The 57671-nt window shown below is 38.0% G+C and carries 50 protein-coding genes and 1 other annotated feature (2 of these 51 running past the window's edge); of the genes, 17 read left to right on the forward strand and 33 right to left on the reverse strand.

Annotated elements, in window-relative coordinates; genetic code table 11:
• Nucleotides 1-897 carry the 3' portion of an AI-2E family transporter gene (locus AB3I34_RS07090; RefSeq protein ID WP_010711962.1) on the forward strand. It extends 288 nt beyond the left edge of the window, so the window shows 897 of its 1185 coding nt (coding positions 289-1185); its start codon lies off the left edge, out of view; it ends in the stop codon at nt 895-897.
• Between the two features lie 51 nt (nt 898-948).
• Here AB3I34_RS07090 and AB3I34_RS07095 read toward each other — a convergent pair whose 3' ends face one another.
• Nucleotides 949-2076 carry a 5-methyltetrahydropteroyltriglutamate--homocysteine S-methyltransferase gene (locus AB3I34_RS07095; RefSeq protein ID WP_010711961.1) on the reverse strand — a complete coding sequence of 376 codons (1128 nt, stop codon included), beginning with the start codon at nt 2074-2076 and terminating at the stop codon, nt 949-951.
• A 60-nt stretch (nt 2077-2136) separates the two neighbouring features.
• Nucleotides 2137-2366: a binding site (T-box leader), on the reverse strand.
• A 117-nt stretch (nt 2367-2483) separates the two neighbouring features.
• Entirely contained in the window at nt 2484-3875 is a 1392-nt protein-coding gene (locus AB3I34_RS07100; RefSeq protein WP_002375809.1) for a CAP domain-containing protein, read from the reverse strand.
• Between the two features lie 185 nt (nt 3876-4060).
• On the opposite strand from AB3I34_RS07100, the gene AB3I34_RS07105 reads away from it, so the two are divergent.
• Nucleotides 4061-4240 (forward strand): hypothetical protein, encoded by a 180-nt coding sequence (locus AB3I34_RS07105; protein WP_033591568.1) that lies wholly within the window; start codon nt 4061-4063, stop codon nt 4238-4240.
• Between the two features lie 61 nt (nt 4241-4301).
• Here AB3I34_RS07105 and AB3I34_RS07110 read toward each other — a convergent pair whose 3' ends face one another.
• Nucleotides 4302-6437 carry a vWA domain-containing protein gene (locus AB3I34_RS07110; RefSeq protein WP_025189295.1) on the reverse strand — a complete coding sequence of 712 codons (2136 nt, stop codon included), beginning with the start codon at nt 6435-6437 and terminating at the stop codon, nt 4302-4304.
• A 74-nt stretch (nt 6438-6511) separates the two neighbouring features.
• Here AB3I34_RS07110 and AB3I34_RS07115 point away from each other — a divergent pair, with 74 nt between their 5' ends.
• Nucleotides 6512-8023, forward strand: coding sequence for a helix-turn-helix domain-containing protein (locus tag AB3I34_RS07115; protein ID WP_010826321.1), 1512 nt, complete (start codon nt 6512-6514; stop codon nt 8021-8023).
• A 141-nt stretch (nt 8024-8164) separates the two neighbouring features.
• On the opposite strand, the gene AB3I34_RS07120 is transcribed toward AB3I34_RS07115, so the two are convergent.
• The 8 genes from AB3I34_RS07120 to fdrA all read right to left on the reverse strand — a co-directional run bounded on the left by AB3I34_RS07120 (nt 8165) and on the right by fdrA (nt 19385).
• Nucleotides 8165-9388: an amidohydrolase family protein gene (locus AB3I34_RS07120; RefSeq protein ID WP_002389547.1), complete on the reverse strand. Its 1224-nt coding sequence runs from the start codon at nt 9386-9388 to the stop codon at nt 8165-8167.
• A gap of 24 nt (nt 9389-9412) precedes the next feature.
• Nucleotides 9413-10768: a hypothetical protein gene (locus AB3I34_RS07125; RefSeq protein ID WP_010711958.1), complete on the reverse strand. Its 1356-nt coding sequence runs from the start codon at nt 10766-10768 to the stop codon at nt 9413-9415.
• Between the two features lie 65 nt (nt 10769-10833).
• On the reverse strand, nt 10834-11895 hold the full coding sequence (gene allD, locus AB3I34_RS07130) for an ureidoglycolate dehydrogenase (protein WP_002413499.1): 1062 nt from the start codon (nt 11893-11895) through the stop codon (nt 10834-10836).
• A gap of 89 nt (nt 11896-11984) precedes the next feature.
• The gene (locus AB3I34_RS07135) at nt 11985-13205 is read right to left on the reverse strand and encodes a dicarboxylate/amino acid:cation symporter (RefSeq protein ID WP_010711957.1); all 1221 of its coding nucleotides are present in this window, start codon (nt 13203-13205) and stop codon (nt 11985-11987) included.
• Between the two features lie 6 nt (nt 13206-13211).
• A complete protein-coding gene (arcC, locus tag AB3I34_RS07140; RefSeq protein ID WP_002355252.1) occupies nt 13212-14150 on the reverse strand; it encodes a carbamate kinase in 939 nt (312 codons plus the stop codon).
• 134 nt (nt 14151-14284) lie between these two features.
• Nucleotides 14285-15538 carry an MFS transporter gene (locus AB3I34_RS07145; protein ID WP_002355251.1) on the reverse strand — a complete coding sequence of 418 codons (1254 nt, stop codon included), beginning with the start codon at nt 15536-15538 and terminating at the stop codon, nt 14285-14287.
• Nucleotides 15539-15547: 9 nt separating this feature from the next.
• The gene (locus AB3I34_RS07150) at nt 15548-16381 is read right to left on the reverse strand and encodes a DUF2877 domain-containing protein (RefSeq protein WP_002408673.1); all 834 of its coding nucleotides are present in this window, start codon (nt 16379-16381) and stop codon (nt 15548-15550) included.
• Nucleotides 16374-19385, reverse strand: coding sequence for a DUF1116 domain-containing protein (gene fdrA, locus AB3I34_RS07155; protein ID WP_002355249.1), 3012 nt, complete (start codon nt 19383-19385; stop codon nt 16374-16376). The genes AB3I34_RS07150 and fdrA overlap by 8 nt, the downstream gene beginning before the upstream one ends.
• 122 nt (nt 19386-19507) lie before the next feature.
• On the opposite strand from fdrA, the gene AB3I34_RS07160 reads away from it, so the two are divergent.
• Both AB3I34_RS07160 and AB3I34_RS07165 read left to right on the forward strand, forming a co-directional pair.
• Nucleotides 19508-21100, forward strand: coding sequence for a PucR family transcriptional regulator (locus AB3I34_RS07160; RefSeq protein WP_002355248.1), 1593 nt, complete (start codon nt 19508-19510; stop codon nt 21098-21100).
• Complete coding sequence (locus tag AB3I34_RS07165; RefSeq protein ID WP_010711956.1) at nt 21075-21887, forward strand: alpha/beta hydrolase; 813 nt, start codon at nt 21075-21077, stop codon at nt 21885-21887. Before AB3I34_RS07160 ends, AB3I34_RS07165 begins: the two co-directional genes overlap by 26 nt.
• 39 nt (nt 21888-21926) lie before the next feature.
• On the opposite strand, the gene AB3I34_RS07170 is transcribed toward AB3I34_RS07165, so the two are convergent.
• The 5 genes from AB3I34_RS07170 to AB3I34_RS07190 all read right to left on the reverse strand — a co-directional run bounded on the left by AB3I34_RS07170 (nt 21927) and on the right by AB3I34_RS07190 (nt 27556).
• Nucleotides 21927-23138, reverse strand: coding sequence for an amidohydrolase family protein (locus AB3I34_RS07170; protein WP_002408670.1), 1212 nt, complete (start codon nt 23136-23138; stop codon nt 21927-21929).
• Nucleotides 23139-23189: 51 nt separating this feature from the next.
• Entirely contained in the window at nt 23190-23993 is an 804-nt protein-coding gene (locus AB3I34_RS07175) for an ankyrin repeat domain-containing protein (RefSeq protein ID WP_002373191.1), read from the reverse strand.
• A 173-nt stretch (nt 23994-24166) separates the two neighbouring features.
• Nucleotides 24167-25210, reverse strand: coding sequence for a DUF4822 domain-containing protein (locus AB3I34_RS07180; RefSeq protein ID WP_002387660.1), 1044 nt, complete (start codon nt 25208-25210; stop codon nt 24167-24169).
• 218 nt (nt 25211-25428) lie between these two features.
• The gene (locus AB3I34_RS07185; RefSeq protein ID WP_085444067.1) at nt 25429-26394 is read right to left on the reverse strand and encodes a DUF4822 domain-containing protein; all 966 of its coding nucleotides are present in this window, start codon (nt 26392-26394) and stop codon (nt 25429-25431) included.
• A gap of 184 nt (nt 26395-26578) precedes the next feature.
• Entirely contained in the window at nt 26579-27556 is a 978-nt protein-coding gene (locus tag AB3I34_RS07190) for a DUF4822 domain-containing protein (RefSeq protein ID WP_002373189.1), read from the reverse strand.
• Nucleotides 27557-27880: 324 nt separating this feature from the next.
• Between AB3I34_RS07190 and AB3I34_RS07195 the strand changes: the two genes are divergently transcribed.
• Together AB3I34_RS07195 and AB3I34_RS07200 are read left to right on the forward strand one after the other, a co-directional pair.
• Entirely contained in the window at nt 27881-29224 is a 1344-nt protein-coding gene (locus AB3I34_RS07195) for a cell wall metabolism sensor histidine kinase WalK (RefSeq protein WP_025189292.1), read from the forward strand.
• A complete protein-coding gene (locus AB3I34_RS07200; RefSeq protein ID WP_002355236.1) occupies nt 29221-29913 on the forward strand; it encodes a response regulator transcription factor in 693 nt (230 codons plus the stop codon). Before AB3I34_RS07195 ends, AB3I34_RS07200 begins: the two co-directional genes overlap by 4 nt.
• A 51-nt stretch (nt 29914-29964) precedes the next feature.
• On the opposite strand, the gene AB3I34_RS07205 is transcribed toward AB3I34_RS07200, so the two are convergent.
• The 3 genes from AB3I34_RS07205 to AB3I34_RS07215 all read right to left on the reverse strand — a co-directional run bounded on the left by AB3I34_RS07205 (nt 29965) and on the right by AB3I34_RS07215 (nt 33844).
• Entirely contained in the window at nt 29965-31110 is a 1146-nt protein-coding gene (locus AB3I34_RS07205; protein WP_002375791.1) for a cysteine desulfurase family protein, read from the reverse strand.
• A 125-nt stretch (nt 31111-31235) separates the two neighbouring features.
• Nucleotides 31236-32972 (reverse strand): septation ring formation regulator EzrA, encoded by a 1737-nt coding sequence (gene ezrA / locus AB3I34_RS07210; protein ID WP_002375789.1) that lies wholly within the window; start codon nt 32970-32972, stop codon nt 31236-31238.
• A gap of 185 nt (nt 32973-33157) precedes the next feature.
• Nucleotides 33158-33844 carry an HAD family phosphatase gene (locus AB3I34_RS07215; protein WP_010711954.1) on the reverse strand — a complete coding sequence of 229 codons (687 nt, stop codon included), beginning with the start codon at nt 33842-33844 and terminating at the stop codon, nt 33158-33160.
• Nucleotides 33845-34030: 186 nt separating this feature from the next.
• Between AB3I34_RS07215 and AB3I34_RS07220 the strand changes: the two genes are divergently transcribed.
• The gene (locus AB3I34_RS07220) at nt 34031-35383 is read left to right on the forward strand and encodes an aspartate kinase (protein WP_002385384.1); all 1353 of its coding nucleotides are present in this window, start codon (nt 34031-34033) and stop codon (nt 35381-35383) included.
• Between the two features lie 22 nt (nt 35384-35405).
• On the opposite strand, the gene AB3I34_RS07225 is transcribed toward AB3I34_RS07220, so the two are convergent.
• Genes AB3I34_RS07225 through AB3I34_RS07235 form a run of 3 tightly spaced genes read right to left on the reverse strand, consistent with a single transcriptional unit; the run spans nt 35406 to nt 37576 of the window.
• Nucleotides 35406-35942: a haloacid dehalogenase gene (locus AB3I34_RS07225; RefSeq protein WP_002408664.1), complete on the reverse strand. Its 537-nt coding sequence runs from the start codon at nt 35940-35942 to the stop codon at nt 35406-35408.
• Nucleotides 35943-35958: 16 nt separating this feature from the next.
• Nucleotides 35959-36792, reverse strand: a complete 834-nt coding sequence (locus tag AB3I34_RS07230; RefSeq protein WP_002358361.1) for a DUF72 domain-containing protein — start codon at nt 36790-36792, stop codon at nt 35959-35961.
• 49 nt (nt 36793-36841) lie between these two features.
• Nucleotides 36842-37576 (reverse strand): acyl-ACP thioesterase domain-containing protein, encoded by a 735-nt coding sequence (locus tag AB3I34_RS07235; RefSeq protein ID WP_010826316.1) that lies wholly within the window; start codon nt 37574-37576, stop codon nt 36842-36844.
• A gap of 273 nt (nt 37577-37849) precedes the next feature.
• On the opposite strand from AB3I34_RS07235, the gene AB3I34_RS07240 reads away from it, so the two are divergent.
• Both AB3I34_RS07240 and AB3I34_RS07245 read left to right on the forward strand, forming a co-directional pair.
• The gene (locus tag AB3I34_RS07240; protein ID WP_002355225.1) at nt 37850-38434 is read left to right on the forward strand and encodes a lytic polysaccharide monooxygenase; all 585 of its coding nucleotides are present in this window, start codon (nt 37850-37852) and stop codon (nt 38432-38434) included.
• A 42-nt stretch (nt 38435-38476) separates the two neighbouring features.
• On the forward strand, nt 38477-39523 hold the full coding sequence (locus AB3I34_RS07245) for a chitinase (protein ID WP_002364979.1): 1047 nt from the start codon (nt 38477-38479) through the stop codon (nt 39521-39523).
• 95 nt (nt 39524-39618) lie between these two features.
• Here the strand turns inward: AB3I34_RS07245 and AB3I34_RS07250 are convergent, their stop codons facing one another.
• Together AB3I34_RS07250 and AB3I34_RS07255 are read right to left on the reverse strand one after the other, a co-directional pair.
• Nucleotides 39619-39930 carry a multidrug efflux SMR transporter gene (locus AB3I34_RS07250; RefSeq protein WP_002361148.1) on the reverse strand — a complete coding sequence of 104 codons (312 nt, stop codon included), beginning with the start codon at nt 39928-39930 and terminating at the stop codon, nt 39619-39621.
• Nucleotides 39927-40283: a multidrug efflux SMR transporter gene (locus tag AB3I34_RS07255; protein ID WP_002397559.1), complete on the reverse strand. Its 357-nt coding sequence runs from the start codon at nt 40281-40283 to the stop codon at nt 39927-39929. The genes AB3I34_RS07250 and AB3I34_RS07255 overlap by 4 nt, the downstream gene beginning before the upstream one ends.
• Nucleotides 40284-40548: 265 nt before the next feature.
• Between AB3I34_RS07255 and AB3I34_RS07260 the strand changes: the two genes are divergently transcribed.
• Both AB3I34_RS07260 and AB3I34_RS07265 read left to right on the forward strand, forming a co-directional pair.
• On the forward strand, nt 40549-41523 hold the full coding sequence (locus AB3I34_RS07260) for a ring-cleaving dioxygenase (protein WP_010711952.1): 975 nt from the start codon (nt 40549-40551) through the stop codon (nt 41521-41523).
• Between the two features lie 21 nt (nt 41524-41544).
• Complete coding sequence (locus tag AB3I34_RS07265; RefSeq protein ID WP_002375773.1) at nt 41545-42165, forward strand: flavin reductase family protein; 621 nt, start codon at nt 41545-41547, stop codon at nt 42163-42165.
• A 43-nt stretch (nt 42166-42208) separates the two neighbouring features.
• Here AB3I34_RS07265 and AB3I34_RS07270 read toward each other — a convergent pair whose 3' ends face one another.
• Entirely contained in the window at nt 42209-43537 is a 1329-nt protein-coding gene (locus AB3I34_RS07270; RefSeq protein WP_002358357.1) for an aminopeptidase C, read from the reverse strand.
• Nucleotides 43538-43686: 149 nt separating this feature from the next.
• On the opposite strand from AB3I34_RS07270, the gene AB3I34_RS07275 reads away from it, so the two are divergent.
• Nucleotides 43687-44076: a GntR family transcriptional regulator gene (locus AB3I34_RS07275; RefSeq protein ID WP_002358356.1), complete on the forward strand. Its 390-nt coding sequence runs from the start codon at nt 43687-43689 to the stop codon at nt 44074-44076.
• Nucleotides 44076-45446 carry a PH domain-containing protein gene (locus AB3I34_RS07280; protein WP_010711928.1) on the forward strand — a complete coding sequence of 457 codons (1371 nt, stop codon included), beginning with the start codon at nt 44076-44078 and terminating at the stop codon, nt 45444-45446. The genes AB3I34_RS07275 and AB3I34_RS07280 overlap by 1 nt, the downstream gene beginning before the upstream one ends.
• Before the next feature lie 44 nt (nt 45447-45490).
• Here the strand turns inward: AB3I34_RS07280 and AB3I34_RS07285 are convergent, their stop codons facing one another.
• From AB3I34_RS07285 to AB3I34_RS07310, 6 genes are all read right to left on the reverse strand, one after another.
• Nucleotides 45491-45697 (reverse strand): heavy-metal-associated domain-containing protein, encoded by a 207-nt coding sequence (locus AB3I34_RS07285; protein ID WP_010711927.1) that lies wholly within the window; start codon nt 45695-45697, stop codon nt 45491-45493.
• A 21-nt stretch (nt 45698-45718) separates the two neighbouring features.
• Entirely contained in the window at nt 45719-48205 is a 2487-nt protein-coding gene (locus AB3I34_RS07290; protein WP_010711926.1) for a heavy metal translocating P-type ATPase, read from the reverse strand.
• Between the two features lie 15 nt (nt 48206-48220).
• Entirely contained in the window at nt 48221-48661 is a 441-nt protein-coding gene (locus AB3I34_RS07295) for a CopY/TcrY family copper transport repressor (RefSeq protein ID WP_010711925.1), read from the reverse strand.
• 128 nt (nt 48662-48789) lie between these two features.
• A complete protein-coding gene (locus AB3I34_RS07300; RefSeq protein ID WP_085444066.1) occupies nt 48790-49953 on the reverse strand; it encodes a cation:proton antiporter in 1164 nt (387 codons plus the stop codon).
• 20 nt (nt 49954-49973) lie between these two features.
• Nucleotides 49974-51359: a TrkH family potassium uptake protein gene (locus AB3I34_RS07305; RefSeq protein ID WP_029659297.1), complete on the reverse strand. Its 1386-nt coding sequence runs from the start codon at nt 51357-51359 to the stop codon at nt 49974-49976.
• Between the two features lie 113 nt (nt 51360-51472).
• The gene (locus AB3I34_RS07310) at nt 51473-52063 is read right to left on the reverse strand and encodes a dihydrofolate reductase family protein (RefSeq protein WP_002386047.1); all 591 of its coding nucleotides are present in this window, start codon (nt 52061-52063) and stop codon (nt 51473-51475) included.
• A gap of 198 nt (nt 52064-52261) precedes the next feature.
• Between AB3I34_RS07310 and genR the strand changes: the two genes are divergently transcribed.
• The 3 genes from genR to genA all read left to right on the forward strand — a co-directional run bounded on the left by genR (nt 52262) and on the right by genA (nt 55989).
• On the forward strand, nt 52262-53023 hold the full coding sequence (gene genR, locus AB3I34_RS07315; protein ID WP_002355208.1) for a MurR/RpiR family transcriptional regulator: 762 nt from the start codon (nt 52262-52264) through the stop codon (nt 53021-53023).
• Between the two features lie 174 nt (nt 53024-53197).
• Nucleotides 53198-54532, forward strand: a complete 1335-nt coding sequence (gene genB / locus AB3I34_RS07320) for a PTS sugar transporter subunit IIC (RefSeq protein WP_085444065.1) — start codon at nt 53198-53200, stop codon at nt 54530-54532.
• 26 nt (nt 54533-54558) lie between these two features.
• Nucleotides 54559-55989 carry a 6-phospho-beta-glucosidase GenA gene (gene genA, locus AB3I34_RS07325; protein WP_002355206.1) on the forward strand — a complete coding sequence of 477 codons (1431 nt, stop codon included), beginning with the start codon at nt 54559-54561 and terminating at the stop codon, nt 55987-55989.
• A gap of 36 nt (nt 55990-56025) precedes the next feature.
• On the opposite strand, the gene AB3I34_RS07330 is transcribed toward genA, so the two are convergent.
• Entirely contained in the window at nt 56026-57162 is a 1137-nt protein-coding gene (locus tag AB3I34_RS07330; protein WP_010711921.1) for a cystathionine gamma-synthase, read from the reverse strand.
• 13 nt (nt 57163-57175) lie between these two features.
• Nucleotides 57176-57671, reverse strand: the 3' portion of a protein-coding gene (locus AB3I34_RS07335) for a PLP-dependent cysteine synthase family protein (RefSeq protein WP_010711920.1). It continues 422 nt past the right edge of the window; the window shows 496 of its 918 coding nt (coding positions 423-918); the start codon falls outside the window, past its right edge; it ends in the stop codon at nt 57176-57178.

Genomic DNA, 57671 nt, shown 5'->3' on the forward strand with positions numbered 1-57671 from the left:
GGACTGCAACTTTTCCCAATTATCCAAGACCAAACGGAAGAATTAATCAAACAATTCCCAAGTTTTTGGAAAAGCACGCTCCAAACAGTACAAGAATTTATGGCTAAAACACCTTTTGCAAAAGATTTAGAATCTGCTAATGAGTCGATTAATCAGCTCTGGGGCAAACTTGCAAACTCCTTTAAAGACTTTGCAGGGGATTACCTACAAACAGGCGCACAAGGTCTGGGAAGCGTCTTTTCTGCAGTCTCTTCTACTTTCCTAACCTTGTTTACAGGACCTATCATCGCTTTTTTCCTTTTAAAAGACAAAGAAAAGTTTTATCGCTTTGTAAAAGGCATCATTCCCCCAGCTTTTCGTCCTGATTTTGACGAATATAGCCAAATTGCCAACATTCAAATTGGCGATTATCTAAAAGGTCAAGTCATTGCTTCCTTGGTTTTAGGGATTATGTATTGGCCAACTTTTCTATTAATTGGTTTACAATTTGGTAGCATTTTAGCTTTAGCTGCGGGTATTTTATGTATTATTCCTTATATCGGGCCATTTATTGCCTTTATTCCTGGATTGATTATTGCCTTTCAGGATTCCACATTTATGGTAGTAAAATTCGTTATCGTCTGGTTTGCCATCCAATTGATTCATGGTGATTTTGTTATTCCTCGTGTGATGGGCGATAAATTAAAAGTCCATCCGATTACTATTTTACTTGTCTTGTTAGTTATGGGTGAACTGTTTGGTTTAATGGGCGTTATTTTTGGGATTCCAATGTATTGCCTAGTTAAAGTGACAGTCATTTATTTATTCCGCAAATTCAAACAACGCTATAACCGCTTTTATGGTGACAACGGCGAGTATGAACACACGAATTTTACTAAAGATCAATATTTAAAATAATACAATGAAAAAACTGGGACATAAGCCGTTTAGACTTATGTCCCAGTTTTTTTACCATACTTCTCTAGCAATTTCTTGAAGTAATTGAACTTTGCGCCATTGTTCTTTCTCCGTCAAACGATTTCCTTCTTCCGTTGAAGCAAAACCACATTGCGGACTAATACTTAAGTTTTCTAAAGGAACAAACTGTTGGGCTTCTTCAATTCGTGCTTTCACTTGTTCAGTCTCTTCTAATTCAGGAAACTTAGAAGTAACTAAACCTAAAACGACTTTGCTGCCATTATTTTGCCAATGTCTTAATGGTGAAAAGTCCCCTGCACGATCTGAGTCATATTCCAAGAAGAAACCATCATAATTCGTAGCAAATAATTCTTTTGCTATCGGTTCATAACCACCTGAAAATAACCAAGACGAAGCATGGTTCCCACGGCAAATGTGTGTGGTTACAGTTAAATCTTCTGGCTTGCCAGCTAAGGCTTCATTAATAATCGTGGTACACACTTGTGCAATTTCTTCTGGCTGTATTCCTTTTGCTCGTAATTCTTCTTGTTTTGTCTGATCCGCTAGAAACGCCCAATTTGTATCATCAAATTGCAAATAACGGCAACCTCTCTCGTAAAAGGCCGCAATTGCATCTTTATATGTTTGTGCTAAATCCTTATAAAAATCACCAATCTCTGGATAAATTGTTTGAATGCGCGAGGTGCCGTCGTTGGATAAAATTTCTTGACGTAAAATCATGGTCGGACTAGGGATCGTTGCTTTGGCTACCGTGCCATCACCAACTTCCACCACCTCTTTTAAAAATGAAAAGTCCTCTAAAAATGGATGTTGCGCAGGAAAAGATATTTTATCCACTACGCGGATATTATAGGCCGGAGCTGCTTTTCCATGAAAGGTTTGGTTATACCCCGTTTCTGGGATATAGCCTGTTACACCATTTAATCCTTCTAAGAAATCAATATGCCAAAAACCTCGACGAAATTCACCATCTGTGATTCCCCGTAAGCCGCCAGCTTTTTGTTTTGCTACTAATGCTTTGATTTCCTCATCTTCAATAAGACGTAGCTCTGCTTGAGATAAAGCACCTGTTTGGACCTTTTTCCGTGCTTTCTTAATTGTTTCCGGACGTAAAAAACTTCCCACATGATCAACTGTAAAAGGAATCTGACTACTCATTTGCCTCACTCTTTCCTATTTTTATTTATAAAAAAACGCCCTTTTACTAGCCGTAACTAGTAAAAGGGCGATTATTATCGCGGTACCACCTTTTTTCGGAAAGATGACTCTTTCCCTTCAACTGACAATCATAATCAGCGGTCTTGTTAACGAAAGACATTACGTTTTTGCCTACGTTTCGACAAAAATCCCTCCTAGGCCATTTTTCGATACAGACATCTAACTTTTTTCACCAACCAAAGTCTCTCTACCAGCTGTCTTGTATTTACTTTCCTATTCAACGGAAATTATTAGATTATAATTAGAATACCACGTTTAGCAAATTTGTCAACGGAGACGGATGAAATAGTAATGAAAAAAGCAGCTTCTTTTCAGAAGCTGCTTACGTCTATTTTTATCATTGCTGATTAGGCTGAGTGTCCTACGATTGTGCTACCTGAGTAACCAAAACCGACACGTGTAATACCTGGGTTAATTTCCCAATCACGGTGACCGCTACCTGAAGCTGTTACCATGTTTGTTTCATTGTACCACGCCATGATTACTGAGTTACCTGGCGCCCACATAATTGCGATAACTTCATCTCCACGAGACCAGTGATCATTTGGAATACCGCCTGCTTCAACTTGTGCTGCACGAGCAGTTGCAGAAGCTGCTAAACCTGCATCCCATACTACTGGACGTAAACCTAATGATTGACGTAGAACGTTCAATGCATTGATTGTTGGGTCAGCCGCAACAGGAGGAGGTGTTTGTCCACCGTTACCATTACCGTTGCCGTTGCCACCGCCATTACCAGGAGTTGGAGTTACTGGATCTGGTGTTTCTTGTCCACCACCATTATTTCCATTATCACTTGGTGTTGTTGGTTGTTCTGATGAAGAAGAACCAGTATTTTCTGTTGCACTATTATCTGTACTTGGTGTAGTTGTTTCAGTTGTTTGTTGCGTGCTTGATTCAGTTGCTGAGCTTGAGCTTGCTGGTGCTTGCGCTTCTGTTGTTGAAGAAGAGGCAACTGGTGCTTCTGCTTTTACTTCAGCTTTAGCTTGAACTGGTTTTGCAGCAGCTTGTTTAGCTTTTTCAGCTGCAGCTTTTTGTTCAGCAGCTAAGCGTGCTTGCTCTGCTTCAGCAGCTGCTTTTTGTTTTTCTAAGCCAGCTTTAGAACTTTCAGCTGATGATTGTTCTAATGCTAATGAAGCTTTCATTACGTTTAATTCAGATTGTTTAGAAAGTAAATCTTGACGTTTTGTTTCTAATTCAGCTTCTGTTGCTTCAAGTTGTTTCACTTTTTTCTCGTTTTCAGCTTTTTTATCAACAACCGCTTGTTTGTCTTCTTTTTGTTGTTGCATTAAGTCGTTGTTGGCACTTACGATTGTTGAAACAGCTTGAACACGGCTGATTGCATCTGCAACTGAGTCCGCATCTAAAACTGCATCTAGCATTGTTGTGCTTTGTCCATTAACTTGAACATCACGTGCTTGATTTTTGATTGCTTCGTTACGTTTTTCAATACGTTGATTCAAGTTTGTAATTTCTTGTTGTAATTGTTCTGATTTTGCTTTTAGTGTTTGCTTTTGTTCACGTAAAGCCATGCTTTCATCAAATACTGAAGATACTTCTGCTTCTAAAGAAGATACTTGTGAAGCTAAATCCCCTTGTTTTGCTTTTAATGATGAAATTTCTTGATTTTTTTCTTCAATTTTTTTATCAACATTGTCCGCCAAAGCGATGCTTGGGGTAGCAATTGCTGATAGCGTTAATGAACATAGTAATACTGATGCAAATAGACGTTTCTTCACTTGTCATTCCTCCGAATTAATTTCTAAAGTTTATTTAAAATATCTTAATCTTTTCTTACGACAAAAACATTCTACCACACCCATATTTCAATTAAGCAATAGAAATGTTACAAAAACATTTCAGATCACTCCTTCTTTCTCCATAATAGGTAAACTTACCTTTTGTAAGGCTTTTATACCTTGTCATGACTGGTTTTCATGTGTTTTCAATTGTTAAACAATTCTTCGATTTTTTTTCATATTTTTTCTTTTTTTATTCAAATTTTGCTTCTTTTTTGTCGATATATGCTTTTTTTCGTAAAATTAATCATTTTTCCTTCTTTTTATCAAACGTTTTTGTTACAAAATTCGTTATATTTTGGTAATGAATCAAGAAAAAGGCCGCTTCGTTGAGCCGCCTTTTATTGCTTTATTTAAAGAATTATTTTAGTTTCTCTGCCTAAGTAAATAGAATCCAGATAAACCTACCAACAAACCACCTAATAGTAAGAATACTCTTTGAAATTTCTGGGTTTCGTTTGTTTTTGGCAAATGTCTATCATTGGGTGTAGCCTTCGTTATTTTTTTTGCTGTTGTGTTCGTCTCTGCTGAGAAATTATTATTCTTGAGTTCTGAGGTTGTTGTGGTAGTTTCTACAACAATTGGTTTTTCAGCACTCGAATTTGTCGTAGCAGTCTCAGAACTTAAAGACTCATTCGTACTTGTATCTGTTGTGCTGGAAACAACTTCTTTACGACGATTTGTAAGGATAAATTCATCCTTTGTCTTTGTCATTATACTGTCAAATTCAGCTGGCACGTTCACTTCTTCTATCTGATATACAAAGTCTTCACCCCTGTTATTAAACTTTGGTAATGCTACTTCTGCGCCATTAACCGTTACTTGATTAATCAGCTTTTGATAGCCTTCTTTCTGGGTTAATTGCATGACTTCTGAAGTGGACCAAGCAGTTTCATCTGTTGTCGCTTTTCGAGTTACTTGATATTGAATTGCTTCTGGAATTTCTTTTTCTGTAATATTTTCCCAGTTCTTAATCAATTTTAATTGTACAGTAGGTGCTTTAATTGCTGGAATCGGAAAATCAACTGTTTCTTCTTCTGGAGTTGGTTGTAACGTAGTACGATCATTACATAAAAACCATGTATCTCCTTTAAAATCATTTGTTTCTGTGTTCAATCTAATCTGATAAGTTAATGTTAAACGTTCGTTCTTTCCTAATGAAATAGTAGAAATATGGAGCACTTGATTTTCTTCTGTAACTACGACATCAGTCAATAAGTCACTAGCCTCTGACCATTCACCCGTTGGCATTTTTCGCCAACCTTTTAGTTGGTAGTTATCTTCTGTGAAATTCCCAGCACCTTGTAAAAGAATATTTTCTCCCATTGGATCGATAATGAGCCCCTCATGGATAGTATTATTGATACTCCCAGCTAATTCTTTCAGTGCAGTGCCCAAACCAGATAAATTTTCATCAATAATCAAATAATTTTTAGGATCAGAAGCTATATTCCTACTAATATACTCTCCTCTTAACGAAGGATTAGCTGCAATTGAATAATAAGTATCTCCTGATTTTTTTAGAGAAACAATGGTTCCTAACGTATTATCTGTCACTGTTGTACTGTTTGTTTGGATAGCGTTAGCATCAGTAGAAGCACTGTTACTTGTATAGTACTGATTGGATTCTGTTTGAAACTCTTCCATGTATGACGATGTATGGTAACCGTTGTAATCGATAATTTCACCATTATTGGGATAGCTTTGAGCATTTTCTCTAGGTAAAAAACTAGCATTTGCACTACCATCACCAATATGAACCAACATCTTTTTTGCATTTGGACGACTTTTTTCAGCCAATAAACGTTGCCCTTCTAGCAAGCCTTTTTGCATAAACGTACCTGAATGTGGCTCGGCTGTATTTCTTAAAAAGTCTTCTAAGTCATTCATGTCTGTAGAAAAATCCGCGGTGGAGTAAGTTAGTCGATTATAGGCAACGATACCAATTCGAACATGACCATCTGTTAATGAATCTGAAAGTTCTTCGCCGAATTGTTGCAAACCTTTCAAAGCGTTGTTTAATTTTTCACCTTTCATTGACGAAGAATAGTCAATCACTAGCACTAGATCAATAGGGCTTTCTGTCTGATTTCCTTTTACATCTAAAGTCACATTAAAAAGCCCTTGCTGGCCTGTTACAGCCGCCACACTTTTCTTCAAATAAGCTTCATCTCCATAATTCACATATTTTTCTTCGTCAAATGTCGCTTCAGGGGCATGACCATAATCATAATTGTTTGTGTCTCCCTCACTAATTCCGTTCGTTAAATAATGACCTTGTTCGTCATTTTTATAGTTAAAATTGTATGTTTCTGCGGAAACGTCTATACTAAAAATAGTCATTAGGAAAAAGAACATAAATAAAAATAAGGTTGTTTTTTTCAATTTTTTTAACTCCTTTGTGGTAAGTAATTTCTCATTCAAATGAAATTTGAGCGATATATGTAACTTACTACAGAAATAACTTTTAAGGATACAAAAAAATGTACTTGTTAAGTACATTTTTTTAAACAATCGAATAAAAAACAAGTTATACTTATTTTAACAAAAAGAATCGAACCAATTGGAGAAGAATAATGGAAATATTAGATACTTTTTTCGGCTCAGAAGTTAAAAAGGAGTTGGATTTACTGCGTTTGTTGTACCATAAAAAAAACTTTATTCGTATTGAAACACTTAGTCAATTGTTACAAATGGATCGACGTTCAATCAATAAATACTACGAATCCTTAATTAGTAAACCTTATGTATTGGCTAATAATTGTTCACATATTTTCTCTGCCGAGCGAGGTAAAGGCTATTGTTTCATGGGATCAAAAAAAGAATATAAAATTTTGACGAAGCAAATTTTGCAAAGTAGTCCGTATTTTACATTGCTCGAAAAACTATTCTTTGAAAGTAATGTTCATTTAACCAAATTTAGTATGGACCAATTCTTATCCGAATCAACTGTTCGGCATAAGGTTGCTGAGTTAGATACCATTTTAAAAACCTTTGATTTTTCGATCCAGAGAACCAAAGGCGAGATTCGTTTAGTTGGTGCTGAACCACGCATTCGTTTTTTCATGATTGCTTTCTTTTGGCGCGTTTTTTCTGGTCTCGATTGGCCATTTGCAGACGTCTCGCAAACAAAATGTGAAACCCTTGCGAAAGAGCTGATTGCTTTAGGCTATTTCCCAGCCAATCAATTGAATATGAAACTTATTTGTTATATTTTAGCGGTAAATATTATTCGTTATCGAAAGGGATTCCAGACAAATTTACTACTTTCTGAATCTATTTCTTCTTTATCTGATGAAGATCAAGAAGTACTGCTTCAATTTGTTGATACTCATCATCTACTAAAAGAACATTTAGAAAATCAATTAACGAACGCCTTTCTGTTACCCAAGAGTGAAAGTCAGCTGATTTTTTTATTTCTATTAACAAATACAACAGTACAACTCTCGAACAAACATTTTATAGATTTAATCGAACCTAACCAACCATTTTCAGAGACGAATTCCTTTATTAAAAAGATTCTTCACTCCCTTGAAACAGAAAACCCTCATGCCTTTGAAACGACAAAAAACAGGGTCTTATTCACAAAACAATTAGTGGCTGGCCTTCTTTTCGTAGAGTTATTTGAACAAATGGATTTTACACTTACTGGCTACAATATTAAGAAGTATTTATTACAAAATTTTGCTCATTTATTTGAGCATGCACAAAAGATAGTCGCCGAGCAAGACATCTATGTTTCGAACCCAGCTAAACAAACTGGCTTAGGCCTTCAATTATCGATGGCCTACACGTTAATTACTGCTCCAACAGCTTTCAATCAAACAATTCACATAAAAATAGAAACAGACTTACCTACACCGATTGAAGCGATTATCATTCAACGAATTCGTGAAACGTTTGCAAGTTTCTATCACCTTGCAATTAATCAATTGTCTGAAGAAGATACGTACGACCTTTATTTAAGCACTACGCCTTTGCTCCAAGTAAAACAAGCTGCACCATTTTTATTAATTAATGCGCAAGTTTCTTTATCTGACTTACTAGCGATTCAAGAACAATTAGTTCGGTTGGTAGCAAAGAAATGAGCTAACTCTGTTAATAAATAGAACTCGTGGAACAAAAAAATAACTAAAACAGGATCAATCAAACACATTTGCACCTTCATCAAAAAAAAGCTCAAAATGTTAGTTTTGACAACTAACATTTTGAGCTTTTTGTTTTTTTTCTTAACGAATGATTTCGACTTTTTTGTCTGTCTTGACTGTAACACGGCCGTTTTTAATAACATATAACCGTTCTGGAATATCAATAATCGCATGTTCAACCACTTTTGTGTCTAATAAGACTAAATCTGCTTTATTCCCAACTGCGACACCGTATCCTTCTAGTCCCATCGCACGAGCAGGACTTGTTGTTACCATTGGTAGCACTGTTTTTAAGTCATCCGCTCCACCTAGGTGCCCAACAGGAATGGCTAACATCGCTGTTTGAACAATATCCCCTGTGCCATATGGTGTAAAAGCATTGCGAATATTATTTGTAGCAATACAGACATTCACGCCACCATCGCGTAATTTACGAATTGGCGTAACCGCACGTCGAACATTGTACTGATCACCACGAGCCCCTAAATGTAAATCCGTTGCTGGTAAAGCCATCACGCTAATATTTGCTTCCGCCATTTTTGCAATAATAGGCGCCAATTCTGCTTCAGGTAAGGCGTGCAATGCCGTTAAGTGGCCCACTGAAACACGGCCTTGGTAGCCTTCAGCGATGGTTTTTTCACATAAATATTCAATACTCATATCATCAGCTTCATCGGCAAAATCTTGGTGTAAATCTACATCTTTATCATATTTTTTAGCAATTTCAAACACTAAATCAATATGTTCTTTCGCTGGTGCATCATTATAAGGAATACCGCCGACAACGTCTGCGCCCATATCCATTGCTTCATACATCATTTGTTCTGTTCCAGGGGCTTTAAAAATTCCTTCTTGCGGAAACGCAACTACTTGCATGTCAATTAACTCTTTGTATTCTTCTTTCAAACGCATAATTGTTTTGAAGCCAGTAAAACCTTGCGCTGGGTCAAATTCTGCATGCGTTCTTAACGCCGTGGTTCCATGAACGATTAACATTTCTAAGGCACGTTTAGCACGGTCGTAAATGTCTTCTTCGGTAAATGTTGGTTTTAATTCTGCGGTTACTTCAATCGCTTCTTTCAACGTACCTGATTTATTTGGTTTACGATCAGCGATTAATGCCTTGTCCAAATGTAAATGGCTTTCTACAAAACCTGGGATTAAAACACGACCATCTGCTTCGATGACTTCTTTGGCATCGCCAGTAATAACTGGGGCGATTTCAATGATTTTTCCTTCTTTAATAGCTACATCTTGTAATGCTTCACCGTCTTGAAGACGAACTTGTTTAATTAATAAATCCATGTTTTCCACTCCCTAAATTGTTTTTTATCCAAAGATTAAACCGATAACTAATAATAGTACAGAGGCAATACTTAACCATTTCACGTTTCCTTTAACAACATCCAAAATTGGAATTTGGAAGCCTGAAGATAAAGCTTGCATAGTAATATTAACGAAACTCATTTGACTACCTAAACCAACACCCATTGCTACAAAACCTAATGCTAACGGCGGGAAGTTCAACGATACAGCAACTGGTAGCACTAAAGTTAAAACAGAACCTACGTAGGCCCCAGCTGGAATCCCAATTAAAATCCCTGTTAAAATGGCAACTGGCACGACAATAAAGGCTGGTGCATTTTCAGCAACACCTGCGATTACAGCAAACGTTCCTGTTTGTGCAATAACATTAATAAAGGCTAAGAAAATCCCTACTTGGAATAAACGAGTCAAAATATATGTAGACCCATCTACCATCGCTTCGACAGATTTGTTCATTGAGAAATCTGTACATAAGAAAATTAAAACTAATGTTAAAATCATGTATACAAGTGGCGTAAAGAAGGCAAAACCAATTAAATCATTCACAATTGGTCCAAAAATTACAGCAAACAATAAGAAAATGGCTGGCAAGGTAATTTTAAATAATTCACCATTGCTCTTTTTATCAAATTCATCATCTGCCGACTCTTTAAAGCCAATCTTTCTATGTTTCGTTCCCCAAAAGGCTAAAACAATCGCTAATGCTACGAAGAATAACCAGTAAGGTCGCATGGTTGAAACATATGAACCGACACTGATATCGCCTAATTTTGAAACAATACTTGATTCTAATGAAGCGGGTGATGTTGTAAATGATACCGCAGCAGCTAAAGACATTGCTGCAATTAATTCAGGAACAACGCCAACTGCAGCAAAGGCCAATGGCGCAATAACCATCGCACTTCCGCCACCAATTCCTGACATATATGTGGCTGCGGCTAATAAGATAACAATAAAAGCTGAAACATACTCGACTTTTCCTTTTGTACCTCGTTTGGCTAAAGTTAATGCAGCTGAATAACTACCTGCTTTAAAGACCGCCATCGCAACAGCTGAATTAATGATGGGAACGGTAATTCCTAACATCATTGGGATAGCTTCCAACATCTGTTTATTCGCTTCTTCTAGTCCAATGCCACCAATCAGCATCGCTAAGACGCCACCAATTAAACCAGCGATAATCATATCGACTTTCATAAACAATAGAACCAAAACAACAATCAATGGAATAATCACAACTAATGCCATGATTCCTGTCGGGGCAACTACATCCCCAATCTCATCAGCAAAGGCCGCAACTGGCACAAAAATACTAACTAAGAATGCAAAAATAAGTGCTACTTTTGACGATTTTTTCATTTTACTTTCCTCCAATAGAAAGAAGGCGAGAGCAACGCAGTAGCGAATACTCTCTGCGCTCCTCATTATTTGGCAAAGGCACCTTGCCCGCCATATTTATCGTAATGTACAATCTCACTAACTAAATAATCATAAATACTTTGTGGAATTTCAATGCCTTCTGACATGGCTTTTTGATAGTTTAGCTGACCAATTTCTCCTGGATAGTAAACTTGTTGAAACCCTTCTGCTGTAGGCACACTATGAAGTTCTTCCACCATTTGATTAATATTTTCTTTAAATCGTTCAGAATCTGTAAAGCGGCTTGGATCAATGACTAAAAACATCTGACCCAGATTCCGTTTCTCCGTTAAATCCGCATACATGGAGCTGACATGTTTGCCAAAAGGTAAGCCTAACAACGAACCAGCTAAGACATCGACCATCATCATTAGTCCATATCCTTTTGGTCCTGAAATCGGCAATAAACCTCGTACTTCATAAGGATCAGTCGTTGGCTGGCCTTTTTCGTCTACTGCCCACGTGTCGGGAATTTCAACATCTCTTGAACGTGCATCTAAAATTTTCCCCCAAGCCTGTACTGTCGTAGCCATATCAAACACGACTGGTTCATGACCTGCTCTAGGTGCTGCAAAAGCGATTGGATTTGTTCCAAAATAATTGCTTGTACCACCAAACGGTACCACCATTGGATCAGATTGACACATCGAAAGAGCAACCATGCCTTGTTCCGCTGCTTTTTTAACATAATACGATAATGTCCCGCTATGACTCGTTTGAGAAACGCCAACATATGCTAACCCTGATTCTTTGGCTAGGTCAACTGCAGCAGCTAATGCTTCGTTACAAACAAATTGACCCACGCCATTATCGCCATGAAAAATGGCAGTGGACGGTCCAGTTTTTTCAAATGATAATTCGGGGTCAATCGTGATCCCGCCTTTTGCAATCCGTTCCGCATAATAATCCATGCGAACTGCCCCGTGTGAATGAATACCGCTAGCATCTGCAAAAGTTAAATGTCGAGCAACTTCTTCGGCATGTTCAGAATGTAAACCAGCAGCTTCTAATTTTTGTTTCATCAGCTTTTCTAATTTCTCCGGTGTAACGACAACCATTTCTTCCATTGCGCTTGCTCCTTTATCATTAATCTTAAAAAAGGGAAAGAAAACAAGTGATTTTCTTCTTCGACCTTGCATTTCCTCCCCATTTTTCACTACCTATTGCTACTGTTAAAGACAGTATAGTCAATTTCATCCACTGATTTTGCAACTAGGATAGCAGAGTAAACATCTGAATTGACATTTAAAATTGTTCGTAACATGCCAACAAACCATTCGACGCCTGCAAAAATTGCAATACTCTCAATGGGTAAACCCATTTGCGGAACAATCACTGCCAGTGAGACTAAGCCCGCACCGGGAACAACTGCGTTTGCTAGTGAGACAAACGTTGCTGTAATTGCTAAGTAAATCATTTTCGTAATATCAAACTCTAGCTGATACATCTGAGCGATAGTCATTACAGTAAAAGCCATATGCATCGCTGAACCGTTACTGTTTAATGACATACCTAACGGCAACACTAAGTTAGTAATTCGCTTACTTAAACCTAATTTTGTTTCTGTTTCTTCCAAAGCTACTGGTAAAGTAATTGCTGAAGAAGTTGTCGCCAAGGCCATCACAGACATATTTTTCATGTTTGTAATTAAACGTAGTGGACTTACTTTACAGTACAATGTGATAACCAAAATCCAGATGCCCAAAAATAAAATAGTTCCTAATCCATAGACCAATAGATACTTCACTAACGGTAAAATAATTTGAAGGCCTAAGTGACTAATTGTTGAAGCAATTAAAGCAAAAATCCCCAGAGGTGCTAGATACATGACGTATCGAATGACTGTAATGATAACTTCATTAAAGTCCACAATTATTTGGAAGAGTTGTGTCTCTGGATGGCTTTGTAAGTATTTATTCAGTGCTAAACCAAAAAATAATGCAAAGACAATAATTTGAATAATCGATCCTTGAGTCAGTGAATCAAAAATATTTTTCGGAACGAAATTTAAAATCGTATCAGTGATTGAGATTTCTTGCGCTTTAATAGAAGCATCTTGGAAGCCAGTCATTTTAACACCGTATCCTGGATTAAAAATGACTGCCATTAGGACGCCCCATAAAGCGGCAGCTAAGGAGGAAATCCCGAAAACAGCGATTGTTCTACCCCCAAGGCTCGTTAATTCTTTTGGATTAATACTGCCAACTGCTTGGACAATTTGTCCTAAGATCAAGATAGGAATAGCCATTTGCATCAGTCGCAAAAAGACATCTCCAACTATTTTCAAGTAATTGCCGCTAGCAGGAATCAAGAGTCCTACGAGGATTCCTACGACAACAGCAATTGCAATTTGGGTGATCATGGACGGTTTTTTCATGGTAAACTACCCCTTTTGACTGATCACAGTTCCTGCTTCTTTATCGATGTTTTCTAAGTTTTCGATAGAAGTAATGATTGCTTTCCGTTTGTCATCACCTTTTACGAAGTCTAAGGCAGCTTCGATTTTTGGTAGCATACTACCAGCAGCAAAGTGACCTTCTTTAATGTATTCTTCTGCTTCGGCTACACTGATTTGTTCTAATGCTTTTTGATCTGGTTGATTGTAATTAATGTAGATGTTATCAACGCCTGTCAAAATAATCAAACGGTCTGCATCAACGTTTTCAGCTAAAACACGTGCAGAGAAATCTTTGTCGTTAACCGCTTCCACACCTACGTATTGTCCGTCTTCTGCTACGACCGGAATGCCCCCGCCACCAGAACAGATAGTTAAAACGTCCGCCTCTACTAAAGCACGAACCGCCTCTTTTTCAACAATTTCTTTAGGCATTGGTGATGGAACAACTTTTCGGTAGCCACGGCCAGCATCTTCCACATACGTAGAGCCATCTTTGGCTGCTTCCGCGTCAGCTTCTTCTTTTGTATAGAATGGACCAATTGGTTTGGATGGTTTTTTAAACGAAGGATCTTCTTTGTCCACACGCACTTGCGTAACTACAGAGATAACTGGTTTAGCAATGTTACGTTTTTCAAACTCATTAGTTAAAGCATTTTGTAACCAGTAACCGATGCTTCCTTGTGTCATCGCAACACAAGTATCCAATTTCAACGCTGGATTTTTTTCACTTTCGCCTGCTTTTTGTTGTAAAAGCAAATTCCCTACTTGTGGTCCGTTTCCGTGACAGACAATGACTTGTTCCCCTTTAGCAACAAATTCTGCAATATATTTGGCCGCGTGATTAACGACGGCTTTTTGGCCTTCATCTGTTGGATCCGTATCTAAAATAGCATTCCCACCTAGGGCAATTACGTTTAAACTCATTGATTGATTCGCTCCTTTTTAGTAAAGCAAAGACAAAATCTTTTCAGTATCGACGGATAAGAAATAATTTGTTTACGAAATGAAAGATTTTGTCTTGCTCATTTTGATTGTTTCAGTCATTATCGAAGGGATAATTAACCTAATTTCGGTTTACTTTCATCTTTAGCTAAGAAAGCAAAAGCTAGTAAACCAATAACTAATAGTACACAAGAAAGATAGAAGCCAACTTGCATTGAGCCTGCTGTATCTGCTAAATATCCTGTGACATACGGTGCTAGGATTGACCCTGACATCCCGATAAAATTATAGGCACTTAACGTTGTTCCTAAGGCCGCTTTTGGTGCATGTTTGGTAACAAAAGTCACCATAATTGGATCTAACGCTAATTTCCCTGTTAACCCATAAAGAATTAAAACAGAAATTAACAATGTCCGATTTGTTACAAAAGCAATCGCAAAGACAGATAGGATTGCTAAAGGTACTAATGTAAAGACTAATTTTTTCGTCGCACCTGTTTTATCATTCAAACGAGCAAAGATTAAGGCGCCTGGAATAGAGGCCCATGGTACAAGTGATGAAATGAAACCAACGCTCGCTCCTGTAAAGCCACGTTCAGCAATTAAAAATTGTGGCAACCAAGTAATAATGACAAAGTTTGCATAAATACTTGTGAAACATAAAATAAATGCGGCTAATAAATTACGATTTGAGAAAATTTCTTTTAATGAGATCTTTTCTTGCGGTCCTTCTTCAGCAGCTGCTCGTGCAGCTTCTTCACCAGGACGAATCACTTTTTCTTTCAAAATTGTATAGAAAAGAATTCCTACGATAAACGTTGGAATCGCCATGATAAAGAATGGTTTGCTCCAATGTTCACCATTTTCTAAAACCAACTTACTTGAAAGTAAGTACCCACCTGATGTACCGAAGGCCATCCCACTATTGATGATGGCATTACCGATGGTCCGTTTACTTGCTGGAATCGCTTCTGTCGATAGCGCATATTGCGGGCCATAGTAAGCGCCTTGACCAATACCAGCAATTGCACGAATGACTAAAAACATAACAAAGGTTGTCGCTAATCCACTAAAATAAGTAGAAATAGCAAGAACGATAAACCCAACAGCAATGACTAATTTCCGCCCAATTTTATCGCCAATCATCCCAAAAGGAATCTGTGCAACAGCATAGGTTAGAAAGAAGATACTATTGGCTAAACCAAGTTGTGTGTTACTTAGACCAAATTGTTCTCCAATGACCCCCATCACTGGATTAAAAATAGTTCGTGTTGCGTACATTAAAATCCAGCCTACGAAGAAAATGGCTACGACTTTAATCCAGTAACTATTGCTCACTTGCACTGCTTGATTTTTTTTACTATTCTCCATGTCTTCTCCTCACTTCTCATCTAACTCTACAGATTGTAAAGCTAGTAACATTCCAAATGACATATCTTTACCAGAGGAATGTCCGATTTGTATAATTCTGTCAATATTTTCGTCAACTCTATTATCCCGATGGTTCTCCAAATCCAAGAGTAACTGATACAACAATGAATTTACATATCCTTTAGCCGAGCTTACAATATAGCCTTTACTAACATCTGTTGTGGATAAATTTGCTGCCGAAAGAGTAGCGGCTAACGCCGCAGCTCTTTCATCAGCAAGTATGAACAGAATTGTTTGATACGCCACTAAAATGTCATCACCACTCGGGGTTAACCCTTTGCCCCGACCAATCAGATAATTCGTTACTTCTTGCCATTCCGATAGTGTCCAAACTTTTTGTTTTTGGCTCATTTTTTTGAAAATATGCTTTGCTCGTTCATCTAAAGGCAGGCCAATTCTACGTTCTAAGTTTCTCGCTAATAAGCGGTCTCGCAACAAGCGTAATTGGTCTTTTTCTAACTTGAAATGAGTAATGTTTAAAGAAACGACCTCGGCAGGTGTGAGTTGGATCGTTTTCACGCCGACTGTACTGTAAAAGGTCAACTGATTTTCTGTGATTTTGACTTTATTACCTTGTTGTACATACGGAAAGATTTCTTGAAACAATTGATCTGGCAAAAACATACCAAAGCTTGATAAATAATTATGGAAGTTTGCAACATTGATTAATTGATCCTGGACTTTCAGATTAAATGAACGTTCAAAAACACTGTGAATGGTTCCCATCTTGCCATATTGGTGGATAGGAAAAATGTAGTCACTAATGACTAGTTGGTTATTCAACCGTAATGCCTAGTTTCTCAGCATACGCTTCTAGGGCTTTTTCAAAACAGCCTAGAGGTGCTCTAACTGTCCCTGCACCAATTTGACCAACACCGGCATTTTTGTGTGCAATCCCTGTATTGATGATTGGTGTAATTCCTAATTCCACCACTTTACGGATATCAATTCCTAAACAAGTTCCTTGGAAATCCCAAGTTGGAATTGAGAATGTTGGGTTGTGTCCTTCACAGATTTTTGCCATTTCATTTGAGGTTGCTAACGCATCTTCAAAGCCACCTGCACCAACAAACCGTGTTACGCCAGGTGCAGCTACCATAGCCATTGCTCCAACGCCTACTGTTTCAGTAATTGCACTATCCCCGACATCAGGATTTCCGTCTTCTTCGCTGAAACCAGTGAAGTAAAGACCTTTTGGTGTATTTACTGGTGCGGTATGCCATTGATCGCCTGTTTCTGCAATTCGGACCCCAAAGTTCACGCCGTTACGAGTCATCGTTGTGACAATCGTTCCGTTGGTATCTTTACGGGCACCATCAACAATTGCTTTTCCAGTTGCCATCATGACATTTAAGAAGAATTGATCTGTGTCAGCTAAGAATTTGATTACTTCGTATTTTTGATCTTCTGGAATATCTGTTTTGATAATTAATGGAGACAATTCTTTTAAGAAGTTCAAAGATGCGGCAATATTTCTTTGGTGGAACTCGTCACCCATTGTAATAGAGCGCGCAATCAATACGTTTAAGTTCAAGCCTTCTTCAGAAAGTTTCAAGGCTTTCGCAATCGTTGGTCCTAAAACATCTTTAATCCAATCTAAACGATCAACTACTTCTTGTGAATAAGCACCAAAACGCAATACTTTACCGATACCTTCATTCAAGATACAGTATGCTTCGTTACCTTCTAAACGATTTTCTACAACAAAGACTGGCATATTACCAGAAGTAATACCGCCCATTGGTCCTACTGCTTTTACATGGTGACAAGGAATGAAACGTACTTCGCCAGCTTCAAAAATCTTCAAAGCATCTTCTTCATTGTCTGCCCAACGTTCGAATAATGCAGCTCCGATACAAGCACCTTTCATTGGTCCAGTCATTTCAGACCATTGGATTGGTGGTCCAGCATGAAGTAATGTTTTTTGTGCATCATCATTTAATTCTGGAATCACTGATTTCGCAGGTACCACATCTACTAAGAATGGTTGTGCATTTTTAATTTTATCTGTTACTTTGTGATTTTCAGCTTCGATTTGTTCACTGTAATCTTCCAAAGCATCCAAAATTTTAATCATTTTCTTATTGCCGTTGGCACGCGGACGCCAGTTAAATTGAACAGTTTCGCCACCGTAATCAACGATTGATTCTGTAAAGCTTTGCAACCCAACGTTAATAATTCTTGGTTTGGTTGTTAATAGTTCCATTACTTTTTCGCCTGGTTTTGGTACATCGACAGTTGGTCCGTTGTAAGCAACCACTTCTTTATCGTCTTCTGAAATTTCGATTCCTTTTAGTAATAAAGCTAATTGAACAGCTTTAGCATTGCTTTCTGCAACTAAAACGCCGCCTTCTTTCAAACGATCAACCGACGATTGGTAATTTTGCGGATCTTTCGTCGTCCCACAGACAGTTGCAACAAAGTAAAGATCACGTCCTGCTTCTTTGGCTGTGGCACGCGCTTCTTCAATTGCTGGTAATAATGCACCAACCATGTCTTCATGAGCACCGTAGCCTAACACCACATCGAATAAGATAATCCCCGTTTTTTCATCTTGTGCGTATTCACGAATTTTTTCGATACGAACATCTGGGTCAATCATTGGGTGCGGACGACCTTGTGTATACATATCATCGCCTAAGTCAATGACTTCATAACCGTGAGATTTCAAGACATAGCCTTCTGCTTTCACTAAACCGCCAAGGTCTAAAGCTTCAGAAATTAACATACCTGCTTCAGAAGCTAATGTACCACCTGAATATAAGCCTTTTACAACTTTATCTTCTGGTAATGTTGGTACAGCTGGTTTTGCTAATGCTTCAAAGTAATTTTTCTTCACGGCCACATCATTTGCTAAATCAACAGCAATTTTAGCTGTTTCTTCTAATGTATGAGCTAGATAAACTTTACCTTCGTGACTTGTTGGTTTTTCTCCTAAGAAAATCGCAACGACTGGTTTTGAAATGCTTTGTAATAATTCAACCACTTCATCACGAACTTCTTTTGCAGGTGGTTTAGAGATGACTGTAATCACATCGGTTGGTTCGTGATTTTCTAAGGCCACAATAGCATCTTTCACAGTTATAGCGCCTACTTTGTCGCTTAGGTCACGACCACCAGTACCAATGGCGTGAACAACTCCGCCACCTAAGCGGTCAATAATCGTTGTAACTTCTTGAATCCCTGTTCCTGAAGCACCAACTACGCCAATGTTTCCTGGAGAAACAACATTTGTAAAGGCGATTGGAATACTTGAGATAATACCAGTTCCACAGTCAGGGCCCATCATTAATAAGCCTTTTTCATGCGCTAATTTTTTCAAACGTACTTCATCTTCAATTGACACATTATCCGTGAAAGAGAACACGTGTAAATCATTTTTTAAGGCACGTTCCATTTCTGGCGCACCATATTCACCAGGAATACTGAATAGCGCTACATTCGCCTCTGGTAAAAGATCAAACGCTTCTGACCAAGAAGTTGCTGCTTGTGCTTCTTCACTAGTTCCCTTTGCTGATAAATCATCTAAGAATTCATCAATCGCTGGCATAACTTCTTCCATGATGTTTTCTTTTTCACTGTCAACCACAATCATCATGTCGTTTGCAGATGCACTATTGGCCTCATCCGTTAACAAGTTCGTGTTGTTAAGGATGTCTTTGTTGGCATCTGTTCCCATCATGATTTGACTCATGGTTACACCATCTAATGCATTGATTTTATTGGTCAATAACATTAAGTTGATGGAGTCTTGGTAATTGTTTTTCAAAATTACTGTGTGTAACATTGTTCATCCTCCTATCTATTCCTTACAATGCTATTGTATCGAAACGAGAAAGTGTTTTCATCGGACATAATTCTAAAAAAATGGTATAATTTTTATCCATAAGAGGAAAAAAGGAGAAAACGATGAAATTAAGAGAGTTATTATCGATAGGTGACTTAAAAAAAGGTAAAATTTTGACGAAAGAGATTGGTTTAGACAATGAAGTTGACTCGGCAATGGTCTTAGAAGCGATTGATATCGAGAACTGGAGTAGAAAGAATCAGTTAATTTTGACTTCTTTCTACGCATTGCATGATTTACCAGAAAAAGAGTTGGAAAATTTTTTCGTAAAGATGCGCCGAATTGGCATCAGCGGCTTAATTTTGAAAACAGATCGATTCATTAAAATGATTCCAGAGTGGTTTATCGAATTATGTTTCAATTATGAAATTCCTTTAATTAAAATCACACAAGACATTAGCTATGAAAAAATTCTATTTACGATTTACGAGCCTTTGTTGAATTATCAGTCGCATGTCTTACGTACGTATTACGATGTGCGCCAACGTTTCACCAAATTAGAGCGCCACTACCCAACGGTTGAGACGATTATGCAAGAATTTTATGACATCATTAAATTACCCTTCGCTTTAAAAATGTTGGATAAACATCTAGAAATTAGCGATGGCGACTTACCTCATGATGCGATTGTGCTCTCAAGAGAAAAACTAAAAAACAGTGAATTCACTAAAAATGATTACTCTCTTTTAACACTTTATTCTCATGCCAACCCCAAAAAACAGTTGGCACTAGAAGTTTCTATTTTCAATAGTTATTCCACTAATTGTTTACTTCTGGTTTATTTACAAGATGAAAAGGTTAAAGAAACGGATTTAGTGATTATCGAAAATGCGATTGATGTCTTACAAGAAAAATTCAATACCGAAAATTTGTTAAAAAAAGAACGGTATACTCGTTTGAACAACTTAGCGGATGCTATTTTACAAAATACACCGCAAAATCCTGACGAGCTAAACAGTTTGCTTCGTGAAGTGCAAATGCAAGAGCTAGATTCTTACCAAGCGATTGCTTTTTCTACCAAAGACACCAATACACAACTCATGAAAGAACGAATTATTGCCTTACTTCGTACCCTGCGTGTGAAATCCATCTTCTTTGATCAGCTAAATTATTCGGCGGTCCTTTTTAACTTCAATGAAAGTGATGGAAAAATTACAAAGCTGCAATTAAGTCGTTTATTAGCTGAACTTTTAGAAGAAAACGACACGCTTACCGTTGCCGTCAGCAGTTTAAAATCACGAGAAGGGATTAAAGAGCTACTGATTGAATGTCTGGACATTCTGCGCTTTAATGAAACTTTTTATAACGGACCAATTGTCACCTTAGCCGATATTGGGGTATTTAAAAATTTTATCCGCGAAGACCAATTGGAAAATTTAGACGAATTAATTCCTCGCGCACTTTATCAATTAGCCGAAAACAACTACGATTTATTTGAAACTTTGTACAGTTTTTTCCAAAATAACCGCAACTATAAACAGACCTCTGAAGCGATGTTCCTCCATTCAAAAACGATTCGTTATCGTTTAAACAAAGTGGAACAACTTCTTGATATTGACTTAGCCAATCCCTTGCAATTGTTAAATTATGAAATTGCCACATACATTATAAAGATGAGGAGACGTGCACTTGAAAAACAATCAAACACTCGCTAATGGCGCAACAGTTACTATCTACCCCACTACGACTGAACCAACGAACTATGTCGTCTATTTACACGGTGGCGGGATGATTTATGGAACCAAAAGTGATTTACCAGAAGAACTGAAGGAGCTGTTTACAAGCAATGGCTATACCGTTTTAGCACTGGACTATTTGTTAGCTCCAAATACAAAAATCGATCACATCTTAAGGGCGCTAACGGAAACCTTCCAATTGTTAAACGAAGAGATTATTCAGAACAAGCCCTTTGGTTTGTGCGGGCGTTCCGCTGGCGGTTATTTAATGTTACAGTTAACCAAACAATTACAAACACTAAATTTGACGCCACAATTTTTAGTCAATTTTTACGGCTATACAGATTTAGAATTTATTAAAGAGCCACGAAAATTATTAAAGCAAGCCATTTCCGCTAAAGAAATAGCTACCATCGACCAAACGAAGCCTGTTTGGGATGATCCTTTTCTTTCTCGCTATCTGCTGTATCATTACAGTATTCAGCAAGAACTATTGCCGCACTTTTACGGGTTACCAGAAAATGGGGACTGGTCTGCTTACGCACTGTCAGACGAAACATTAAAAACTTTTCCACCTTGTTTCAGTACAGCTAGCAGCTCAGACGAAGAAGTGCCGTTCCGCTATAGCAAAAAAATCGGACGGACCATTCCTGAGAGTACCTTTAAAGCGGTTTACTATTTAGAACATGATTTTTTAAAACAAACCAAAGATCCTTCGGTCATCGCTTTATTTGAGCAATTGGATAGCTGGCTGAAGGAACGATAAGCATAATAAAAAAGAAGCGAGAAATCTCGCTTCTTTTTGTTATTTTTGATAAAGTGTGGTTCCTTTTACCACACTGATTTCCACCGGTGTCTGACGAGCGACAAAAGCCGCCGCACATTCTGCTTCAGTGAGTAAGTATGTTGCTTCAGCACCAACTTGCGGCCAATTTGCTTGCCCTTGTTCGTCTAAAGTTGTGACACCATCTGTCACTAAGCCCAATAATTGGGTTAGAGCATCTTGATCTTTCACATTAAAAAGTTCACCTAAACGAGCCAATTTTTCTTGTAATGAACCATCACCATAAGGAGACCAGCAATCGTAGATATTGTCACAACCAAGATGGACATTGACTCCATGTCGTAACAATTCCATAATTGGCGGAATCGTGTTAGGTGTGATTGGCACGCTGGAATTAATATGAATTTTTTCTGCTGCTAAAGCATCATAAACTTCGTCACGTTCTTCACCAATGAAATCATTTAACCCGAAAGCATGACTGATAAACACTTTCTCTTGTAGGCCATATTCTTTTGTTAAACGGATAATTTCTTTAATCGTTGTTGTCCCAGCTTCGTGACGGTCATGTAAATGAATATCCACACCAACACCATGTTTATCTGCTAAGCGGAATGTTTCAGCCAATGATTTTTTGTAATCACCATCTAGTGAATAAGGATCCACGCCACCAATAAAATCGGCACCTTTTGCCAATGCTTGATCAACTAATTCAACGGAATCTGAACGTAGTAAGCCGTGCTGTGGAAAGACGACAATTTCTACCGCAAATGGTTTCGTTTGGGCCAACGCTTGGACTTCATCAAAATAACGTAAGTCTGTCATCGGCTCCACGTCGACATGTGTTCTGAAAGCTGTCGCGCCATGTGGTAATTCTAAGTCAATTAAATGATTTGCGCGTTCTGTTAAAGAAAGTTCTAAACTATCTAAATAAGGAATTTCTGCTTCGACACGTTCCACAATTGACTTCGCTGGCGTCACTGGATACCACGGAACGCCTAGTTTACTTTTATCAAAGTGACAATGTTTTTCAATCAAACCTGGTAAAATCAATTGATGGTGACCATCAATAATTGTCAACCCAGGTTCTTCTACCAATTCTTCATTGGGAATGATTTTCGTAAATACTCCATCTGTTACTTCAATTGCTACTTCTTTGGTTACTGTCCCAGATAACCAGTCACCTTCTTTTTGATACCCCGTTTCAATTCGAACATTTTTTAACCAATAATTCATGCTTTCCTTCACTCCTACCTGTATTTATTCCTTCCCGAAAGGACACAATACTTAGTTGTACTGTGCTAAAATTTTACTAATTTCCGTATAACCTTTTTGATTGGCATAGTCCATTGCTGTTCGACCAGAATTGTCTTTAATGGATTGATCCGCACCATTTTCCATTAACAATTTTACAATATCTTGGTAAAGTTGGTTCCCTTCACGTAACCCCACTGCCTCAATCAACGCTGTATAGCCAAAGTCATTTTGGAAATCTATGTCTTCTCGTCCATCTTCTAACAAGAGCTTCACATTGTCAATATGTCCTTTTTCAGCTGCCGGAATTAACGCATTGCCACCGTAACGGTTATGCTTATTTAAATCTGGGGTCGCATTTTTTAACATATACGCTAAAATCTCCGTACGTCCTTGCGCTCCCGCATAAAGATAGGGACTATCACTAATGCTATTTTGCAGATTAATATCGGCACCCCGATCAATCAACGCTTTTGCAATCTCAATGTCATTATTGTGAACAGCGATATTGAGCGGTGTGTTGCCTTCTGTGTCGACTTCATCTACTTGATAAGTAGTATCTTGTAAAATTTCCTTGACCTTCTTCGTATCTCGTTGATTGGCTGCTTCTAAAAGCGCACCCACTTCATAGGTCTTCATCGGTTCTTTCACTTCCTCTTTTGATGTTGTTTGAGCCACCGAACGGGTTGTACTGGTGCTTTCAGTTTTTGCACTACTTTGAGTAGTCACCGTTTGACTATTTTTTGACGCTGCGGAAGGTGTTTCTCCTCCTTGACACGCAGCAAGTAATGGAATGGTCACGACACTTAATAGCCCCATTAAAATTTTTTTGTTCATTGTGCTCAACTTCCTTTCCTCGAGAGAAATATGAGATTTGTCTCCAGTGGTTCTAATCTAACGAATCTTTTTTTATTTGTCGATTAAAACGCTTTCTCTGTTTTTCTATTTTAAAAAGAGAGAAACCAAAAGAAGTCGAAACTTTTTTTGGTTTCCATTCGTATGTTTTGTTCTTAAAAGGTAAATTCAGGATTAAAAGTTCCTTGGTATGGTTCATGTTCCACGTAGACTTGGATATCGTTTCCTTCGTTATCTTTACCCATTCGTGTGTACGTAAAACGATTATCATTCAATTCTGTTAATTCTAAGACAGCACCATAGCGATTGGTTCCAATGGACACATGGGCACGGAATTTATTTTGATTTCCTACTTTAAAGTAGCCATAGTCGCCACGAGTTTCACCTGTTTGTAAATTGAAAAATTCATATTTGCTGCTGTCTTGGTCAAATTTCGCTAAGCTGATAAAGTTTTGGTTGGCCGAAGTTACGTCATTGCCATCTTTATCCACTACTTTTGTGCCATTCCAAAGAAGTTGCGGTGTCCCATCAAAGGAAGTTTTACCAATAATTTCATCCCCTTGTCGATTTACATCAATCTGGCCTGTTTGTTCTGTCATGGCACGGCGTCCATTCGTGAATTCTAGTGTTCTGGGACGATTATTGGGGTATGGCTGCGGACGACCATAAACTGGTCCTGAGGTTGCTTTGTTTTCTACGAAAACTTCAATATCATTTCCGTTTTTATCTTTCCCCATCTGTCTATACGTAAAAGTATCTTGGTATAAAGTTCTAAGTGGGTATACACCTTGATAATTTTTGGTTTCAGAAATAATTACAAGACGGGAAACATCTGTAATACCAGCGGTCATAAAGAAGGTTCCTTCATCTCCTGTTGATTCTCCAGTCTCTTTATCAAAAAATTCATAGAAACTAGTGGTTGCATCAAATTTGATTGCATGTAATAGGTTTTGATTTTCATCTGTTAAGTCATTCCCATTTCGATCATAAACGCGTGTTCCAGCCCAATCTTTTTCTGATAATCCTTCATCTTGTCTAATACCAACTGAACGTAAATACTCAGGTAAATCCCCTAAATTATTGGGATTGTCTACGCTTTGAGGAACGTATGCTTCTGCCGTCAAAGCCCCTCCTGCTCCACCAACTAATAACGCACTTAAAGCCAACAACGTAATTGTACCAACGATTTTTTTCTTCATAAACGACTACTCCCTTTCCTTTTGATAATTTAAGGATAGCAAGTAGTTATTAACTCCACCTGTCCATAATATGAACAAATTATTAAATAATAATCACTATAATTATCTTAATAATAATATTTAATTATAACTAATAACAATTTATTTATAGAAGAAGAGAAAACAAAAGAACGTTGGGGGACGTTCTTTTGTTAAATAAGAGAGAAGACAAGAGACTTTTAGAAAGTAAAGGCTGGGTGATATGTGCCTTGGTAAGGTTCATGTTCCACGAACACTTGAATATCATTACCAGCATTATCTTTACCCATTCGAGTATACGTAAATCGATCATTGTTTAGTTCCGTTAATTCTAGCGCTGCACCGTAGCGATTCGTACCAATAGATACATGGGCCCGAATCTTGTTATTGTCCACCACTTGGAAGTACCCAAAGTCGCCGCGGGTTTCACCCGTTTGTAAATTGAAAAATTCATATTTACTTGTGTTTGGATCAAATTTCGCTAAACTAATGAAATTTTGATTGGCCGCTGTCACATCATTACCGTTTTTATCTACGACTTTTGTGCCATTCCACAAGGTTGTTCCTAAAATTTTATCCCCTGATTTATTTGTCACAATTTTGCCAGTTTGATTGGTTAATGCTTCACGTCCATTTGTAAAAGCTAATTTTTTCCCATGATAAGGGATGTGTTCCACGTAAACTTCAACATCATTCCCCAGTTTATCTTTCCCTAAACGCTTGTAAGTAAATTTGTCTTTACTCACTTCGGTTAAATCCACTACGGCTTGATAATTTTGTGTCCGCGAAATTAAAATTCGTTTTGTGCCATCACCTGTCACAAAAAATGTTCCTTCGTCACCACGGGGTTCCCCAGTATTTTTGTCGAAAAACTCGTAAAAACCGGTTTCACCATCATATTTTGCTAAACCAATAAAATTAGCATTTTCTGCCGTTAAATCATTACCTGCAGCATCATAAACTCGGGTTCCTTGCCAGTCCGTACCAGATAAAATCTTAGTCGCCTTATCGCCTTTTGTTTGGCCATTGTTTTGATGTTTGCCTAAATTTGCTGTAGCACTATTTGGATTGGCTGCATGACCTGCAAATGCTGGACTTGCATAACCTGCTATAAGTAACGTACTTAATGTTACTAAAGTAATCGAACTTAATACTTTCTTTTTCATAAAGCATCGCTCCTTTTCTTTGATAAACCTATCTTAACAAACGATTCTAAACTACCACTGTCAGAAAAATGAACAATTTATAAACGATTAAAAACAACTATAAACTATTTTTTTGTTAAAAATGAAGCGGTCAAAAGAATCCTTTACTTCCTTTTGACCGCTTCATCCACTCGTGATTGACTAATTAGAACGTGAAGTCTGGCGTAAAGTCTCCTTCATATGGTTCATGTTCTACAAAGACTTTAATTTCTTTGCCATTGTTGTCTTTACCCATTCGTGTATACGTAAAACGTTTATCATTTAATTCTGTTAATTCTAACGCAGCTCCATATTTATTGTCACCAATTGAAACGTGGGCCCGGATTTTGTTATTATCAATTACTTGGAAGTAACCAAAATCTCCACGGGTTTTACCCGTTTCTAAATCAAAGAATTCATATTTACTTGTTTTATTATCAAATTTCGCTAAACTAATAAACATTTTATTTGCTTCAGTAACATCGTTACCGTCTTCATCTAAAACTTTCGTGCCATTCCATAATGTAGCCCCTAAAATGTCATCCCCAGGTTCATTGGTAACAATTTTGCCAGTTTCTGTTTCTAAATCTTTACGACCGTTCGTAAAAGTTAACTTTTTATCAGAATAAGGGACATGCTCTACAAAGACTTCTACATCTTTCCCGTCTTTATCTTTTCCCATTCGCTTATAGGTAAATTTATCTTTCGTCACTTCCGTTAAATCAACGACTGCTTGATAGTTTTGTGTATCCGAAATCAAGATACGCTTTTCGCCATCGTCTGTCACAAAAAATGTGCCTTCATCGCCACGGGTTTCACCTGTTTCTTTGTCGAAAAATTCATAAAAACCTGTTTCACCATCATATTTTGCTAAACCAATAAAATTAGCATTTTCTGCTGTTAAATCATTATTATTTTTGTCGTAAACTTTTGTGCCTTGCCAATCAGTACTGGATAAAATTTCTGTTAATTCTTGTCCTTTTGATTGCTCTTTAGCTGCTTCTGCTGAACTAGAGACTGCAGTGCTTGAGCTAGCTGCACTTGATTTATCTGTTGCAGAGTTGGCTCCGCCAGCACAGCCTGCAATCAACAGCGTACTAAAGGTTAATAAGGTAATCGTACTAAAAACTTTTTTCTTTTTCATAGTTGGTAATCCCCTTTTTTCTTTTTGATATACCTAGAATAGCAAAGCCTTATAAACTCCTACTTGCCGAAAAATGAACAAATTATAAACAAATGAAAAAAAGTTAATAACAATACTAGCTTTTTTTTGTTCACTTGTAATACACTATAAGTAAGAAATAGATTAAAACCACTAGGAGGGACGCTTTTGACCATTAAACGCCGCTTTTTTATTTCTTATATTAGTGCCATCATTATTACTTTAGCCTCTGTTTTAGCTGTTTTATCCTTAGCTTCTTACATCACATTAGGAACTGTCCCCAGTTTGCCCCAAGCTTACCGAATGATGAATAAGCAACGACCATTGACCGCTAACGAAGAAGAAAGTTATTTGGCCTTAGATCAATTGTTAAAAAAGTCACCGAAATTACTAGATACGCCTTTGAGTAAAGAATTAAAGGAAACGATTCAAACAATTGAGGCAAAAGGATTAAGTGTGATTATTCGAAAGAATGCACGGTTTCCTTATTATTCGGATAATTTAGTAGAAAAATCTTTGTCTGTACATATTCCAAACTACGAAATGAATAATATTATGCCAACTGGCACACTGGATAATGCAGGGCGTCTATATCATTATGTCAAATCCGATTTTCATTATTTAGATGGTTCTAACGGGAGCTTTATTGTCTTGAAACGCGAAAGCAGCCTTTTTGAATTCTTCACACGCTGGATTATCTGGATGATTTTGTTAATTATCCTTATAGCCATTGCGGCAGCTTGGCTCATTAATAAGCGCTTAACCAAAACCACTATCGAGCCATTAGAAGCATTAGAAAAAGCGACTAAAACATTGGGTAAGGATGCCCAAAAAGAAAATCCATTTACACCAACTAGCCACCAAACCGTCTCAACGGAAGTCAAACAGCTCCAACTTAGTTTTGAACAAATGTGGCAAGATTTAGAAGAAGCCAATGCGGAACGCGAAAAATATGAAGCTAATCGGAAAGAATTAATTGCAAATATTTCTCATGACTTAAAAACACCAATTACTTCTATCATTGGTTACGTTGAAGGCTTGATGGATGGTGTTGCCAATACCGAAGAAAAAAAACAGCGCTATTTAACGGTCATTCATGAAAAAAGTTTAGGCCTCAATGATTTAATCGAAGAATTATTTTTGTATTCTAAATTAGACCTAGACCGTGCTGCCTTTACAATGGAAAAGACCAATTTCACTCGTTTTATTGCACATATTCTTGAAGAATACCGTTTGGAACAAGAACTCGTGATCACTTCTGTACTTCCCACCGAAGCTTTATACGTTCAAATGGATCCAACGCAGATGAATCGCGTGATTACCAATCTAATTCAAAATAGCATTAAATTTGCGGATCCCACTAAAGAGCAACTAGCCTTTACGATTTCTTTAACGCATAATCAAACGGACTTAGTTTTAACCATTACAGATAACGGCATTGGTATCGATAAAAAAGAATTACCTTATTTATTCGAACGCTTCTATCGTGTAGACAAATCTCGAACCCCAACAGTTAAAGGAAGCGGCTTGGGGTTAAGTATTGTCAAACAAATTATTGACTATCATCAGGGAACAATCACTGTCACAAGTAAAAAAGGAGACGGTACCAACGTGATAATTACGCTGCCGTTGTTGGAGGATGAAAAATGAAACCACATGTATTAATTATTGAAGATGATCCAAGCATTGCTGATTTGCAAAAAGATTATTTAGAAATTAATGATATGACCGTCACAATTGAACATGATGGAAAAAAAGGATTGGAAGCAGCTTTAAATGAGCCCTTTGATTTAATTATTTTAGATGTGATGCTGCCAACTATGGATGGTTTTGAAATCTGTCGTGCAATTCGGAAAAAAAAGCAAACGCCGATCATGATTGTTTCGGCTAAAAAAGAAGATATTGATAAAATTCGTGGGCTTGGCTTAGGTGCTGATGATTATATAATCAAGCCGTTTAGCCCCAATGAATTAGTCGCTCGAGCAAAAGCCCATATGAACCGTTATCAATTGCTAAGCAAAGCAGAACAACCACCACAATTACTAAAAATCAATGAAATCGCTGTCGACACTGCCGCCCACAAAGTGTTTGTTTTAGAAAATGAAGTTATTTTTACAAGCAAAGAATACAAATTGTTGGTTTTCTTGATGGAACATCCTAACCGTGTGTGGAATAAAGAAGAACTTTTTGAAAGTGTCTGGGGGTTTGATGCCTTAGATACTGAGGTTTCGACTGTCGTTGTTCACATTAAACGGATTCGGGAAAAATTAAAAAAAGCCAATCTTTCTGACTCTCCAATTGAAACACTCTGGGGAAGTGGCTACCGCTTCAATCGATAAAGAGAGCAAAAATAAGTCGGAGCCTATTTCTAGGCTCCGACTTATTTTTTATTAATTTACACGAGAAAATTTTTGATAAAGTTGGTTAAAAACAATCATAAATTGTTCAATCTCTGCCATTGTATTGCTTTCATCTAAACTAATGCGCACAGCGGAAGTCGCTAATTCCCCTGGCACATGCATGGCATATAAGGTGCTGCTAGCCATTTTTTTCCGGCTAGAACAAGCACTCGTAGTCGAAATATAAATCTGTTTTTCTTCCAATGCATGGACTAGCACTTCGCCGCGGATCCCTTTCAAAGCAAAACATAAAATGTGTGGCGCAAAATGTTCATTATCTTGTGAAAAAACAGTCACATTTTGAAATTCTTCTAGCGCCTTTAATAAATAACTTCGTAATGTCGCCACATGTTGCGGCCGTTGTTGTTCGTTCTCTAAATGCAAACGCAATGCTTTGGCCATTGCCACAATTGCTGGTACGTTTTCTGTCCCACTGCGTTGGTTGTTTTCTTGCCCGCCTCCTGTTAAAAGCGGCGCTAAACGTTTTCCTTGTTTCCAATACATAAAACCAATGCCTCGTGGTCCATGAAATTTATGTGCAGAAAATGTTGCAAAATCCACCCGATCCGTTAACCACTCTGAGTCATTGACTTTCCCAATTGCTTGAACCGCGTCTACATGAAAATGAATTTTAGGAAACTCCGCTAAAACCTCGCTGATTTCTTTAATTGGTTGAATCGTTCCCACTTCATTGTTGACTGCCATAACAGAAACCAAAATCGTTTCTTTTCTAATTAATTTCTGTAATTCCTCGACTTTCACACGACCTTCTTTATCCACTGGCGCATAAGAAAGTTCAAAACCTAGTTCGACTAATTGTTCCGCTGTTTCTGTAACTGCTGGATGTTCCACTGCAGAAATAATAATATGATTACCAAATTCTCGTTTTTCGATTGCCGTTCCTTTTAAAACCCAGTTATCTCCTTCAGTTCCGCCACTTGTAAAATAGATTTCATTTGCTGAAACATTGATTAGCTCCGCAATCTGCTTCCGTGCTTGTTGTAAGAGCCGATTCGCTTGGCTGCCTAAGTCATGCAGACTAGACGGATTGCCAATAATCCGCTGACTGGTTTTTACATATGTATCTAAAGCCTGGGGGTAAATCGGTGTAGTTGCACTATTATCAAAATAAATCATTTGTCACCCTTCTTTTTTAAAATTCTTTCCCATTATATACTTTCTAAAGTATCACTTCAAGTCACCACCACGCCATAAAAACAGAGGCTTGTCTGTCGACAAACCTCTGTTTAGTGATTGTTTAATTAAATTGCTGTTAAATTAGGGTTATTGATATTTTTAAAATAAAAATCTTCGATTCGTTTGAACGCCCCTGGCTCAACAGCTTCCAATGCTGTTCCAATTTCATCTAATGCATCTTGATAACGGAATTCTGTCGAGAATAAATACATGCTTTTATCTAAAGCCGTTCGGATGTTCTCGTGAGTATGACGATAGCGGTTTGCATATTGCATCATTTGTTCTGTCAGAGCTGCTGCATTGACTAAATCTTTTGTTTTCTTATCTAATAACTCTAAATCATCTTCGCATAAGTCACACAAACGATTGATTTCATCCATGTTAATGCGCATTTTATTTAAGGCTCGGCTTAAATCTTCAATTCGATCCGTTGCCACATAGAAAAATTCTAAGTAATCAGCAGACAAACCTGGTAATCGTTGCTTTTCAACATACCGTTTGATACTCCGTAAACGGAATTCGTATTCGTCGACTTTTTCTTGGGCGACTTTTTCGCCTTTTCTTAGTTCTTTCAATGAAGCATCAATTTCTAATTGTTGATTTTCAATATCATCTAAAATCTTATAGCATTCTTTATAGAACGCTTGAATTTCAGAATAAGGAACGGTATGTTCTTTCATTCGAGGTTCCAAGTCTTTTTGACGGCGAATAATTTCTTCAATTTCCGTTTGGAAGCCACGACTACGTCCTAGCTCGTTGTTGTTTAAGGTATAGCTTTGTGATACATGGTCCAATTCAATCATTAATTGACGGTTATTTTTTAAGGAATGAGAAATATAATCATCAATAATTTTTTGATTGGTCACGACATATTTCTTCGCTTCAATTTCACGTTCCATCACTTCATATAATGCATCAATCGCCGTTGCTGTGTCGCGGTTCGCAACCTCTACTGCGGCAATCTCTGTTTTTTCTAAATCAGCCATTGAATTCTCGACACGTTTTTTCGCATGTTGAATTTCTTCAGCAAAGTTTTGTTCAGGGAACACATAATCGTCAGCTAATAATTGGTTGTAGCCTTCTTCGATTTCTTTTAATTGATCTGGGAAAGTTTCATTTAATTCTTCATACATTGGTGGAATCCGTTTCATTAAGTCTTCCAATTCATACGTATGACGTTCTGCATCTTCTAGGACTTCTCGAGCCTCGATTGGGTCCCCCGATGTATTTAGTGTGACAAATTGTGTGAATTCAATTTCGACGTTTCTTAATTGTTTTTGGATTTCGGAGTAAGCTGGACCAAAGCTAGCTTTATCATCTTTTAGTGATTTACTTAATTCTTCATAGACATCCAAAGCTTTTTGAACTTCTAATGAATTGCGCTCTTCACTTTCACGTAATTCTTTCAAGCCATTACGAATGACTTCCACTTCGGCTTCCATTTCGGTCATCGTTTCATTCGCTTCCACGACTGCTTTCTTCGCTTTCATGAAACGGAAAATTTCATTTTGATTTTCGACTTCATAAATTTGACTCTCTAGTTCGGCGAAAGAACGCGTCGATAGTTCTACCCAACGTTGATTCCATTCACGGAAACTATTTTGACTCTGTCCAACTAGATGCATCTTTTTAATGTCATCGATTTCTTCAAAGACTGGCAAGTCAAACAGGGCTTCTTTACGAACTTCTAATTCATCTAATTGTTCTTGATTTTTTTTGCGCATAAAATAACCAATTAAGTATAGCACCGCAGCAATAATAACGATTACTAGTACTAAAATGATAATCCAATTATTCTTCATTTTGGCTCCTCCGATAATTTTTCTATAATAAAAGAAAGGTTGTTTGTTCTCTTCACACGGTTATCTATTGTTCCTGACCCTTGAAAAAGGGCATTCTTGCAGAAATACCTATAGAAAATTATAGCACAAACTGTATATTCATTCACTAGTTATAACAAACTTTTTTAAGAAAACCCGCGATCTTCTTACGAAGGGGTTGATTCACTGCCTTCATCGATCCGATTTTCACTAATTTTTTTACAAATATCACTTAGTTGTGTTAAGAAGGCATCCGCTTGACTTTGATCCATCCCAAAGTGTTCATCGCGCATAGCCCAAACTTCTAGCCCAGCTTCTTTGGCAGAGGCAATGCCTTTTTCTGAATCTTCAATGGCTATACATTCCTGTGGCGCAACAGCTAATTCTTGTAACGTGTGCAGATAAATATCCGGCGCCGGTTTACTTTCTTCGAAATCTTCCCCACTCACGACCGCATCAAAATAACTACTTAATTGCCCCACTGTCAAAACCTCTTCAATTGCGTCTTTTGTGGAAGAAGAAGCTAATCCGATTTTATAGCCTTGTCTTTTTAAAAATTGTAAAACACGTTTCGCATTTTCATCAAGCACAGCTAAATAATCTATCGGATGCGCTTTTTTATAGGCTATGTATTGTTCATTTAAAAAAGCAATATCTAGCTCTTTTTTGTTGACTTGTTCAATCTTTTGCCATAATGAACGCATATCTGCACCGACTAATTCTGGCAAGGTTAGGCCCTCAATGGTCAAATCAAATTCCGCTAAAAATGCTTTACGTCGCTCATAATAATAAGCTTCGCTATCTACTAGGACACCGTCCATATCAAAAATAATGGCAGTTTTGGATTCTGTCATACTATTTAACTCCTTCGTTACGACTCATATCTTTACAGTTTAACAAAATTTTAAGGAAAAATGAAGAACAAATATTTTCATGATTTCCTAACTTTCTGAAAATAAGTGGTTGCTTTTCTAAATGTTTTTCGGTATCCTTTTACTAATCTACAAATGAGAAAATAATTAAAAACAGGAGTGATAAACGTGAACGTAGTTAAATTCGGCGGTAGCTCGCTAGCATCAGCACCACAGTTACAGAAAGTCTTACAAATCGTCAAGGAAGAGCCGCGCCGAACGTTTGTCGTTGTATCCGCTCCTGGAAAGCGAACCCCGCAAGATATTAAAGTGACTGATTTATTGATTCAATACTATCAGCGCTACTTAAATAATGAGGAAATTGAATCGACAATTTCTGCCATCATTCGTCGTTATGAAGATCTTTTTGATGAATTACACTTGGATAAAGCAGTTTTAGCTGATATTGCTATTTCGATTCGCCAATTAGCCACTTTACCAAAAGAAAACAATGCTTTTTTATTTGACTATTTTTTAGCTAGCGGCGAGGACAATAATGCAAAAGTTGTTGCCAGTTTTTTCAATCAGAATGGCTTAGATGCTCGCTACATTAGTCCAAAAGAATTAGGTCTCCTAGTGACACCTGAGCCAGGCAATGCCCGCATTTTACCAAAAGCTTTAGAGAAAATTAGTGCCTATCGTGAGACTCAACAAATCTTGGTTATTCCAGGTTTCTTTGGTTATACAGAAGCCGGCGAAATTTGTACTTTTTCTCGTGGCGGTTCCGATATCACAGGGTCCATTGTTGCCGCAGGTGTTCAAGCAGATTTGTATGAAAACTTTACCGATGTGGACGGAATTTATGTCGCCCATCCTGGAATTATTGAACAGCCTCAAACGATTCAAGAATTGACCTACAGAGAAATGCGGGAGTTAGCTTATGCAGGATTTGCCGTCCTCCACGACGAAGCCTTAATGCCTGCCTATCGCGCAAATATTCCAGTCGTTATCAAAAATACTAACAACCCACATCATCCTGGCACCCTAATTACCACCTCTCGCAAAGTGAAGCATGCTCCTGTTGTAGGAATTGCTAGTGATCAAGGGTTCGCAAGTATTTACATTAGTAAGTATTTAATGAATAGAGAATTAGGTTTTGGGCGACGGCTTTTAGAAGTACTAGAAAAATTAGCCTTAAGCTATGAGCATATGCCCTCAGGAATTGATGACATCACGATTGTTTTAAGAGAAGACCAGTTAACAACTGAAATTGAAAATCGACTGATGGCTCAACTCCAAGAAGTTTTAGCGCCTGATGAGTTACGCATCACGCATCACCTTTCCATGATTATGATTGTCGGGGAAGGCATGCGCCAACGAATTGGGGTTACTGCTGAAAGTACAATGGCGTTAGCCAAAGAAAAAATCAACTTAGAAATGATTAACCAAGGATCTTCGGAAGTAAGTATTATGTTTGGTATCAAAAAAGAACAAGAGGAAAAAGCCATCAAAGCCTTATATCGGACGTTCTTCCATGATTAATAAAAAAGACGAATGAGTTTTCTCATTCGTCTTTTTTATTGGTCTCAGTAATTTTCAATTGGCGTTGAATTTCCGCTTTAATTTTAGCTTCTGGCGCAAAATCTTGTTCCCAATTTTCAGGTTTTAATACTTTATTTGTTTCCGGATCATAATGTGGCTGTCCATCTGGAAATAATTTTCCCATATTGGCTTGATGAACGATTTCAATAATTTTTGTTGGATTGACGCCCATTAAGCAAAACGAACCATAAGTAAAATACAATAAATCAACTAGTGCATCCACTTCCTCCACTAAAGGATCAGATACTGGTTTGCCTTTCGCCAAGACTTTCTGCTCTGCTTTATCGACAGATTTTTTTAATCCGTTGACCAATTGTTGAAAAAGCACTTGGTCATTATTAGCAGCACTATATAAAAATTCCACAAGTTCTTCGACTTTAAACTCTGCTCGTCGACTGGCTAGCTCTGGCGAAAAAGCAGTTGGTTGCTCTGGTTGTTGTGGATTAAAAACCTCGTGGAAGGCACAAGCCATTTCATAAGGGGATTGCTTTTCAGACATTCAGCTACCTTCTTTCTCAAAATAAATCTAATTGTTTTGGATTCAAATCATCGTAACTCAAATTCAAGACTTTTTGCATCTGTAGAGCGTTTTCTGCGGCATCGCCGCCAGAATTATTATTAAAAATTACGCCCACTTCTTTAGCTTCTTGCGACATTTTTAAAACAGCTTCGCTTAAATCAGCGATTTCCTGCGTATTATAATGATAGAGGGTTCTTTTTTTACGCCACTCTGCATCATTGGCTAACCAGCCAGCCGCATTACGTCCGTGAAACCGGAAGAGCACGAGATTAGGATTCGTTACATAAGGATAAAAGGGCACTGGATTCGTAGGAATCTGCGGTTCATCTACAATCACAAGTGAAAATTGATTTTCTTTCATAAATTGCAACATTTGTTTTACAAAGTTTGGTTGATACCATGAATTATTTCGTAATTCAATGGCGATAGGTAGGTCTTTAAACCAGTGACGAATTTTTTGCAAGTAAGCGACATTTTCTTTCGTACAACCAAATGTTCCTGAAAATTGTACCAGAAAGGCAAATAATTTTTTACTTTCAATTAATGGGGCCATACTTTCTAAAAAGGCGGTGATCATTTCTTCTTCACTTGCATAATAAGTCTGCCACTCACCTTGACAACTGATTCCACTATAAACTTTCATGACAAAGCGAAAGTTTTCGGGAACTGCTTTGACCCATTCAGCTACTCGTTCTTTGGGAGGAATCCCGTAATACGCCGTGTCCATTTCAACTAGCGGTAAATGACTGGCATATTCATAAAGCGTGGCCCGTTTTTTTCCAGTTAAATAGTCGTGTTCACTAAAAGATGTTAATCCTAAGCGAATCATGTCCTTCCTCCTCTGCGTAACTTTTTATTTTTTAAATCGTCATCTTAACTTAGTTGGTCCAATCGATATTCGCTTCACAATAGGTTTGACCATCAATCCGAATCTCATGGCGCGTTTTCAACTGATTTTCTTGTTCGACAATTTCGTAATGACTTTCGACTTCTTGGCCGTATTCTACTTCTTTATCAAATTTCACAAGAATTTTTTTCGGTTGATGCGTTGTTAAAAAGTCATACCCTAACACATCCAATAACCAATTAAAGTAAATCGCATTATTAACATGTTGATTGCCATCAATATCAAAAAAACGCACACGATAAGGTAAAAAGTTCCCCTCTGTGACTTTTTCAATTTTTTCATGGCGATAAATTTTAGTGATTTTTTCAGAATCAAAAGGTGCAATAATTTCTGGTAACACACTACTGATTTTCCGATTTTTTTGATCCATTAAGACAAAGGTTGATTTCACAAAGACACATTCATTGCCTTTTTCATCATGAACCCAAAAGTTACGATAACAAAAATATTTGTTATAACTCATAGCTTGCGTTGTAATTGCTACTTTTTCACCAACTTTTGGTAAGCGGTGAATCTCTATTTCATAATTTGTGATGACCCAGCCTAGACCAAATTGAGCGACATAAGCCGCATCTCTTCCTAGTAATTCTGTTTGTTCTTCTGATACTTTAATGACAACCGCTAACAAAGCCGGTATCTTCATTGCACCAGTAAAATCGCCGTCATAGTAGGCAACTTCATAAGAGGATGTATGTTTTTTTCCCACGAAATAATCTCCTTTTTCCAATGGCTACTTTCGTGTCATTGTTTCTTCTTAAAAGTATACCACGTGATTTCTTCAATTGCGATTCCGAATGAAAAATTAACAAAACTTTGAAAAACACTATTATTTATATTATTTAAAAACATTCTTAATATTACTTAAAAAATATTGTTTTATTTTTAAAAATAACATTTCTTATTATTTGTATCCGAAAGATTATTATGTTATATTCCTATCTGTAAGCGCATACAAAATAATTTTTTAGGAGGTTTTTTCATGAAAAAGAGTTTATTAACAATCGTCCTGGCTTTTAGTTTTGTTTTAGGTGGCGCTGCATTGGCCCCTACTGTTTCAGAGGCTCATGGTTACGTAGCAAGTCCTGGAAGTCGTGCTTTCTTTGGTAGTTCTGCTGGTGGTAACTTAAATACAAATGTTGGTCGTGCACAATGGGAACCTCAAAGTATCGAAGCGCCCAAAAATACGTTTATTACTGGTAAATTAGCCAGTGCAGGTGTCTCAGGTTTTGAACCTTTGGATGAACAAACAGCTACTCGTTGGCACAAAACAAACATTACAACAGGTCCCCTTGACATCACTTGGAACTTAACTGCCCAACATAGAACTGCTTCTTGGGATTACTATATTACTAAAAATGGCTGGAATCCAAATCAACCATTAGACATTAAAAACTTCGACAAAATTGCTTCAATTGACGGCAAACAAGAAGTTCCTAATAAAGTTGTTAAACAAACAATTAATATTCCGACAGACCGCAAAGGTTATCATGTCATTTACGCTGTCTGGGGCATTGGTGATACGGTGAACGCCTTTTACCAAGCGATTGATGTGAACATTCAGTAAAAATACTCACATCTTAAACTAAATTAAAGGAGTTCTCAAAAAATGAAGCTAAAAAAAATAATCCCTGCTTTTCTCCTTCTTTCAACCGTAGCAGTTGGCTTGTGGTTAACGCCTACTCAAGCTTCTGCAGATGCTGCGGATACGATGGTAGATATCTCTGGCAAAAAAGTGTTGGTTGGATATTGGCATAACTGGGCCTCAAAAGGACGCGATGGTTACAAACAAGGAACATCAGCATCGCTGAACCTTTCAGAAGTAAATCAAGCCTACAATGTCGTACCGGTTTCCTTCATGAAAAGCGATGGTACGACACGGATTCCTACGTTCAAGCCTTATAACCAAACGGACACTGCCTTCCGACAAGAAGTCGCACAATTAAATAGTCAAGGTCGCGCAGTTTTATTGGCACTTGGTGGAGCAGATGCACATATCCAATTAGTCAAAGGCGATGAACAAGCCTTTGCGAATGAAATCATTCGTCAAGTGGAAACATACGGCTTTGATGGTTTAGACATCGACTTAGAGCAATTGGCGATTACTGCTGGCGACAACCAAACCGTCATCCCTGCTGCATTGAAAATAGTCAAAGACCATTATCGAGCACAAGGAAAAAATTTCATCATTACGATGGCGCCAGAATTCCCTTATTTAAAACCTGGTGCCGCTTATGAAACATACATTACTTCCCTAAATGGTTATTATGATTACATTGCCCCACAATTATATAACCAAGGCGGCGACGGTGTCTGGGTTGATGAAATTATGACTTGGGTTGCTCAAAGCAACGATGCTCTAAAATACGAGTTCCTCTATTATATGTCTGATTCATTAATCCATGGCACGCGCGGCTATCTACAGATACCAAACGATAAATTAGTCCTTGGTTTACCAGCAAATCGGGATGCGGCTGGTAGCGGCTATGTCGTTGAGGCTACCCCTGTAGCCAAAACTTTTGATCAGTTAGCAAAAGACGGTAATCCTATCCGTGGCTTAATGACTTGGTCTGCAAATTGGGACGTTGGTCAAGATGTCAACGGCAAGTCCTACAACAATGAATTTGCGACACGTTATAGTAACCTCGTAAAATAAAAGCTATTTTGAGACAGAACACCGCATTTGGTTCTGTCTCTTTTTAAATTTTACTCACCGATCTTTCAATAATCCAAACAATGTTCTCTCGCTTTCTAACCAATTAATTTTAAACCAATCACAGAAACAATGATTAAAAAAATAAAAAATATCCGGCGTGGGTCTTTTGATTCACCTAAGAGCATTCCTAAAATAGCGCCTCCTGCTGTACCAATTCCTGTCCAAACTGCATAAGAAACGCCCATCGGCAGTTGTCTCATCCCTAAATATAAAAATAAAAAACTACCACTAAACGCTAGAATTAAAATTAACAATGAACGTAAGTCTTTTTTTGTTGTAAATAATTTAATTGAACCTACGCCAAAGATTTCAAAACAGCCTGCAATAACTAAGTATAACCAACTCATCTTGTTTCCTCCTCTTTATTTCCAGTTACCATTTTTAAGCCAATTACACCTATTAATAACAGCAACAGAAAAAGAACTTTTCCTATGCCCAATGGTGTGTGGAATAAAAAATGATCTGTCACAATAGTTCCAGCGCTACCTAAGCCGACAAATACAGCATAGGCTGTGCCGACTGGCAATTCCTCTCCTGCTTTAATCAACGCATAGAAACTGATAAAGATTGCGATTACTGTCCCTAAAATCTCCCACCATGTTGTGCTATGCTTCATGCCAATGACCCAAATCACTTCACAAAAAGCGCCAAAAATAACTTTTAACCAAGCTTTACTCATCTTGTTTCCCTTCCCTTCCAAACAAAAAAAGTGCCAACAAACAGTTCAGCTATGGCCTAAGAACTGTTCATTAACACTTTAGTCGCAAGCATCCGGCGATGTTTACGAAAGTTTATGTATTAAAATATCTCAGGCTATTATATTCTTATTTTAAAAAAAAATCAACTAAAAAATAATAGTTCGAATTCGAGACATTTCTTTTGCATTTTTAGGACTAATCATTTAAACTTACTTTTAGTAAGTTAGTTAATTAAAAAATTATTTTTCTTTTAGGAGGATTTTTATTATGAATACACAAATTTTAGGTTTACACCACGTCACTGCCATGACTTCAAGTGCTGAAAAAATTTATCACTTTTTCACCGATATTTTAGGTCTACGTTTAATTAAGAAGACTGTCAACCAAGACGATATTGAAACATATCATTTATTTTTTGCTGATGATGCCGGCTCTCCCGGAACAGATATGACTTTCTTTGACTTCCCAGGCTTACCTAAAGGAACCAAAGGAACCAATACAATTTCTCGTACTTCCTTCCGTGTAAAAGATGATGCTGCTTTGGATTACTGGGTATCACGCTTTAATGAATATGAAATTGATCATGGAGAAATTCAAGAACGTTTTGGTAAAAAGTATTTAGAATTTGAAGATTTTGACAATCAACGTTACCAACTTATTTCTGATGAAAAGAACCAAGGTGTCGAAGCCGGCACGCCTTGGAAAAAATCTAACGTTCCTAGTGAACATGCTTTAATCGGCTTAGGACCAGCCTTTGTAACTGTCGAAAATTACGAACATCTGCAACTAGTTTTAACTGAAGTTTTAGGGTTCAAATTGATTGATGCTGAAGGTAGTTTCCATTTATTTGAAGTTGGCGAAGGTGGGAATGGTGCCAGCATTATCGTAGAGCATCGGGAAGATTTGCCAGCGGCTCAAGAAGGCTACGGCAATGTCCATCACTTAGCCTTGCGTGTTGCCGATGAGGAAGCACTACGTTTCTGGATTGAAAAAATTAATCGTTTGGAATTTCCTAATTCTGGCTTTGTGGAACGTTTTTACTTTAAATCTGAATATTTCTTGGCAGCAACACATGTTTTATTTGAACTGGCAACCGATGGTCCTGGATTTTTAGAGGATGAAACCTATGAACACGCTGGCGAAAAATTATCATTACCGCCATTTTTAGAACCAAAACGGGCAGGGATTGAAGAATTTGTGCGTCCTTTCGATACTTCAGATGCGAATGTTCAACGAAATTAGTATTTTTTCTAGGAGGCTCCTATGATTCATTACAATAGTAACGAGTTATCTGCAAAAACAGCGTATAAATTTTTATCAGGAAGCATTATTCCTCGACCAATCGCTTGGGTTACGACACAAGATACAGCCACAGGTGTCGTCAACGCTGCTCCCTTTAGTTTCTTTAATGCGGCGGCAGCTGAAATTCCTTTAGCAACGTTGTCCATTTTACGACCAGACAAAGAGCCTAAAGATACGGCACGAAATATCTTGGCTACTAAAGAGCTTGTCATCCATTTCGTTAACGAAGACGTTCTTACTCAAATGAATCAGACTTCGGCGTCTTTAGCAGCAGAGATCAGTGAAATTGACACATTTGGGATTGAAACGATTGCCAGCCAGACTGTTGCTGTTCCAGCAATCAAAGCCGCGCCGATTCGGATGGAAGCTCGCTTACATCAATATGTACCTATTGCTAACCATGAAGGTCAAATTATTACGGATTTATTCATTGTAGAAATTACCGATTTCTATTTTGATTCAGCCGTTTTTGATGAAGAACATCAGTACATTTTACCTGAAAAACTCCAACCGATTGCTCGTTTAGCAGGCAATGATTATACAACATTGGGCGAAATCCGTGAAGTTCGCCGCCCAACGTAAAAAGAAGGCCCCGCCATGACGGTGGGGGCCTTCTTTTTATGTTTTATGCTAATGCTCCCATTGGATCCCAAGGTGCCAAAACAGTTGGCGCTTGTTCCCAAGCTTTTTTCTGTTCGTCAGTTAATAAATCTTTGTGCACAACGATTTGATAAGTGTATTCGTCCATCCACGCATCGCTCATAACGAAGAAGCCATTTTCACCGACTTTTTCGCCCCAGCTATTTTCCACTTTCCATTTTGTTGTTTGGCCATCCACGATATCAACACCTGTTAAAACCATGGCGTGTGTCATTAAGCTTTCACCAAAATCTAAACGTTCTGCTTTAGTCATCGTAAAATCAATATCAAAAAGATCGTTCATATCGTAAACGTCTAATGCCATAATTCCTGTGTCACGTGTTGAAGATTGTCCGACATCACAACCAAACCAAACAGATTCGCCTTGTTCCAATTGTGCAGCAGCTAATTTTTTGAAAGCAGCCATTTCTACATTTAAATATTTAACTTCTTTGCCGCCGACAACATTCCCTAACATTTCAACAGTGTATGTTTTGTTGAAGGGTTTATCTTCTGTAGGAGCATTAATAATACTTACATAATCATGTAAATTAACGCCAACGTATTTTTCAAAGAATGTTTGCGGTGTTAGATTTTGATCCAAATGATAATTTTTTTCTTCGTCACGGTATTCAAAATCAAAGGTTTCTGGCGGCGTTCCTAAAGAGATTGCTAAGAAATTATAAATTTCTTGTAACATTGCTTCTTTGTTTTTTTGGACTTCTTCAGCAGAAGCGCCTTTTTCAATTAAACTACGTAAAATTGTTGCATCTTTGCGTAATTTTTTATTTAAATAGTTGTTTAAATCACGTGAATTGGAACTGTTGCTGCTTTCAGGCATTGCCGTTTTAGGCACTACGCCATATTTATCAAAAATTGAAACGATCATATCCCATTGCCCACCATCTTGTTGTGGTGTCGCTAATAAAAAGGCCACTTTACGACTAGTCAACGGTTGATCGGCTGTTGCAATAATATTTTCATAGAAATAATTTGATTTTTCATATTTATCCCAGAAAAATGTATAGTTTTGTGATAATTCAAAATCTTTTAATTGAAACGCATTTAACATTCTATGTCTAAATGTATTTAATGCCGCAAACATCCAGCAGCGACCGCTTTGTTTTTGATTGGCCACTTTTCCAGTAGCTAAGTCGACTGAAAAGACGGGTACGTTATTCACGGCTCCTTGTACAGATTCACCTGAAGCGCTGATACCATTTTTTACTACACTACGTTGTAAGGCATTTTGTTTATTATTGTTCAAGAAATCTTGATGGAATTTCTCTGTTAATTTTGGTTCAATTGCTGTCATATTTTCATCGTCCTTTCATTTTACGTTCTTCTTCATTATATGCTTCTCTTTAAACAGAAACAACCATTTACTCTAAATTCCTTGCTTTCCAACTCTTTTTGTATTAGTATATATAATACAGATAGCACAAATAAGACAGGAGTGATTCGATGCTTTTAGAAATAGATGAACAAAGCGAACAGCCCATCTATCAGCAACTCATTGATCAAATCATTGTAGGCATTGCCAAAGGTGAACTGGTTCCCAATGAAAGTTTGCCTTCTATCCGACAATTGGCGGACGAAATCGGGGTCAATATGATGACTGTTTCAAAAGCTTATAATAAGTTAAAGCAATCAGGTTATATTGTGACTGATCGTCGTAACGGCACCAAAATTGCCGCAAAGTTACCTGCTACCGCTGTTTGGCAACAGCAATTGCATGAGCGTTTAGAACTTCTGTTGGCTGAAAGTTTTTTACATCAGCAATCCGAAGCAGAAATCCAAGCACTTATTCAGAAAATTTATCAAAATTTTGATTCGAAAGGGCGTGCATTATAATGGCGGTATTCTTTTATTTCATCCTAGTTTCTGTCGCTTTTTTTATGGCATTTACTATGGGGATTTATGCAAATCCTCACAAAAATATTATTTTGGAAAACACTTTACCAGAAGATAAACTACAAGATCCCAGCGTTCAAGCAATCCGGAAACGTTATAAAAAACGCTTGGTTCAACTAGCAGCCGTTTTTAGTGTTCTTAGTTTACCTTTGTTATTTATTCCTTATGATTCGATTTTATTGTTCCTTTTTCTGTTACTTTTATTTAGTTTTATTGGCAGTGGCTACTATCTGCAAATCGTTTATATTCGCAAAATGGCCGCTTTAAAAATGCAAAACGGCTGGTTGCTACCTAAGCGTCCTCTCTTAATCGATACGCAATTAGTTTTAAATAAAAACCAGAAACTTATTTCATTTTGGTGGTTTTTACCTGCAATTATTCTTACTTTTGCTGGGGGCTTTTATTCCTTGCAAACGGCGATTGGTTCCTGGATTCTTTTCTTAATTACTGTTTTGATGTTAAGTTTGTTCATTGGCGGCTATTATTTTATTGCGCGCTTACCTGTCAAACCGCTAACTAGCGACTCAAAAATTAATCAGCAAATCAATGATTTATTTCGGCATCATTGGTCTGTTTTAATGGTTTTATCCGCCTTAGTTTTTGCACCGCTAACCATTTTACCAACTTTGACAATTGTAATTGATTATACGGTTGCGATGGCTCTTACTTTTTGTTATTTTATTCTTTTGTTTGTTTATGTAGGCTTTCTCTTCTACTACCTATTTTCAATGCGCAAAAAACAAGATCAATTCGTTTTACAGGCTGGCGATTATCGCTATGGGGATGATGATCAATATTGGCGGTATGGGATTTATATCAATCCCAAGGACCCCAAAATCATGGTTCCTGATCGCATTGGTATGAATTTATCTATTAACCTAGGACGGCCTGCTGGGAAAATTATTCTAGCTGCTACTGGTATTTTAACGATTGCAGTGCTGTTCTTTGCCACAGTACCAATGTTTATAAATGATTTTTCTAGTCATGCCTTTCAAGCAACTATTGAAAAGAAACAAATTGAGTTATCTGCCCCATTAGCAAAAACAAGGTCAATTCCTTTTAACCAAATCACTGCTGTTTCTTTGATTGATGACTTACCTCAAGAACGCATCCGCACAATGGGTGCTGCGACAGATAGTTACTTAACAGGAGAATTTAAAGTCGCTGGAAAACCTGCTTATTTACTAATTTATACAAAAAGTCATCCAATTCTGAAAATAGAAACGCGGGAGAAAGTTTATTATTATACTGCGCGGGATGGTCAAGAAACGACTAAGATTTATCAGGAAATCAAAGCAAAACTTCCATAACAAAAAAACAGGGTCTACTCATGATGGTAGGCCCTGTTTTTTGGTTATTCGCTGACAACCTTGAATTTTGTATCTGCCAACGTGGTATTCAGTTCATCTTGGCTTACTTCACGATCTGCTGTCACAATGGCTGTTTGATCTGCTAAGTGAACCGCAACATTCGTTACGCCGTCAATTCCACTAAATTTTTCAGTGACCGATTGAACACAGCCATCACATTTCATCCCATCAATTTTTACGGTTTTTTCCATTTCACTTCATCCTTTTCAATTTTATTTTTGACTTCCACTAGTTCTTTTCACCGTCGAAGGTTTAAATCCTTTCAATCGTAAGGCGTTTAGTAAGACAGAGACTGAACTAAAACTCATAGCTGCTGCTGCAATCATCGGACTTAACAAAGGTCCACCAAATAAGTGTAACACACCCATAGCCACTGGAATACCTAATGTATTATAAGCAAATGCCCAGAAAAGATTTTCTTTGATGTTTTTGATGGTCGCTTTACTTAATTCAACTGCTGTAGGCACATCCATTAAATCACTGCGCATTAGCACAATGTCGGCCGATTCCATTGCAACATCTGTACCTGAACCAATAGCAATCCCCACATCCGCTTGGGCAAGTGCTGGTGCATCATTAATACCGTCACCCACCATCGCAACTTTTTTGCCTTCTGCTTGTAGTTTTTTCACTTCTAACGCTTTATCTTCTGGTAAAACTTCACTTAAGACACGATCGATACCTACTTGTTTTGCAATCGCCTCGGCAGTACGTTTGTTGTCTCCCGTAATCATCACGGCTTCGATCCCCATTTTATGCAAACGTGCAATGGCTGTTTGACTGCTATCCTTCACAGTATCTGCTACCGCAATGATACCCGCAAACGAACCATCTTTTGCCACAAACATTGGGGTTTTCCCTTCTTCTGCCAAACGATCCGCTTTTTGAACAAATGTTGATAGCTCGATGGCTTCTTCTTTCATTAATTTTATATTGCCCAAAAGTAGGACTCGTTCGTTGACTGTCACACGGATCCCGTGACCTGGAATCGCTGAAAAATCGCTTCCTTCTGCTAATGGCAATTGACGTTCTTTAGCCGCCCCCACAATTGCTTCACCTAGAGGATGTTCTGATCCTTGTTCTGCAGAAGCTGCTAATGTTAGTAACTCAGCTTCTGAAAGTGCTGAATCAGCAACTAAAATATCTGTAACCACCGGTTTGCCTTCTGTAATAGTTCCTGTTTTATCAAACACGATTGTTTGAATTTTGTGAGTGGTTTCTAAAGCATCCCCACTTTTAATTAAAACGCCATTTTCAGCGCCCTTACCTGTTCCCACCATAATCGCAGTCGGCGTTGCCAAGCCGAGCGCACAAGGACAAGCAATCACTAACACAGAAATAGTAATTGTCAAAGCGAAAATCCATGACTCTTGTCCTAAAAAGAACCAAGCCAAGCCAGAAAGAACAGCCAAACCAATAACGATTGGGACAAAAACACCCGAAATTTTATCAGCTAATTGTGCAATCGGCGCTTTTGAGCCTTGCGCATCTTCCACTAATTGAATGATTTGGGCAAGAGCCGTCTCTTTTCCCACTTTTGTCGCCTTGAATTGAAAGCTGCCATTTTTATTGATGCTAGCACCAATTACTGCATCACCGACTTTCTTTTCAACAGGCAAACTTTCGCCCGTTAACATGGCTTCATCCACAGAACTACTGCCTGAAACAATCACTCCATCAACAGGGATTTTATCTCCTGGGCGAACAATCACAATGTCATCCAACTGAACAGCATCAACTGGCACTTCAATTTCTGCGCCATCACGTAAAATATGAGCAGTTTTCGGCGCCAAACCCATTAATTTTTTTATCGCATCTGAGGTTTTCCCTTTTGAAACAGCTTCGAAATATTTTCCTAATGTAATTAAAGTTAAAATAACACCCGCTGATTCATAATAAAGAGCCATTGTAAAACTTGTATCTCCTAAGAATATCATGACTGTGCCATATAAACTATACACAAAAGCAGCACTGGTTCCTAAAGCTACCAAAGAAAACATATTCGGATGCCCTTTAAATAATGCTTTAAAACCAACTGTGAAAAATTCTCTGCCGACATATAGAACGGGTAACGTCAAAATCAATTGAACCATTGCAAAGGTCGTCGCATGTGTCATTGGATTCAAAAAATCCGGCAATGGTAAGCCTACCATGTGTCCCATCGCAATATAAAGAAGTGGCACTGTAAACACCGCTGAGATCCAAAAACGTTGCCACATCTCAGCAATATGTTTTTGTTTCTTTTCACGATCTTGGTCCGCTGTTGCACCTGCAGCGACTTCTTCTGTCGCCTGATAACCTGCATCCGTAACTGCTTTGATAATTTCAGCACTCGTTACTTGATGGTCGTCATAACTAACCACCAGTTTTTCCGTGGCTAAATTAACAATCGCTTGTTGAACACCAGATAATTGGTTCACAGCTTTTTCAATCGTTTGGGCACAGGAAGCACAACTCATTCCTTCAATCGCAAACGTTCGTTGCTGGGCTGGGCTAATCGCCTTATAGCCAGCATCTGACACAGCTTCCTTAATTTCTTCTTCTGTGACTGCCGTCTGATCATACGTGACACTTAATTTTTCCGTAGCTAAATTGACACTTGCCTTTGCCATCCCAGGTAACTTCGCCGTAGCCTTTTCAATCGTTTGGGCACAGGAAGCACAGCTCATCCCTTCAATATCAAACGTTTTACTTTCCATTTTTTTCACTCCTTTTTAAATTAAATGACATTGGCATTGACCAGGAATACAGTTGCAAGGGACGGATTCAACCGCCGTCTTGCGCTTCTCTTTCAAGAGTTCCTCTAATCGATCCAAATCGTCATAACTCAACTGACTCTCTGTTAAAATTGTTTCTACCACGGAACCAACTTTACGGCTGCACACCTTGGCCAAAAGTTCATCTGCCACCGTTTCAATGCTCCGACGTTCTTCTACTAGCGGATAATAAATATATTTATTGCCTGCTTTCTCCGTTCCAACTAACCCTTTATCTGTTAAACGACTTAGTAACGTCTTGACGGTCGTTGATTTCCATTCTTTCTTCTCATTTAAAAGTGTATGCACTTCACGACTCGTGGTTTTGCCTTGGGTCCAAATAACCCGCATGACTTCCCACTCTGCATCAGTAATTGTCGCTAATTTATCTTTTGCCATACTCGTTAAATTCCTCCTTCATCAATAAAAAAAGAGTTCAAGGTTACTGACTACAAATGTAGTCGTTTATCTTGAACTCATCATATAGCTATTTTATTTTTTTGTCAACAACTTCTGCTCATCTTTTTTTATTGCAACGCAGATTCTTGTTTTTTAACAAAGTATTTCAATAAGAAAGGTGCAACTAAGGTCGTTAAGATAATTACCACAATCATGCTCGTATAATACGCTTCTGAAAGTAATTTAGATTGGTAGCCAATTTGCGCAATGATTAATGCCATTTCCCCACGCGAAACCATCCCAGCACCGACCATTAAAGAACTTGTATTGGAGAAACCAACCATTTTCGCTCCCCAGGCGCCGCCCAGTAATTTCGTTAAAATCGCCATAATCGTCATTACCAAAATAAAAGGTAAATCCTTTCCTAACGTGTTAAATGTCACTGATAAGCCAATGCTGGCAAAGAAGACGGGAATAAACACGGCATAGCCAATAGCTTCAATATTGAAATCAATTTCTGTTTTTGCATCCGTTTGTCCCACAGCAATCCCTGCAAAAAAGGCACCTACGACAGAACTTAAACCAACTAAATCAGCCAAATAAGCCATGCCCAAACAGATAATCAATGACATGATAATAACAGACGACCCAAAGTTCATTTTTTGACTTAAACGTAGTAAATAGGGAGCGATAAAGCGGACCAAAAAGAAAATCCCAATAAAGAACAAGCCTTGTTCAATTAACTTAACAATAAAGCTGACTTCTGTATTGCCGCCTGTACTTGCACCAATCATGCCGACAGCGACACTTAAAATAATCACGACCACGATATCGTCAACGACAGAAGCCCCAAGAATCGTTGCGCCTTCTTTACTACTTAAAACATTCAACTCTCTTAATACTTCTACTGAAATGCTGACCGACGTTGCTGCTAAAACTAACCCAAGGAAAAAAGCTTCTTTCCAAGAAAAAGCAAACAGCTGACCAATCAACATAGTAAAACCAACCGGTAAAACGATGCCCAAAATAGCGACCATGACACTAGGTTTCGCATATTTTTTCAATAATTCCAATTCACATTCCATTCCAGCAATAAACATCAGCATAATGACACCAATTTCTGAAAAGTCATGCACAAACACATCTTGATGCACAATATTTAACATCGCTGGACCTAACACAATCCCAACTAGCAATTGCCCAATTACTGCAGGAATTCCTACTCTTTTACAAGCAACACCTGCTAAAGTCGTTGTAATTAAAATCAAACATAAAATACCTAAAAATTCCATTCTATTTCCCTCTTTCTCTATTAACCAATCATCACTGATTCTTTTGGATATTGAACTTTCGACTGACTTTCCAAGCCTTTCTTAATTAATGACAATAACACCGTGTACACACCCACACGACCGACGAACATTAGAAAAATAATCACTAGTTTACCAAAAACAGTTAAATCTGGTGTTAACCCCATTGTTAAACCGACCGTTCCAAATGCAGAAATCACTTCAAAAACGATATACTCAATCCCGTTTTTTAAAGGTAATGTTTCTGTAAACGAGAGAATAACCGAAGCAGTTACACATAAAAAAGTTGCCAAGAAAAACAAAGTAAATGCTTGGAGCACTACTCGCTCAGGAATTGTGCGTTCATGGAATTCCACTCGCTGTTTCCCTTTAAAAATCGCACGAAATTGTAAAAATAACACACCAAACGTCGTGGTTTTCAAGCCGCCAGCGGTTGATCCTGAAGTGCCACCAATAAACATCCACAAAATCGTGACAATCAGGCCTGGATTACTCATTTTCAAATAATCAACCGAATAAAAGCCAGCCGTTCTTGGCGTAACCGACAAGAACCAACTGTTGACAAGACGCTGCCAAAAAGACATGTCAGCTGGAAAATGGCGATATTCTGAAATGTAAAAAATAACGGTCCCTAAGACTAAAAAGGTGGCGGTCACCGTTAAAGCAAGGCGTGTATGAATACTAACACGGTGCTTAATTTTATTTTTATAGCCTTTAATCATTGAAAAAATATCGCGCCACACAATAAATCCTAAGCCACCAGCTATAATTAAAAAGCTAATGACTAGTAAAAGATAAGGCGAATTTTGATAAGGAACCATACTATCCCCTAGCAAATCAAAGCCAGCATTACAAAATGCCGAAACGGCATGGAAGAGACTAAAAAACAACCCTTTTTTCCACCCAAATGTTGGCACAAATTGAAAGGACAACAAGAAGGCTCCAAGTAATTGAATAATGGCCGCAAACTTCATAATATATTTCATTAAACGAAAAACTCCGGAAACTTCACTAACATTTAAAGCTTCTTGATACAACATCCGTACACTTAGTGACGCTTTTTTCCGCAGCAAACTAAAGAAAATCGTGGCAACGGTTAAAAAGCCTAAGCCGCCTAATTCAATCAAAATCATAATAATAACTTGCCCAATAGGACTCCAATGTTCCGCCGTATTCAAAGGCGAAAGCCCTGTAACACAGACGGCGGAAGTTGCCACGAAAAAAGCATCAATCCATTGCGTTTTTTGTCCAGCTTGTGCAGAAAAAGGCATCATTAATAAGATCGTGCCTACAACAATTAATAGAAAAAAGCCTAAGACAATTGTTTGAACAGGTGAAATATACAACCTTCTTTTGATCTGATGTTTCATTTTTTTCTCCTCTACCATTTCTTTGTCAATCAAAAACAACACAAACGGCTAGACAACTGTTGCTTTGTTCCTCTCGCCCTATGAGAAACTCAAAACCTTGAAAGCAACTTGCCCAACCGAATAATTATTTTTTAATTTTTGTTTTCACGTTGATAAATCGAATAAACCAACTCATTTTTTTGATAAACCTGTTTTAAACGAACTGGGATTGATTGAGCCATTGTCTCGTATAGAGCAATGCCCTCACCCAGAAACAGTGGTATTGTCGTCAAAATGAAGGTATCAATTAAATCAGCTGCCAAAAGCGGTTGAACCACTTTTGGGCCTCCAACAATCCAAATTCCCGCGCCGTCTTCTTCTTTGAGACGACGAATTAATGTGACGGGATCTTCCTTGGTAAAAGTTCTTGAAGCAGTTGATGGTTCTGGATGAGAGGTAATGATATAAGAATGCTTGTCTTCATAAAAATACACATCTGGGGACAATTCTTGTGTCACTTGATCATAAGTAGTCCGCCCCATTACCACAGTGTCTATTTTTTCATACATTTCATCGTAACTACGATCTTCTTCATCGCCACGAATATTTTCTTCTAACCAAGCAACACCGCCCGCTTTATCCGCAATGAAACCATCAATACTCGCTGCAATAAATAAAATTACTTCCCGTGCCACATCAACGCCTCCTTTTCTCTTCTTATCTATTTTAGCTTGTTTTCTCAAAAAACTCTAGGGGTGCGCATTGTTATTTTTAAAAGAAAAAAGAGAAAAACTAGGATAATTGGGCTACTTTTTGTAAAATAGGAAATAAGAAACTTTTTATTGAGTTATTTTACATTTTTTTCAAGAAAAATAAGAATTGGTTTATTTGATTTACACAAAAAAATAACATATCCAGTTTTTATATAAAGGAGGATTACTTTGTTTGATTTAGAGAAGGTTCAGACCTTGAATGAATTAGAAATGCTCGTTTACCATTATGTATTGGAACATCTGCACCAAATCCCTCAACAGACCATTCGCCAACTGGCTACTTCCTGTCATGTCTCCACCTCAACGATTCTACGATTTTGTAACAAAATGGGCTATGCTGGTTTTTCCGAATTAAAATATGCAGTGAAAGAAGAAGCCAAACAAACACAAACGTTTGAAAATTTTTATGATGCCACAGTTCACGTCGATGCTTTTTTGAAAAAATTAAACCAAGAAACCTATTACGAAATGCTTCGTCCAGCAATTCAAATGATTGTTCAAGCACGTCACGTTGCCTTTACTGGCATTGGTACTAGCGGAATTTTAGGTAGTTATGGCAGTCGTTATTTTGCCAACTTAAATATCAATTCTTACAGTATTGCTGATCCCTTTACGCCTATCCCCAAGCGCGGATTTGAAAATACATTAGCCTTGATTCTGTCTGTATCTGGGGAAACCAATGAAATGATTAAACAAATGACCGATTTTAAAACAGCTGGTGCCAAAGTACTAAGCATTACCAACAATCAACATTCAACTATTGCCCGCTTGGCTGACTACAACATCTCCTATTATATGCCCGACGAACGTTCTCCATTTGCAGATAAATCAGTCAATACAACCACTCAAATCCCTGTCATTGCTTTAATTGAACTCCTAGCTCATCAAGCAAGTCAACTTTTAAAGGAACTAGATGAAACACCTTTCTAGTTGTTTTTCAAAAAAAGCTCATGCTGTCCAAAACACCATGAGCTTTTGTGTTTTTTTTCTTGGTACATGTTTCTCATTCAAGCAAAAGTCTATTTTTTCTTCAAATAACCTTATATAGTAAATATGTAAACGGATACATTTGCATTTATATTATTCTTCAAAGGAGAGATTTTTATGAACGAATGGATTAACGAGAAATTATTACCTCCAGTACTAAAATTCGTCAATACCAAAGCAATTACTGCCTTACGGAACGGGATGCTTTACACGATGCCTTTTACCATTGTTGGTTCCGTGTTTCTTCTATTAGCGAATTTTCCAGTTACAGCTATTTCTGAATGGGTTAACGCAAGTGGCCTGGCTGTTTATTTCAATCAAACATATGGTGCATCTTTTGCGATTATGTCGTTATTTGCGGTCATCGGTATTGCCTACTCATATGTAAAAAGCGAGGGATTTGAAGGCCTCCCAGCGGGTATGATTGCCATGGTGGTTTTCATTTTGTTTATGTCATCTGAAGTCAAAGATGCGGTTTCTGGCGCAGTAGTTGGCAATGTCATCAACAAAGATTGGACAGCTGGCAAAGGGATGATTACAGCTATTATTGTTGGTTTGTTAGTCGGCGTTGTATATAGTTGGTTTTTACGTCATGATATTCGTATCAAATTACCAGAAGCTGTACCAGAAAATGTGGCCAATTCCTTTACTGCGTTAATTCCTGCCAGCGTCATTGTAACTGGTGCAATGCTAATTTTCATTCTTCTAGATAAAGTCTTCAATACGACATTCTTTGACTTTATTTACGAAGTGCTACAATCACCACTTCAAGGAGTCACAGATTCACTAGGTGGCGCATTACTATTAGGTTTTGTCATTCCGCTCTTTTGGTTTTTCGGTGTTCACGGGTCAACAATCGTTGGCGGTATCATGGGCCCTATTTTACAAGCAAACTCTTTAGAAAACACCGAAATTTTGAAATCTGGAAAAGATTTAACACTGGCTAATGGTGGCCATATTGTTACACAACAATTTTTAGATCAATTTTTAACGGTCACTGGTGCGGGCATGACAATCGGGTTAGTCGTGTTCATGGTTTTCTTTGCCAAATCAGCTCAGTTTAAGCAATTAGGTCGGCTTTCAATTGGGCCAGCTGTTTTCAATATTAACGAGCCAATTGTCTTTGCTACACCTATCGTGATGAACCCAATCATGGCTGTGCCATTCATTATCACACCGATTGTTTCTTCTGTTGTGACATATTTTGCCTTGTACACAGGACTGGTTCCTCTCTTTACTGCGGTACAAGTTCCCTGGACTACTCCTCCAATCATTTCTGGACTTTTAGTTGGTGGTTGGCAAGCAGCGTTGCTTCAAGTAGTGGTACTGACGATGAGTTTCTTTATCTATTTACCGTTTGCTAAAAAAATGGATGCACTTAATTACGCAGAAGAAACCAATCAACCGATTACTGAAGAAACCCTTGAAAAAGTCGAAGCACAAAACGTATAAAAATTTGAACAAAGGACTGAAACGATATGTCAATTTTGAAAAATGATTTTCTTTGGGGCGGCGCTGTCGCTGCTCATCAATTAGAAGGAGGCTGGGACCAAGGCGGTAAAGGGGTGAGCGTTGCGGATGTAATGACTGCCGGTGCACATGGCGTCCCTCGTAAAATTACCGCAGGCGTTTTACCAGATGAACACTATCCTAACCATGAAGCGATTGATTTTTACCATCGCTATCAAGAAGATATTCAACTATTCAAAGAACTTGGTTTAAATTGTTTCCGAACCTCTATTGCTTGGACACGAATTTTTCCTAACGGAGATGAAGAAACGCCCAATGAAGAAGGCCTTCGTTTTTATGATGCACTTTTTGACGAGTGTTTGAAAAATGGTATTGAGCCAGTCGTGACACTGTCTCACTTTGAAATGCCTTATCATTTAGTCACAAAATATGGCGGTTTTCGCAATCGCCAGGTCATTGATTTTTTTGTCAAATTTGCTGAAGTCTGTTTCACTCGTTACCAGAAAAAAGTCAAATATTGGATGACCTTTAACGAAATTAACAACCAAGCCAATTATGAAGAAGATTTTGCACCTTTTACTAACTCTGGTATTGCTTACCAAGAAGGAGAAGACCGCGAAGCAATTATGTATCAGGCTGCTCATTATGAACTAGTCGCTAGCGCACGTGCAGTGAAAATTGGCCACGCTATCAATCCCGACTTCCAAATTGGCTGTATGATTGCGATGGTGCCTATTTATCCTTATTCTTGTAATCCTGAGGATATGATGATGAGTGTTAGCGCAATGCAAAAACGTTATTGGTTTACCGATGTTCATGTCCGCGGTCATTATCCAAGTGCAATTCAATGCTATTTGAAACGAAAAAACATTTCATTAGATGTCACAGAAGAAGATTTAACTGATTTAGCTAATGGCTGTGTTGATTATATTGGCTTTAGCTATTACATGTCGTTTGCTGTGAAAGGTGCAGAAAAGGCCCCTACTTTTGACTACAATGAAGCAAAAGACTTGGTGCGAAATCCTTATGTAGCAACATCTGATTGGGGCTGGCAAATCGATCCTATGGGCTTACGCTATGCAATGAATTGGTTCAATGATCGGTATGAATTACCACTCTTTATTGTTGAAAATGGCTTTGGTGCTATTGATGAGCTAGAACCAGACGGAACGATTAACGACACTTACCGAATCGCTTATTTACGTGAACATATTGAGATGATGAAAGAAGCCGTTGCGTATGACGGCATTGATTTGATGGGCTACACACCTTGGGGATTCATCGATTTAGTGAGCGCTAGTACAGGCGAAATGAAGAAACGGTATGGCTTCATTTATGTAGATAAAGACAACGATGGTCACGGAACGTTGGAGCGGCGAAAGAAAAAATCGTTTGCTTGGTATCAACAAGTGATTGCTACGAATGGAGAAGAATTATAAACAAAAGGCCTTCGTCTAAAGACGAGGGCCTTTTGTTTATGCTTGTAATCCCTTTTCTAAATCAGTCAACAAATCTTCGACTGCTTCAATTCCTACAGATAAACGAATGAGTCCATCTTTAATTCCCACGGCTTCACGATTTTCTTTGGGGATAGATGCGTGAGTCATAATGGCAGGTACTTCAATTAAACTTTCTACGCCACCTAAACTTTCCGCTAAAGTAAAAATTTCCAACGCTTCTACGAAAGGAACGACTTGCTCATCCTTGGCTAATTCAAAAGAAATCATGCCACTAAATCCCGACATCTGTTTTTGCGCAATTTCATGACCAGGATGACTCGCTAGTCCTGGATAATACACCGTTGCTACCGCTGGATGCGCTTCTAAAAATTCTGCGATTTTTTGAGCATTTTGGGCATGCGCTGCCATCCGGACGCCTAATGTTTTTAAACTACGTTGGACCAGCCAACTATCATGTGGTCCTAAAACAGCACCAATCGCATTTTGTAAAAAGGCAATCTTTTCTGCGCTTTCTGGATGATTCGTTACGACTAAACCAGAGACTACATCACTATGGCCCCCTAAATATTTTGTCCCGCTGTGAACCACAATATCAGCACCTAACGCTAACGGCCGTTGAAAATAAGGCGTCGCAAAAGTATTATCGACAATAGTTAACAACTGATGTTTTTTAGCAAGCTTAGCCGCCGCTTCAATATCTGTAATTTTTAACAGTGGATTACTTGGTGTTTCCAAAAACAAGGCTTTTGTATTTGGCTGAATTGCGGCTTCAATTGTTAATAAGTCACTGGCGTTTACAATCGTGTAGCTTAACCCATTTGCCACAAATACTTTATCCAATAAACGGAAACTCCCCCCATAGACATCGTCACCTAATAAAATATGATCTTCGGGTCCAAACATAGAAATGATTGCATGAATACCCGCTAAGCCTGAACTAAACGCAAAGCCATGGCTCCCACCTTCTAACTCAGCAATTAAGGTTTCTAACGCGTGACGTGTGGGATTACCTGAACGAGAATATTCATATTCTTTTGGCTGGCCCACGCCGTTTTGTTCAAAGGTTGACGTTTGATAAATAGGAACACTCACTGCACCTGTTGTTGTGTCTTTACTAATGCCGCCATGAATTAATTTGGTATTGAATTTCATAAAAGTTTTCCTCCTAAGAATAAATATTTTTTGATAAATAACGGTCACTACCGTCAGGAAAAATAGTTACAATTGTGCTGCCTGCTGGTAAGCGGCGCGCCTCTCTTAATGCCGCCGCAAACGCTGCGCCGCTGGAGCTTCCCACCAGCAAAGCGCTTTTCTTGGCTAATTGTTTGACCCAGAAAAAACCATCCTCGTCTGAAATGGTATAAAAGCCGTCCACAGGAATCTGTTTAAGAAAAGGCGGCACGAACTCCACGCCAATGCCTTCGATTTCATGTCCGTGTGCAGGTCCGCCATTTAAAATCGAACCTTCTGGCTCCACGCCCCATAGTTGCGTCTTACTATTTTGTTCTTTAAGATATCTGCCAACACCTGCAAACGTTCCACCACTGCCTAAACCTGCGACAAAGCTAGTAATCTTCCCGCCTAGGTCTTGAATAATTTCAGGTCCTAATCCTTCGTAGTAAGCAGCAGGATTATCCGGATTTTCAAATTGTAACGGCACG

Origin of the sequence: Enterococcus sp. C102(2024) (assembly GCF_040888205.1) — a bacterium.
GTDB lineage: Bacteria > Bacillota > Bacilli > Lactobacillales > Enterococcaceae > Enterococcus > Enterococcus faecalis.

Excerpts from the sequence above, each read along its gene's own strand:
- AB3I34_RS07195 (WP_025189292.1), top strand. The coding sequence starts at position 27,881 with ATGAATAAGCAACGACCATTGACCGCTAACGAAGAAGAAAGTTATTTG.
- AB3I34_RS07120 (WP_002389547.1), bottom strand. The coding sequence starts at position 9,388 with ATGGATTTATTAATTAAACAAGTTCGTCTTCAAGACGGTGAAGCATTA.
- ezrA (WP_002375789.1), bottom strand. The coding sequence starts at position 32,972 with ATGAAGAATAATTGGATTATCATTTTAGTACTAGTAATCGTTATTATT.
- fdrA (WP_002355249.1), bottom strand. The coding sequence starts at position 19,385 with ATGTTACACACAGTAATTTTGAAAAACAATTACCAAGACTCCATCAAC.
- AB3I34_RS07270 (WP_002358357.1), bottom strand. The coding sequence starts at position 43,537 with ATGACAGCAATTGAACCAAAATTAACAGAGAAATTCCATCAAGATTTC.
- AB3I34_RS07145 (WP_002355251.1), bottom strand. The coding sequence starts at position 15,538 with ATGGAGAATAGTAAAAAAAATCAAGCAGTGCAAGTGAGCAATAGTTAC.
- AB3I34_RS07185 (WP_085444067.1), bottom strand. The coding sequence starts at position 26,394 with ATGAAAAAGAAAGTATTAAGTTCGATTACTTTAGTAACATTAAGTACG.
- AB3I34_RS07250 (WP_002361148.1), bottom strand. The coding sequence starts at position 39,930 with ATGAGTTGGTTATACTTAGTTATTGCAGGCTGTTTTGAAATCTTTGGC.
- AB3I34_RS07135 (WP_010711957.1), bottom strand. The coding sequence starts at position 13,205 with ATGAAAAAACCGTCCATGATCACCCAAATTGCAATTGCTGTTGTCGTA.
- AB3I34_RS07190 (WP_002373189.1), bottom strand. The coding sequence starts at position 27,556 with ATGAAAAAGAAAAAAGTTTTTAGTACGATTACCTTATTAACCTTTAGT.
- AB3I34_RS07330 (WP_010711921.1), bottom strand. The coding sequence starts at position 57,162 with ATGAAATTCAATACCAAATTAATTCATGGCGGCATTAGTAAAGACACA.
- AB3I34_RS07105 (WP_033591568.1), top strand. The coding sequence starts at position 4,061 with ATGACTGGTTTTCATGTGTTTTCAATTGTTAAACAATTCTTCGATTTT.
- AB3I34_RS07125 (WP_010711958.1), bottom strand. The coding sequence starts at position 10,768 with ATGAAAAAATCGTCAAAAGTAGCACTTATTTTTGCATTCTTAGTTAGT.
- AB3I34_RS07245 (WP_002364979.1), top strand. The coding sequence starts at position 38,477 with ATGAAGCTAAAAAAAATAATCCCTGCTTTTCTCCTTCTTTCAACCGTA.
- AB3I34_RS07275 (WP_002358356.1), top strand. The coding sequence starts at position 43,687 with ATGCTTTTAGAAATAGATGAACAAAGCGAACAGCCCATCTATCAGCAA.
- AB3I34_RS07110 (WP_025189295.1), bottom strand. The coding sequence starts at position 6,437 with ATGTACTTAACAAGTACATTTTTTTGTATCCTTAAAAGTTATTTCTGT.
- AB3I34_RS07230 (WP_002358361.1), bottom strand. The coding sequence starts at position 36,792 with ATGATTCGCTTAGGATTAACATCTTTTAGTGAACACGACTATTTAACT.
- AB3I34_RS07215 (WP_010711954.1), bottom strand. The coding sequence starts at position 33,844 with ATGACAGAATCCAAAACTGCCATTATTTTTGATATGGACGGTGTCCTA.
- AB3I34_RS07205 (WP_002375791.1), bottom strand. The coding sequence starts at position 31,110 with ATGATTTATTTTGATAATAGTGCAACTACACCGATTTACCCCCAGGCT.
- AB3I34_RS07285 (WP_010711927.1), bottom strand. The coding sequence starts at position 45,697 with ATGGAAAAAACCGTAAAAATTGATGGGATGAAATGTGATGGCTGTGTT.
- AB3I34_RS07295 (WP_010711925.1), bottom strand. The coding sequence starts at position 48,661 with ATGGCAAAAGATAAATTAGCGACAATTACTGATGCAGAGTGGGAAGTC.
- AB3I34_RS07240 (WP_002355225.1), top strand. The coding sequence starts at position 37,850 with ATGAAAAAGAGTTTATTAACAATCGTCCTGGCTTTTAGTTTTGTTTTA.
- allD (WP_002413499.1), bottom strand. The coding sequence starts at position 11,895 with ATGGAAGAAATGGTTGTCGTTACACCGGAGAAATTAGAAAAGCTGATG.
- AB3I34_RS07160 (WP_002355248.1), top strand. The coding sequence starts at position 19,508 with ATGAAATTAAGAGAGTTATTATCGATAGGTGACTTAAAAAAAGGTAAA.
- AB3I34_RS07115 (WP_010826321.1), top strand. The coding sequence starts at position 6,512 with ATGGAAATATTAGATACTTTTTTCGGCTCAGAAGTTAAAAAGGAGTTG.
- genB (WP_085444065.1), top strand. The coding sequence starts at position 53,198 with ATGAACGAATGGATTAACGAGAAATTATTACCTCCAGTACTAAAATTC.
- AB3I34_RS07180 (WP_002387660.1), bottom strand. The coding sequence starts at position 25,210 with ATGAAGAAAAAAATCGTTGGTACAATTACGTTGTTGGCTTTAAGTGCG.
- AB3I34_RS07305 (WP_029659297.1), bottom strand. The coding sequence starts at position 51,359 with ATGGTAGAGGAGAAAAAAATGAAACATCAGATCAAAAGAAGGTTGTAT.
- AB3I34_RS07260 (WP_010711952.1), top strand. The coding sequence starts at position 40,549 with ATGAATACACAAATTTTAGGTTTACACCACGTCACTGCCATGACTTCA.
- AB3I34_RS07225 (WP_002408664.1), bottom strand. The coding sequence starts at position 35,942 with ATGTCTGAAAAGCAATCCCCTTATGAAATGGCTTGTGCCTTCCACGAG.
- AB3I34_RS07280 (WP_010711928.1), top strand. The coding sequence starts at position 44,076 with ATGGCGGTATTCTTTTATTTCATCCTAGTTTCTGTCGCTTTTTTTATG.
- AB3I34_RS07265 (WP_002375773.1), top strand. The coding sequence starts at position 41,545 with ATGATTCATTACAATAGTAACGAGTTATCTGCAAAAACAGCGTATAAA.
- AB3I34_RS07170 (WP_002408670.1), bottom strand. The coding sequence starts at position 23,138 with ATGAATTATTGGTTAAAAAATGTTCGAATTGAAACGGGGTATCAAAAA.
- arcC (WP_002355252.1), bottom strand. The coding sequence starts at position 14,150 with ATGAGTTTAAACGTAATTGCCCTAGGTGGGAATGCTATTTTAGATACG.
- AB3I34_RS07300 (WP_085444066.1), bottom strand. The coding sequence starts at position 49,953 with ATGGAATTTTTAGGTATTTTATGTTTGATTTTAATTACAACGACTTTA.
- AB3I34_RS07175 (WP_002373191.1), bottom strand. The coding sequence starts at position 23,993 with ATGAACAAAAAAATTTTAATGGGGCTATTAAGTGTCGTGACCATTCCA.
- genA (WP_002355206.1), top strand. The coding sequence starts at position 54,559 with ATGTCAATTTTGAAAAATGATTTTCTTTGGGGCGGCGCTGTCGCTGCT.
- AB3I34_RS07200 (WP_002355236.1), top strand. The coding sequence starts at position 29,221 with ATGAAACCACATGTATTAATTATTGAAGATGATCCAAGCATTGCTGAT.
- AB3I34_RS07290 (WP_010711926.1), bottom strand. The coding sequence starts at position 48,205 with ATGGAAAGTAAAACGTTTGATATTGAAGGGATGAGCTGTGCTTCCTGT.
- AB3I34_RS07095 (WP_010711961.1), bottom strand. The coding sequence starts at position 2,076 with ATGAGTAGTCAGATTCCTTTTACAGTTGATCATGTGGGAAGTTTTTTA.